Here is a 49,700-nt window from a genome sequence, read left to right as displayed (position 1 = left end):
TGAGCTGGGCATCATGCCCGGCCACACCCCCGTCCTCGGTGTCCTCGTCGGTGGTGAGGTACGAATTCAAGCCTCCGGCGGCACCGAGACCGCCACCATCGACAAGGGGTTCGTCTCCGTCGACCACGACCGCGTCACCATCGTCGCGGAGCAGGTCGACGCCTCGAACATGAGCAGTTCCTCCGGCTGAGCGCAGGGGTGAGTTCAGTACTGCTCTACGTCGTCGCGATCGGCGTTGCGGTGCTGCTTCTGCTAGGGACGTGGGGCTGGACCGCCGTATCGTCGACCGGCACCCGCCGCTCGGGTGCGCGCCGGTTCCCCGCGGGCCTGCGGGCTGAGGACCACGATCGATGGACGATGGGGATGCTCGTCTACCAGGACGACCGGTTGCTGTACCGCAGACCAGGACCGTTGGGGCGTTCGCGGGCGCTGCGCTGGGACCGCTTCGACCTCGAGGTCGGAATCGGGTCGTGGATCGACGGGCAGGACATCTCGCAGCGGTTGCGAGGCGTGGAGATGGTGACCGTGCCGTGTCGCTACGGGGAACAGACCTTCGAGCTCGCGGTCAGTCCGGCCCGCTACACGGCCCTGCGCTCGTGGGTGGAGGCGGGCCCGCCCGGATGGAACGCGGGTGTGGCCTAAGGCTCCGACCCGTCCTCAGTCCTCCTGCTGCTCGCGGTCGTCGCTGTCCTCGTGCTCTGCGCGCGCATGCGTCTCGCGTCCGCCACCCGGAACCCAGAGGACGTCTCCGCCCGCGTTGTGGTTGGCCGCCCGCGACAGGATGAACAGCAGGTCGGACAGGCGGTTGAGGTAGGCCGCCGTCAGCGGGTTCACCCCGCCCTGGCCGGGAGGTGCCGCCTCGGGCGCGGGCTGCGTCCCGTAGACGTCGATCGCTGCCCAGACCGAGCGCTCGGCGCGACGCGTCACCGTACGAGCCACGTGGAAGGCCGCGGCCAGGGGCGACCCGCTCGGAAGCACGAAGGAGCGAAGGGACGAGAGTCCCTCGTTGAAGGAGTCGCAGTCGTGCTCGAGGTCGGTGACCCAGCGCGGGTGTACGCGCAGCGGCTGATGCTCGTACGTCGTCCGCAGGGGCGTGCACAGGTCGGCGCCGACGTCGAAGAGGTCGTTCTGCACTCGTCGCACTACATGCGCCATCGCGTCCGGGATGCCACCCGTGGTCGCGGCGATGCCCAGGGCGGCGTTGGCCTCGTCGGTGTCCGCGTACGCGACGAGCCGCGGATCGGTCTTCGAGGTCCGGCTGAAGTCGCCCAGGCCCGTGGTTCCGTCGTCTCCGGTGCGGGTGTAGATGCGCGAGAGAGTGACCATGAGCCCATCCTCGCAGCCGTCGTCCCGGGCGCGCGACGGCCTCAGCCGCCTCGGCCCCAGGCGCGGGCCAGGCGAGCCGCGATCTCCTCGACGCGGCCGGGGGCGGTGGCCAGGTTCACCCGGACATGGCCACCGCCCCCGGGCCCATAGCCGGCGCCCTGGCCGTCCAGGTGCACCCCCTCCGCGAGAGCCGAACCAGCCGCATCGGGCACCGTCAGCTCTGAGACGTCCAGCCAGGCCAGGTACGTCGCTTCCGCGCGTTCGATACGCACCTGGGGCACCGTCTCCGCCAGGGCTGCCCGGAAGAGACCGTGGTTGCTGGCAATGCGCGAGCGGACGCGGTCCAGCCAGGCGTCGCCGTGGAGGTAGGCCGCCACGGTGGCGCGTTGACCGAGGGTGGTCATCGAGTGGTTCAGCACCGGGTGCAGCGACGCGAGCAGAGCATGGTCACGGGCGCGGTGGCTGACCAGCTGGGCGCAACGCAGCCCGGGCATGTTGAACGCCTTGGTGGCCGAGACCAGAGTCGTGAGCGCGGCGTCCGGTGCGGCCACGGACGCGAAAGGCACGTGGGTATGGCCGGGCAGCGTCAGCCCGGCGTGGATCTCGTCGCTGACGACATGCAGGTCGTACCGCTGCGCCACCTCGCTCAGCGCGGTCAGCTCCGGCGCTGTATAGCAGCGGCCCACGGGGTTGTGCGGCTGGGCGAGTAGCAGTCCGCTCGCTCCCGCAGCGGCGTGGGCCTCGATCGTCTCGATGTCGAGGGTGAGCCGCCCCGGCCAGTCGTCGGCCGCACCCCGGCGCACGAGCGGCACCGGGACGACCGCACGGCCGCAGGACTCGGCCAGCACGTGGAAGGGCGCGTAGACAGGAGTGGGGACGAGGAGAGGACCCGGACGCATGGCGTGGCGCAGGGTCAGGGCCAGTCCCTCCATGACGTCCCCCACCAGCAACACCAGACCGGGGTCCACGGCCCCCGACCACTGTCTCTCGGCGAAGGCCGCAAAGGCCTGAGCCACCCGGTGGCGGTCACGCGGGTCGGGGTAGCCGAAGACCCCGAGCCCCACGTGCCTCTCCACCGCCCGTTGGATCGGCGGGGCGACAGCGAAGTCCATCTCAGCCACCCAGGCGGGGATGACCCACGACTCCTCCTGCGCCCACTTCAGGGGGCCGGCCTGGTGCAGGGTGGCCGGATCGAGGTCCACGAGGTCCACGAGGTCCATGAGCTCCACGTTGTCGTTGTCGGCGCCCACGGGCGTCAGCCGACCGCGGTGGCGGCCGCGCGACGCGGGTCGGCTCCCGCGCTGAGGGCGCCGTCCGGGTGACGCAGGGCGGCGCCCACCCCACCGAAGAACATCGCGTGGGGCTCATGCTCGTGCAGCGGCAGACCCACATCCTCCAGCACCGCGGCGAGGTCGGGATCGCGCTCGTAGTCGATCCGCACCGATCCGTCGTCGAGATGACGGACGTGCATCCGCGGTCGGTCGATCGCTTCCTGGAGGGACTCGCCGTGAACGCAGACGTGCAGGAGCACCTGGGCCAGTGCGGTGGTGATGCGGTCGGCACCGGGCGTCCCGATGGACAGCACGGTCCCGTCGGGGTGTTTCGCCGTGGTGGGCGCCATGTTCGAGGCCATCCGGGTCCCGGGTCGCAGCGAGTGCATGCCGCGGCGGTTGAGCTCTGGCTCGCCCAGGGCGTTGTTGGCCAGCATGCCGGAGCCCGCGACCGTCATCCCCGACCCGTAGCCGGAGGAGGCCGTGATGGCACACGCCATCCCCTCGCTGTCCACCACCGAGACGTGAGCGGTCGAGGCCGGGGTGGGGAGCACATCGCCGGAGCTCCGGGCGATCTGCGCCAGAAGATCGCTGCCCGCGGCCTCGAGGTCGGATGCGACGTCCATCCTCGACAGGCGGATGTCCAGCACGCGGCGCATCACCGTGGCGGCATCCTTGGCGGTGACCGGTCGCTGGTCTGCGCTGCCCAGCAAGCGCACCATCGCCGTGAGCACTGGGCCGCCGATCGCCGGGGGCGGGTTGCACGCCAGGTCCCAGTCGCGTAGCCGGGCACGCAGCGCGTCGCGCACCACCGGCGTGTAGGCAGCGAGGTCGGCCCGGGTGAGCAGGCCGCCTCGGGCCTGCACGTCGTCGGCCAAGGCGTGGCCCACCTCGCCGGTGTAGACCACCGAGGCTCCCTCGGCCGCGATCACCTCCAGGGTCGCCGCCAGGTCGGCGTCCACGATGAGGTCGCCGGCCCGCAGCGGCGCGCCCTCCCGGGTGTAGACGTCCCGGGTGACCGGGTCCCAGGCGAAGATGCTGTCGGCCACGAGACTGCTGTAGGTCTCGGCCGTCCGGCTCACGCAGAAGCCGTGGTCGACCGCTCGCACGGCAGGGGCGAGCAGGTCGGCCCAAGGCGCCGCTCCGAAGCGGTCGTGGGCCCAGCCCATCGCGGCGAACATGCCCGGGGTGGCCACCGAGCCGGGCCCCGCGTACGTGGTCAGACCGCCGCCGTAGGTGGTCACGCACTCGATCAGGCCCTGCCCGAAACGATCGCGGGATGCCCCCCGACCGGGCATCTCGACGTTGCCGTCTACGACCACCGGCGAACCGTGCTCGGGCCACAGGTTGATGTAGCAGCCGCCCAGTGGACTGATGATCCCCGGTTCGGTCACGGAGGCGGCGACCATGGCCGCCACGGTGGCGTCCAGGGCGTTACCGCCATCGGCCAGCACCTCCAGCGCCGACTGGGTCGCGGTCGGGTTGGGCGCGGCGATGGCAGCGCGTCGGGTCATCGGTGCATTGTGCCTCATCCGCCGAGCCCGAAGACCACCTCAGGACGAGCGGTGGTCGGCGTCAGAACAGGCGCTGCTCAGCGTCGTCGAGGCCCCGAAGGGCCTCGTAGTCCAGCGTGACGCACCGGATCCCGCGGTCGGTGGCCAGGACCTTGGCCTGTGGCCGAATCGCCTGGGCGGCGAAGACACCCCCGACCGGGCGCAGGTGGGGGTCGCGGTTCAGCAGCTCCAGGTAGCGGGTCAGCTGCTCCACGCCGTCGATGTCCCCGCGACGTTTGATCTCCACGGCGACCGTCTGCCCGTGCTCGTCACGGCAGAGGATGTCCACCGGACCGATCGCCGTCGGGTACTCGCGCCGCAGCAGGCGATAACCCTCGCCGAGGGTATGGATGTGCTCGGCCAGCAGCTCCTGCAGCTGCGCCTCCACGCCGCTCTTGACCAACCCGGGGTCGATCCCGAGGTCGTGCGCCGTGTCGCTGAGGATCTCGAAGAGACGGATGCGCAACGTCTCCTCGCGCTTGGCGTGTTGCACCAGCCATACCGCGCATACCCCCTCGGCGGCCTCCAGGTCGCCGGGCTCGAGCTCGACGAGCCGGCACGGGGGCGACATCCAGTTCAACGGCTTGTAGGAGCCGCCGTCGGAGTGGACCAGCACCGAACCGTCGGCCTTGAGGACCAGCAGGCGGGTCGCCGTGGGCAGATGAGCCTCGAGGGCGCCCTGGTAGTCCACGTTGCACCGAGCTATGACCACGCGCACGCCCACCGACTGTAGTGCCTCGGCGCCCCGCGCCGCCGTGGCAGGATCGGTGCATGCCGCGGTCCAACCGCCCGCGCCGTCGCCCGGGTCAACGCGGGGCCCCGGCGCGCGCCCCCGGCGCGGGTGCCGAGCGGCCCCCGAACACCGTGCGCTTCGCCGGGACCCTGTGGACGGTGCGCGAGGTGCGGGGGAACGACTCGGGGCGTGCCTTCCGATGCCCCGGCTGTCAGCAGCAGGTGCTCGCCTCCACGCCCCACACCGTGGCCTGGCCCAGCCAGACCATGCACGGGGTGGAGAACCGTCGGCACTGGCACACCCGCTGCTGGGCTGCCCGCGAGCGTCGCAAGCCGGGAGGCTCTTTCGCCTGAGCGGCCTGCGCGCCGCACTACAGTGAGGCGCCATGAGCGGCACCGATCAGATCCGGTCGAACACCGTCCTCGCCGCGCGCCGGGAGGACATCGAGCTGCACACCGCCGACGGGGTGAGGCTGGTCGGAGAGCTTGCCCTGCCGCTGGAGCGCGAACCCGTGGCCACGCTGGTGACGTTGCACCCGTTGCCGACCGAGGGCGGGTATATGGACTCGCACGTGCTGAAGAAGGCCTCCTACCGTCTACCGGCGCTGGCCGACGTGGCCGTGTTGCGCTTCAACACCCGGGGCACCTCCTCGCCGCGGGGAAGGAGCGAGGGAACATTCGACGAGGGAGGGGACGAGCGGTTCGACGTGGCGGCGGCGATCGAGTACGCCGAGTTCCACGAGACGCCCAGGCTGCCACGCCGGTGGCTGGTGGGCTGGTCGTTCGGCACCGACCTGGCCCTCATGCACGGGGCCGATCCCTCCATCGAGGGGGCGATCCTGCTGAGCCCGCCGTTGCGTAAGGCAGGGCGTGAGCACCTCGAGCACTGGGCCGACTTCGGTCGGCCGGTCGTGGCGTTGGTGCCCGAGCACGACGACTTCCTGCAGCCCGGTGAGGCAGCTGAGCGCTTCGCACCGTTGAGGCAGGCTGAGGTGAAGGGGATCGAGAGCTGCAAGCACCTGTGGGTCGGGGAGAAGATGGTGCGCCGGGCCCTGAACGAGATCGTGTCGGTCGTGGCTCCCGAGGTGGGGGAGCTGCCCACCGAGGTCGACGCCGACCTCGTGGTCGGTGAGTCCTCGGCTCGCTAGCTCGCGTCCTCGGGTGAGGTCGTGCTGGGCTGGACCAGCTCGATGAGCACCCCGCCGGTGTCCTTGGGATGGGCGAAGTTGATCAGGCTCCCGCCGGTCCCGCGCCGGGGGCTGTCGTACAGAACGCGGACTCCGTCCTCACGCAGGCGGGCCGCCGCGGCCTCGACGTCGCGCACCCGGTAGGCGAGCTGCTGCAGTCCCGGCCCGCTGCGCTCCAGGAACCGTGCGATGGCGCAGTCCGGCCGCAGCGGTGCCAGCAGCTGGACGGCGGCTCCGTTCCCGCCGGCGGCGGGGGTCAGCATCGCCTCGACCACCCCCTGGTCCTCGTTCTCCTCGCGGTGGGTCACCCGGAGCCCGAAGGTCTCGCAGTGGAAGGCGATGGCCGCGTCCAGGTCGGGTACCGCGATGCCGACATGGTCGACGGCTTGCACCAGGGCACTCAGGTCCGCAGTCATGCCGGTGAGGGTACCGGCCGCGGGGCAGCGTACGGTTTCGGCCATGAGCGAGCTCGTGGTCCAGGACGCTCGCATGGTCCCGCTGGACCCGACAGGACGGGCGGGCCAGGACGAGAGCGGAGCAACCCGGGACTCCGGTGCGACGGTCGACATCCGGATCCGCGACGGACGCATCGACGAGGTGGCACCGGGCGGCAGCCTCAGGCCCGGGGCCTCGGTGCCCGTGCTCGCGGCCCAGGGTCGGTGGGCCCTGCCCGGCCTGTGGGACCACCACGTGCACATGACGCAGTGGGCGCTGTCGTACAGCCGGCTGGACACCTCAGCGGCGGCGGACCCGGGCCATGCCTGCCGCCTGGTGGCTCAGGCTCTGCGGCACGGAGCGGCGCACACGCCCACGGGGATGCTGACCGGATGGGGCCATCGGCTGGCCGAATGGCCGCGGCAGCCCACGGTGGCCGAGCTGGACGCCGTCTCCGGATCCACCCCGGTGGTCCTGATCAGTGGCGACGGCCACCACGGCTGGGTGAACTCGGCGGCGCAACGGCTGCTCGGCGTCTCACCGCGTCAGGACGTGGTCGCCGAGGAGGAGTGGTTCGACCTGTACGGGACGCTGGACTCGCTGCCCGGCGCGGAGGCGGAAAGCGAGGCCGGGATCCCGCTGGCCGTGCAGCGCGCCCGGGAACGCGGGGTAGTGGGCATCGTCGACCTGGAGTTCGCGCGCCCGTGGGAGCAGTGGCCGCAACGGTACGCCGCGGGGGTGGGCCCGTGGCGCGTTCGCACCGGGGTCTACCCGGCCCGCCTGGAGGAGATCATCGCCATGGGGTGGCGCACCGGCACGACCCTGCCCGGCACCGGCGGCATGGTGACGCAGGGGCCCCTGAAGATCATCTCCGACGGTTCGCTGAACACGCGCACCGCCTGGTGCTGCGAGCCGTACGCCGACGGCGGCGACCTCGCCGACCCTGCCGGCAAGGCCAACCTGAGCGTGCACCAGATGGTCGAGCTGGTCGCCCGTGGTCACGCACACGGCCTCTCGGCGGCGTTGCACGCGATCGGTGATGCTGCGGTCAGCGCGGTGCTCGAGGTGTTCGAGGTGACCGGCGCCCGGGGCACCATCGAGCACGCCCAGCTGCTGCGGCCGGCCGACCTGCCCCGCTGGGCCCGGCTGCCGGTGACGGCGAGCGTGCAGCCGGCGCACCTGCTGGACGACCGCAGCGTGACCGAGCACTGCTGGCCCGACCGCGCGGAGCGCTCGTTCATGGTGGGTGGGCTGCTGCGTGCCGGGATCCCGGTGGCGCTGGGCTCGGACGCGCCGGTCGCGCCGTTGGACCCCTGGCTCGCGATGGCCACGGCGGTGCACCGCGGTCCGCCGGCGGAGCCCGGCTGGCACGAGGAGCAGGCCATCAGCGCCCGCGAGGCGCTCGCGGCCAGTGTGGACGGCCAGCGTCTCGCTCCCGGCGCCCGGGGAGACGTGGTGCTGACCGACGCCGACCCCCTCGGCCGGTCCGGTCGGGCCGGCCGGCCCTCGGGTGAGGTGGCCGAGAGCCTGCGCGCGATGTCCGTCGCTGCCACCGTCATCGGGGGCACGGTGAGCGTCGGCGAGTCGTTGCTGCGCTGACCTGCCGTGCGCTGCTGCTTCGCGGGCCTGACGGCGTCGGGTCGGCGATACAGTGATCGCCATGTCCGTCATCGCAGCCGGGGCACGCACCCCGATCGGCCGACTGCTGGGCTCGCTGAAGGACTTCTCGGCGGCCGAGCTGGGCGGCATGGCCATCGCTGGGGCGCTGCAACGGTCAGGCGTCGCCCCCTCCGAGGTCGACTACGTGATCATGGGGCAGGTCCTCACCGCCGGCGCCGGCCAGATCCCGGCGCGTCAGGCTGCGGTGCACGCCGGCATCGGGATGGACGTCCCGGCCCTGAGCATCAACAAGGTGTGTCTGTCCGGCCTCGACGCCATCGCTATGGCCGACCAGCTCATCCGAGCCGGTGAGTTCGAGGTCGTGGTGGCCGGCGGCCAGGAGTCGATGACGAACGCCCCGCACCTGTTGCCCCGTTCCCGTGCGGGGTACAAGTTCGGCGACGTCACCCTGCGCGACCACATGGCCGTCGACGGCCTCTGGGACGTCTTCACCGACCAGGCGATGGGCAGCCTCACCGACGCGGTCAACCGTCCCTCCGCCGACACACACCGGTTCAGCCGCGATGAGCAGGACGCCTACGCCGTGCGCAGCCACCATCGCGCGGCGGCCGCCCGGGACGACGGGAGGCTGGCCGAGGAGATCGTGCCGGTCCCTGTCCCGCAGCGCCGGGGAGACCCTGTCCCGTTCGAGAGCGACGAGGGCATCCGGGAGAGCTCCAGCGTGGAGGCACTCGCCGCTCTGCCCCCCGCCTTTCACCCTGACGGCACCATCACGGCGGGCTCCGCCTCGCCCATCAGTGACGGGGCCTGTGCCGTGGTGGTGATGAGCGAGTCCAAGGCCGAGGAGCTGGGCGTGCAGCCCCTGGCCCACATCGGCGCCCACGGCGTGGTCGCGGGGCCGGACTCCAGCCTGCAGAGCCAGCCCTCCCGGGCCATCTCGGCAGCCTGCGCCAAAGACGGCATCGACCCGGCCGGGCTGGACCTGGTCGAGGTCAACGAGGCCTTCGCGGCCGTGGCCCTGGCCTCGATGACCGACCTCGACATGGACGCGGAGCGGGTCAACGTCAACGGCGGGGCCATCGCGATGGGCCATCCGATCGGCGCGTCGGGAGCCCGGATCACCCTGCACCTGGCGATGGAGCTGGCCCGGCGTGGGGGAGGGACCGGTGCGGCCGCCCTGTGCGGCGGTGGTGGGCAGGGCGACGCGCTCGTCCTGCGCGTCGGGCATGCGTAGAGCCCGGGAGGTCGATGTCCGTGCGTGGGTGGCCTCGGCTCGGGAGGGTTCGCCCCGGGCCGTCGCGCGGCTGATCACTCTGGTCGAGAACTCCCACCCGGCCCTGCCCGAGGTCATGGCGGTCCTGGCGCCGCATACCGGTCACGCCTGGCTCATCGGGCTGACCGGGAGCCCAGGCGTCGGGAAGTCCACCACGACGACCATGCTGGTGCGCGCGTTCCGCGACGAGGGGCTGCGGGTGGGGGTCCTCGCGGTTGACCCCTCCTCGCCCTTCTCGGGGGGCGCCCTGCTGGGCGACCGCGTCCGGATGAGCGACCACGCGCTGGACACGGGTGTCTACGTGCGCTCCATGGCCAGCCGGGGGCACCTGGGTGGGCTGGCCGCGGCGACACCCCAAGCGTTGCGGGTCTTGGACGGGGCCGGATGTGACGTCGTCATCGTCGAGACGGTGGGCGTGGGGCAGAGCGAGGTGGAGGTGACCGGCCTGGCGGACACCACCGTCGTGCTGCTCGCCCCGGGCATGGGCGACGGTGTGCAGGCGGCCAAGGCGGGCATCCTGGAGGTCGGGGACGTTCTCGTGGTGAACAAGGCCGACCGCACCGGCGCCGACTCCACGGCGCGCGAGCTGCGCCAGATGATCTCCCTCGGCGACCGCACCCAGCCCGGGATGTGGCGACCGCCGGTGCTCAAGACGATGGCCGACCGTGGCGAAGGCCGCGAAGAGCTGGTGGCCGCCTTGCGCAAGCACCGCGACCACACGCGAGCCTCGGGGGAGTGGCAGCGCCGGCGGGTGAGCAGGGCCGAGCGCGAGGTCGAGGCGATCGCGCTGGCTCGTCTGCGCGAACGGATGCGTGGCCTGCCCGACGGTTCCTCGCTGCATGAGGTGGCCGAGCGGGTGGCCGCCGGAGACCTCGACCCCTACGCCGCCGCTCGGCAGGTGCTGGATGGCTAGGTTCTTCGACGCCGCAGACGGCGGACCGCTCCGCCTCGAGCTGCGCAGTCTCGACGGTCGCGACTTCACCGTCCTGCGGCGGATCGGCTACGACAGTGACCGCCACGCCGAGCCGTTCGTGGTGCCCGCGGACCGCGAGACGTTCGCCACCGACCTCGCGTCGGTACCCCGGCTGCTCACCTGGCTGGTCCCCCGCAGCGGGGTCTTCCTCCCGGCCGCGGTGCTGCACGACGCACTCACCGAGCCGGGTCAGCACCTCGGCCCGGAGGTCGACCGGGTCGAGGCCGACCGGCTCTTCCGGGAGGCGATGATCGGGCTGGGCACCGGCACAGTGCGGGCATGGCTGATGTGGTCGGCGGTCACGGCCACCACGATGTGGCTGGCGCCGCAGCTCACCCGCCGGGTCGCGCTCGTGCTCACGCTCGGGTTGGTGCTCGTCCTCGGGGGACTGGCCACCCTCGACCTGTTGGACCTGTGGGACGTGCTTCCGTGGATGGGGCAGCGGCCCCTCGTCGCCGAGCTGGTGTGGGGTGCCGTGTTCGCCGTGTTGGTGCCCTGGGTCCTGTCGCTGACCTGGGGCCGGCTCTGGCCGGCCGGAACGATCCTCGGGGTGGCCCTGGCTCTGCTCTGGCACATCACCGCCGTGCTGGCCGGGCTCTACTTGACCTACCTCGCGTTGGAACGGGCGGTCAGCGGGCCGGCCGGGGCCCGCGGCGAGCACGCGCGCTGGTCGCCGCCCGGCTAGCGCAGGCGTCTAGCCGACCAGACCCAGGAAGTTGAGCACGAACAGCACGGCGAAGCCGCCGAGGTAGACCAGACCTGCGTAGGACAGAACCCGCAGCCCTGGGCTGAGCGTGCTCTCACCACGCACCAGACTGAAGTTGAGCCACGCGAAGATCGGGGCGGTGATGAAGGCACTGATCATGGCGAAGGTCAGCATCGCGGCCAGCGAGGAGCTCATGGCGAGAATGATGACCAGCCCGAGGCCCGCGATGACCGTCAGCCAGATGTTCAGCGACCGCTTGCTGAAGTCGGACTGCCCGCGCAGCAGTCGCAGCGACTCGGCGCACGCCCGTGAGTAACCGTCGACCACGGTGATCACCGTGCCGTACATGCACGCGAACGCGATCACCGACATGAGCGGCACGGCCCACTGGCCGATGGCGGTGCCGTACATCGCGAGCAGCTGGCCGACGTAGGCGCCCCCTTCGTTGGCCACCTCCACGCCGGAGCCGTACTGCACGAGCGCCCCCAGGGCCAGGAAGAACAGGGCCAGCCCGGCTGAGGTCACATAGCCGACGTTGAAGTCGAACAGGACGTCCTTGATCTTGCTGGGACTGATCTCCTGCTTGGCCCTGATCCACAGCGAGTTCAGCGCGCTGATCTCGATCGGCGCCGGCATCCACCCCATGATGGCCACCAGGAACGGCAGGGTCGCCCAGGTCCATGGTGAGGGCTCGACGAAGTCGGCGGCGCGGGCCGACCCCGCCGACGCCGCCATGAACGTGGCCACCACCGTGGCGAGGGTGAGCGTGAGGATGATCAGCTTGGTGACCTTGTCCAGCGCCCGGTAGTGCCCGGCGACGAGCAGCAGCCACGCGGAGGCCATCATCACCGTCGCCAGGACGGGGATGCTGCCGGACAGGCTGTCCGGCAGCATGAAGCCGAGGATGACCGCGCACAGCAGACCGACCCCGGCGGTGGAGATCACCGAGGAAACCGAGGCCAGTGCGAAGAAGATCCACAGGTAGGCCCGCCCCTTGGCGGCGTATCCCTCGACCAGGGATCGGCCGCTCTCCATGGTGTACTGCGGCCCGAACCGGAAGAAGGGGTACTTCAGCAGGTTCGCGAGCACGACCACGAACGCCAGCTGCCACCCGAAGCGGGCCCCGGCCTGGGTCGAGGAGATGAGGTGGGACCCGCCGATGGCGGCCGAGGCCATGAGGATCCCCGGACCCAGGGCGGCCAGGCGAGCTGCCCACACACCGGGTTCGGCCGTGCTGGACGGGGAGGAGATGGTCGCGTCGGTGCGGGCCATGTGGGAAACCTAGCAGCGGGAGCCAGGCTAGGGTGGCAGGCGTGTCCAACGGCGCCGTTGACTCCGACCATGCACCCACGCCCCGGGCCACCGGGCGCGCGGCCTGGGAGGCGCGCTACGCCCAGGCGCTCGCCGAGGGGCGGGTCCGCGAGGCCGACTTCACCACCCTGTCCGGCACCCCCGTGCAGCCGGTCTACGGGCCCAGCAGCGAGGTCGAGGCGGTCGACGAGCGTATGGAGCGGATCGGCTGGCCGGGTCAGTTCCCGTATACGCGGGGCCTGCACGCCACCGGCTACCGGGGCCGGGCGTGGACGATCCGGCAGTTCGCCGGCTTCGGCAACGCCCGGCAGACCAACGAGCGGTACAAGATGATCCTGGCCCACGGTGGGGGAGGGCTCTCGGTGGCCTTCGACATGCCCACCCTCATGGGCCGGGACAGCGACGACCCGCAGTCTCTGGGCGAGGTCGGGCACTGTGGGGTGGCGATCGACTCGGCGTCGGACATGGATGAGCTCTTCCGCGACATCACCCTGTCGGACGTGACGACCTCCATGACCATCAGCGGACCCGCCGTCCCGGTCTTCTGCATGTACCTGGCGGCGGCCGAGCGCCAAGGGGTCGATGTCTCCACGCTCAACGGCACGCTCCAGACGGACATCTTCAAGGAGTACATCGCCCAGAAGGAGTGGCTCTTCCCGCCACAGCCACACCTGCGGCTGATCGGGGACCTGATCGAGTACACCTCCAGCACGATCCCGGCCTACAAGCCGCTGTCGGTCTCCGGCTACCACATCCGGGAGGCGGGGGCCACGGCCGCCCAGGAGCTGGCGTTCACCCTCGCCGACGGGTTCGGCTACCTCGAGCTGGGGATGGCTCGGGGTCTGGACATCGACGTCTTCGCCCCCGGCCTCTCGTTCTTCTTCGACTCCCATCTCGACTTCTTCGAGGAGATCGCCAAGTTCAGGGCAGCTCGCCGCATCTGGGCGCGGTGGACTCGCGACGTCTATGGCGCGAGGACCGCCAAGGCCATGTCGCTGCGGTTCCATACCCAGACGGCGGGGGTCTCGCTGACCGCGCAGCAGCCGATGAACAACGTGGTGCGGACCACCACCCAAGCCTTGGCCGCGGTACTGGGCGGGACGAGCTCGCTGCACACCAACGCCATGGATGAGACCCTGGCTCTGCCCAGTGAGCAGTCCGCGGAAGTGGCGCTGCGCACGCAGCAGGTGTTGATGGAGGAGACCGGGGTCGCCAACGTGGCCGACCCGCTGGGCGGGTCCTGGTACGTCGAGGCCCTCACCGACGAGATCGAGCGGCAGGCCGAGGAGATCTTCGCGACCATCCGAGCCATGGGTCAGAGCGAGGCGGACGGGGGCGGCGCCGACGTCGGCAAGGCCGCGCACCCCGTGGGGACGATGACCTCGGGCATCCTGCGGGGCATCGAGGACGGATGGTTCTCGGCTCAGATCGCCGAGGCCGCGTTCGACTACCAGCGCCGGTTGGAGGCGGGGGAGAAGAAGATCGTCGGGGTCAACTGTCACACCGCCTCGGTCAGCCACGAGCTGGAGATCATGCGAGTGAGCCATGAGGTCGAACGCGAGCAGAGCACCATGGTCGCCGCCCGCCGGGGGGCCCGGGACGAGGCTGCCGTGCAGCACGGCCTGCGGGCGCTGCGGGACCGGGCACTGGGCACCGGCAGCATGATCCCGCCGATGTTGGACGCGGTCCGCGCCGAGGCCACGCTCGGTGAGATATGCGACATTCTGCGCGAAGTGTGGGGCACCTACTCCGAGCCGGCGAGATTCTAGACGAGACGAATTTCGTGGCCACCGCGGGCGGTGTCTACCCTCGCTGGGTGACACGTTCTCGCCTCGCCGCCGCCGCGGCGCTGTCCGCCCTGTTGTTCGCCTCGGCCTGCAGCGATACCGATGACGGAGGCTCCGAAGGCTCCTCGTCCGGCTCCGGCGGCTCCGACTCCGGCTCGCAGACCTCCTCCGCCGCAGAGTCGGACACCGTCACCGCCGCACCCGAGGGTGTCGCCTCGGTGAGCCTGGAGGAGGCTCAGGACATCGCGACGAACCTGTTGAGCACGGCGGCTCAGGTGCAGAACGGTGACGGCGAGGAGATCGCGGACGACGCCGAGTCCGCCTACCGGGGGCACACGTACTACGCCGCCTTGGCGGCTGACGAGCTGGAGGCCGTCGAGGGCAAGCCGGAACGCCGAGACCTCATCTCCGACCCCGTCGAGCCCAACGTGCTGGCCATCAGCCGCGAGGACGGTCAGTCCCCCCTGCTCATCCTGGTGCAGACGGTGCCCGACTCCGGCGCGCCAGAGCTCTTCGTGCTGTCCAGCCCCGACGACGACCCCGACAGGTTCCGGATCGCGTGGTGGGCTCCGATGCTGCCGGGCACCGACATCGGGTCCTTCGACCGGCGCAGCGTCGGCAGCCCGGTGGTGCGCCAGGGGGCGGGAGACCTGTCGCGGTCCCCGAGGCGGGCCTTCACCCAGCTGGCTGAGCTCGTCGACTACCCGCGCGCCGAGGACCCTGCGCAGATCAAGACCAACGGCTACGCCCCGCAGGTGCGTGAGGCGGCGCAGAAGCAGGCCGATGAGGTGTCCGAGCAGGCCCGGTTCAGCGAGAAGAACGCGCTGAGGACACAGACGTACACCTTCTACCGTGAGGACGGCTCGGCCGTCTCGTTCGCCGCCCTGAAGCGCGAGTCGGAGTTCGATGTGCGCGACGGGATGGAGCTGACTCCGCCGGAGGCCTTCCTCGCCTTCGAGGATGATGAGTCCATCACCGCGCGAGCCCGGCTCGACTCCTATGTCTACGCCGCACTGACCATTCCCCAGGACGACTCGCGGCCGGAGATGATCGCCGCCCGTGAGCAGCTCATCAACGCCGCTGGGTCCTGAGAGCCCAGACTCAGGCCTGCAGCCGCGTTCGGCTAATGCGGGCCGGATCGGCGACAATGGGAACATGACACAGCAGCCCCTGAGTGCCGCGGCCATGCGCGGCGCGGTCGACCTGTCCTCCCTGGCCAAAAAGCCCACGCCCGACGCGTCGGGCTCCCAGGCGGGCGCGGAGGGCATGGTCGAAGCGACGGACCAGACGTTCGAAGCCGTGGTCAACGCCACCACCTCGGTCCCGGCGGTGATGGTGGTCTGGAGCCCGCAGGTCCCGGAGTCCCGGCAGCACGCGGAAGCGCTGGTCGGACTGTCACGCGAGTACGAGGGTCGCTTCCAGGTGGTCGGTGTCGAGCTGGACCGGAACCCGGGGATCCTTCAGGCGCTGACCCCGATGCTGCAGCAGACCTTCGGCCAGGTCGACGCGCTGCCCATCGTGCTCGGCCTGGTGCAGGGGCAGCCGATGCCGTTCTACCTCGGCGTCCAGGAGATGAGCGCGTTACGCCCGCTGATGGACAAGTTCCTCGAGGCGGCGGCCCAGCAGGGGGTGACCGGGCGTGCGGACGTCGGGCTCGCAGACGACGCGGCCGACGAGGAGCAGGAGCCGGAGGTCCCGCCGCTGCACGCCGAAGCCGTCGAGGCCATCGACCGTGGCGACTTCGAGGCGGCCGCCGCGGCCTACAGCGCGGCTCTGCGACAGGACCCTGCGGACGAGGAGGCCCGCCTCGGCCTGGCGCAGGTGACGCTGATGCAGCGCACGGCGACGATGGACCCGGTGCAGGTGCGCCGCGAGGCCGCGCAGGCGCCCACCGATGTCCCGGCCCAGTGTGCGGCCGCCGACCTGGAGCTCGTCGGCGGCCACGTCGAGGATGCCTTCGCCCGGCTGGTCGACCTGGTGCGCCAGACCACCGGCGACGAGCGGGCCGCCGCTCGGGATCACCTCTTGGCGCAGTTCGACGTCGTCGGCACGACCGACCCGCGGGTGAGCGCGGCCCGTCGCGCCCTGACCAACGCGCTGTTCTAGCTCGCGCGGGCTAGCCGGACGAGGTGCCCAGGGCGTCGTCCACCACCTTCTGGGCGTCCTGCTGGACCCGCTCGAGGTGCTCGGGGCCCTGGAAGGACTCGGCGTAGATCTTGTAGACGTCCTCGGTGCCCGACGGCCGCGCGGCGAACCAGGCGTTCTCGGTCAGCACCTTGATCCCGCCGATCGCCTCGCCGTTGCCGGGAGCCTCGGTCAGCACCTGGGTGATGCTCTCCCCAGCGACCTCGGTGGCCGTGATCGAGTCGGCGGACAGCTCCTTCAGCTTGGCCTTGGCCTCCCGGTCGGCGGGCGCGTCGATGCGGGCGTAGGCGGGGTCGCCGTACGTCGAGGTGAGCTCCCGGTAGCGCTCCGAGGGGGTGGAGCCGGTCGTGGCGAGGATCTCCGAGGCCAGCAGGGCCAGGATGATCCCGTCCTTGTCCGTGGTCCAGACCGACGCGTCGTGGCACAGGAACGAGGCGCCCGCTGACTCTTCGCCACCGAACCCGATCGTGCCCTCGAGCAGGCCGTCGACGAAGAACTTGAAGCCCACCGGCACCTCGACGAGCTTGCGGCCCAGGCCGTCGGCGACGCGGTCGATCATGCTGGAGGAGACGAGCGTCTTGCCGATCGCCACCTGGTCGCCCCACTGCGGGCGAGCGCCCCCGTAGAGGTAGTCGATGGCCACGGCGAGGAAGTGGTTGGGGTTCATCAACCCGCCGTCGGGCGTGACGATGCCGTGCCGGTCGGCGTCGGCGTCGTTGCCGGTACTGATCGCGAAGTCGTTCTTCGCCTTGATCAGGGAGGCCATCGCGTGGGGTGAGGAGCAGTCCATCCGGATCTTGCCGTCACCGTCCAGCGTCATGAACCGCCAGGTCGCGTCAACGAGTGGGTTGACCACCTTGAGGTCGAGGTCGTAGGTGTCGGCGATGGCCTGCCAGTACTCCACGGCCGCGCCGCCGAGCGGGTCGGCACCGATCCGCAGGCCGGCCTCACGGATGGCGTCCAGGTCGAGCACCCGTGGGAGGTCCGCCACGTAGCGGCCCATGAAGTCGTAGGACTGCACCAGGTCACCGGCCTTGGCCCGGTCTGCGCTGATGCGGTGGACACCGTCGAGGTCTGCCCGGAGCAGGTCGTTGGCGCGGTCGGCGATCCAGCCGGTGGCATCGGAGTCTGCCGGCCCACCGTTCGGTGGGTTGTACTTGAACCCGCCGTCCCGCGGCGGGTTGTGCGACGGCGTGACGACGATGCCGTCGGCGACGTCCTTCCCGCTGCGCTCGGCGTTGGCGACCAGGATGGCTCGAGAGACCGCCGGCGTCGGCGTGTAGCCCCCGTCGGAGTCCACGAGCGTGGTCACCTCGTTGGCGGCCAGCACCTCCAGGGCGGTCGTCCACGCCGGTTCGGACAGAGCATGGGTGTCCCGTCCGAGGAACAGCGGCCCGCCGATGCCCTGCTCGCGCCGGTAGTCGCAGATCGCCTGTGTCGTGGCGAGGATGTGGTCCTCGTTGAACGCGGTGTCCAGTGAGCTGCCGCGGTGCCCGGAGGTGCCGAAGGAGACCTGCTGGGCGACGTCGTCGGGGTCGGGTGTCTGTGCGTAGTACGCGGTGACCACGTGGGCCACGTCGATGAGGTCTTCGTCGCGTGCCTGCTGGCCGGCGTTCTCGTGGTTGGCCATCACTGTTCCTTCGTGGTCGTGTCGGTGCCTGCCGCCTGGCTTGACGTGTCCTGGGTCTCGTTCTGGGATTCGGGTGCGTCGGGGACCAGCCAGATCGCCCCGAGCGGCGGGACGGTCACCTCGGCGCTGTAGTCCTGGCCTTGGTGGGGCTGGTCCTGCGCCGTCACGCGCCCCATGTTGCCGACGCCGGAGCCGCCGTAGGTCTCCGCATCGGTGTTGAGCACCTCACGCCACTCGCCGCCCTGCGGCAGACCGAGACGCACGCGGCGGTCGCCGTCGCCGAAGTTCACGGCCACCACGAGCACGGGTCGTTCACCGGAGTCGTCCGGGTTTCCGCGGCGCAGGTAGGCGTAGGTGTTGCCCTCGGCGTTGTCGGCATCCAGCCACTGGAAGCCCTCTTCGGTGTGGTCGAGCTGCCACAGCGCCGGGTGGGCCGTGTACGTCGTGTTGAGGTCACGCACGAGGTCTGCCACGCCCCGGTGGTCCGGCTGGTCCAGTGTCCACCAGTCCAGCCCGCGACCGTCGGCCCACTCGGCCTCCTGGGCGAACTCGTTGCCCATGAACAGCAGCTGCTTGCCCGGGTGGGACCACATGAAGGACAGGAAGGCCCGGACATTGGCCAGCTGTTTCCAGCGGTCGCCGGGCATCTTGCGCAGCAGGGAGCCCTTGCCGTGCACCACCTCGTCGTGGCTGATGGGGAGCACGAAGTTCTCTGAGAAGGCGTACACGAGGGAGAAGGTCAGCTGGTGGTGGTGGTACTGCCGGTAGACCGGCTCCTTGGACATGTAGTCCAGCGAGTCGTTCATCCAGCCCATGTTCCACTTGAACCCGAAGCCCAGGCCGTCCGCGTCCGTGGGCCGGGTCACGCCCGGCCAGGACGTGGACTCCTCGGCGATGATGACCACGCCGGGATGCAGCCGGTACGCCGTGGCGTTCGCCTCCTGCAACAGGCGCACCGCGTCGAGGTTCTCGTTGCCGCCCTGCTCGTTCGGGATCCACTCTCCGTCCTCACGCCCGTAGTCGAGGTAGAGGATGGAGGCGACCCCGTCCACCCTCAGGCCGTCGGCGTGGAACTCCTCCAGCCAGAAGACCGCGTTGGCGACCAGGAAGTTGCGGACCTGGGGGCGGCCGAAGTCGAACACGAACGAGCCCCACTCCTCGTGCCAGCCCTTCCGGGGGTCGGGGTGCTCATAGATCGACGTGCCGTCGAAGCGCGCCAACGCCCAGGGGTCGGTCGCGAAGTGCCCCGGGACCCAGTCGAGGATGACGCCGATGCCGGCCTGGTGCAGCGCGTCGATGAGGTGCTTGAGGTCATCCGGGCTGCCGAGCCGAGAGTCGGCGGCGAAGTAGCCGGTCACGTGGTAGCCCCAGCTCGGGGCGTAGGGGTGCTGCATCACGGGCATCAGCTCGACGTGGGTGAAGCCCATCTGGCTGACGTACTCGACGAGCTCGGTGGCGAGCTCGCGGTAGCCCAGCCCGGGGCGCCAGGAGCCCAGGTGCACCTCGTAGGTGCTCATGGGTGCCGAAACGGCCGGGGTGGAGTCCCGGCGCTTCACCCACTCGGCGTCCCCCCACTCGTACTGCGACTCGGTCACGATCGAGGCCGACGCCGGCGGCTCCTCCGCGGCGCGGGCCAGCGGGTCCGCCTTCATCGTGCGGGTGCCGTCGGGCCCGGTGATGTCGAACTTGTACCGGCTGCCCACCTCGGCGGCAGGGACGAAGAGCTCCCAGATGCCCGAGCTGGCCAAGCCCCGCATCGGCAGGGTCGAGCTGTCCCACTGGTTGAAGTCGCCGACGAGGTGCACGCTGCGGGCGTTCGGCGCCCACACGGCGAACGAGGTGCCCACCACCTCGCCCATCGGGCCGTCGTAGCGGCGGACCTGCGCGCCGAGCACCTTCCACAGCTGCTCGTGCCGGCCCTCGTTGATGAGGTGCTGGTCCGTCTGGCCCACCGTGGGCAGGAAGCGGTAGGGGTCGTCCTGGGTGTGGGTGAGGCCGTCGCTCCAGGTCACCTCGAGGCGATAGTCGCTGACCTCCTCGGTGTCCAGCACGACCGTGAAGATGCCATGGGACTCGTGCTCCATGGTCTTGCGCTCCTCGCCGGGCAGGAGCAGTACCACCGACTCCGCCAGCGGCCGCATCGCCCGGACCGTCACCCCACCGTCGTGCGGGTGCGCACCGAGCAGCGAGTGCGGGTTGCCGTGCTCACCGTTGAGGAGCTGCTCCACCTCCTCCGCGGGCAAGGGCTTGGCTTCGGGTCCGCTTCTCGTGTTCACCGTGGTCTCCTGGTGGGCGTGGCTGGGCTGGTCCGGACGGGGCGATGGGGGTGGACGGTCGTGATCGGGCGGCAGGTGGGGCTGTCCCCGCAGCAGCCGGTTGACCGCGGTCGCGGGGATCGTGACCCATCGCGGCCGGTTGCGCGACTCGTAGACCACCTCGTAGAGCGCCTTGTCCAGCTCCAGGGCGGCCAGCAGGGCCCGGTGCTCTCGAGGGTCGGACCCGGCGGCGGCGGCGTAGCCGTCCAGGAACGCCTCCTGCACGCGGGCGGCCCACTGGCCTGAGTCGAGGTGTTCGCCACCGCCGACGGCGCCGGAGACGTAGTCGAACGAGCGCAGCATGCCCGCCAGGTCTCGCAGTGTCAGGTCCGGCACGGCTCGCTGGGCCAGCGGGCGCAGCGGCTCACCCTCGAAGTCCAGCAGCACCCAGCCCCGGTCGGGCACGTCGAGGACCTGACCGAGGTGGTAGTCCCCGTGGATGCGCTGCATGCTCGGCCACGGCTGCTCCGCCGCCGCCTCGAAGGCCGCGGCGATGCCCGCTTCGTGCTGCTGCAGCTCGGGCATCTCGAGCAGCGCCTCCGCGCTTCGCGAGCGCCACTGCTCCAGCAGCTCGTCCTTGCGTTCCGGTGTGGCCGGCTCCTGCCCGAGCTCGGAGCGCAGCAGGGCGTGTACCTGCGCCGTCACCTCGCCCAGGGCCCGGGCGCGGTCGGTGAAGTCGATGTCACTCTGCGCTGCCCCCAACGCGGTGCGCCAGGCGTCCTGCACTCCGGGAAGGAACTCCTGGGCGAAGACCAGATGGCCGGACTGCGCTGCGCCTTCCGCCCCGGTCCAGGAGCCCTCGAGGTGTCCTACCGGGGGCGGCACATGCGGTGAGCCCGCCCGCGCCAGGGCGCTCTGCACGACCACGTCGGGGTTGGCTCCGTCGTGCAGGATGCGGAAGACCTTGACGATGCATCGCGCCGGGGCGTACTCGTGCTCCGCATCGTCCAGACCCCGGGCCTGCACGATGATCGAGGTGTTCGACTGCTCTCCGGTGAGGACGGCAGCCCGCTCCACCTCGGCGGGCCCCTGGCCGGAGGCGGCGTGGTGGCCCTCGACAACGAGCGAGCCGTCCTCGTCGCTACCGGAGACCGACTGCTGCCCGGTGATGAGGTCGAGCACCACCTGGGCGTAGGCCGGGTCGTGCGGACCGTCGTAGACGTGCTGGCCCTCCGTGCTGGTGATCAGGGCGTCCAGCAGGTCCGGACGAGCGTGCTGCCGGTAGGTGAGCGGCACCTGGTACAGCGTCGGCGGTGTGGACGACTCGTCCAGCAGCAGGTGCGTGCGCACCGCCGGCGCCGCCTCGGCCTGCCCAGCCTGCCCCCCGCGGGCCAGGGTCAGCGCGCCGAGCTCGCGCAGCTGGGGCCGCCTGCCCTTGCCCGCGTACCAGCGCTGGGTCGGGACCCACTCGCTCAACAGCTCGCCGAGAAGCTCCGGCAGGGGGGGCACCTCCGGCGCTTCAGGCATCGGGCACCTCTTCGTCGGCCTCGAGTCCCAGCCAGAAGAAGTCACGGGAGCCGAAGGTCAGGTGGATGGTGCCCTCGGCGCTGACGTTGGGGAAGCCGATGCCGCCGAAGAGGTCGTAGGTCAACACTGCGCGCAGCCGGTCCGGGGTCGTGACTACCGCCGCCTGCGGGCGCGAGGACAGGTTGTGCACGCACAGCACGGCCTGGTAGCCCTCCCGGGACTTGGGGTCGCCGGGGGGCAGGATCCGCACGAAGGCGAGCACCGCGTCGTTGTCCGCCTCGCAGAGCACGAAAGCGCCGGTGCCGAACACCTCGTTGGCGGCGCGGACCGAGAGCATGCCGCGCATCCAGTGCAGCAGCGAGCTCCCCGAGGCCATCTGGGCTTCGACGTTGACGCTGTTGTAGTGGTAGACCAGCGAGGAGACCACCGGGGAGTACAGCTTGCCCGGGTCGGAGGTGGAGAATCCGGCGTTGCGGTCCGGCGTCCACTGCATGGGTGTCCGCACCGCGTCCCGGTCCTCCAGCCAGATGTTGTCCCCCATCCCGATCTCGTCGCCGTAGTACAGGCACGGCGAGCCCGGCAGGCACAGCAGCAGGGCGTTGATCAGCTCGATCTCGCTACGAGAGTTGTCCACCAGGGGGGCGAGCCGGCGGCGGATGCCGATGTTGGCGCGCATCCGGGGGTCGGGGGCGTACCAGCCGTACATGGCCGAGCGCTCCTCGGTGGAGACCATCTCCAAGGTCAGCTCGTCGTGGTTGCGTAGGAAGGTGCCCCACTGCGTTCCGGGCGGGATGTCCGGCGTCTCCTGCATCACCCGGATGATCGGCTCGGCCTTCTCCTCCCGCAGCGCGTAGTACAGCCGCGGCATCACGGGGAAGTGGAAGCACATGTGGCACTCGGGCGCTTCCGGAGTGCCGTAGTAGTCCACCACCTCGTGCGGCATCTGGTTGGCCTCGGCCAGCAGCACCCGGCCCGGATACTCGGCGTCGACCATGGCCCGCAGCGCCGCCAGGAAGGCGTGGGTGCCGGGGAGGTTCTCGCAGTTGGTGCCCTCCTCCTCGAACAGGTACGGCACGGCGTCGAGCCGGAAGCCGTCGATACCCATGCCCAGCCAGAAGCGGACGACGTCGAACATCGCGTCCTGCACCGCGGGGTTCTCGAAGTTCAGGTCCGGTTGGTGGGAGAAGAAGCGGTGCCAGAAGAACTGCCGTCGCACCGCGTCGAAGGTCCAGTTCGAGACTTCGGTGTCCACGAAGATGATCCGCGCGTCGGCGTACCGGTCGTCGGTGTCGGACCACACGTAGAAGTCGCCGTAGGGTCCTTCGGGCTCGCTGCGCGAGGCCTGGAACCAGGGATGCTGGTCGCTCGTGTGGTTCATCACCAGGTCGGTGATGATGCGGATGCCACGCGCATGCGCCGCGGAGATGAGCTCCTGGAAGTCGAGCAGGGTGCCGAACTCCGGTAGGACGGCGGTGTAGTCGGCCACGTCGTAGCCGCCGTCCCGCAGCGGTGAGGCGTAGAACGGCGGGATCCACAGACAGTCGATGCCGAGCCACTGCAGGTAGTCGAGGCGTCCGATCAGGCCGCTGAAGTCGCCGGACCCGGTCCCGGTGGAGTCGTCGAAGGCCCGGACGAGCACCTCGTAGAAGACGGCCTTGCGATACCAGTCCGGATCGTTCCGCAGCCCAGGTTGGTACAGGTTGAGCCCACGCACCATGGGCTCAGAACCGCCGTACGTGGATCAGGTGGGCGGGCTCTCCCCCCACGCCGAGACGTACGTAGTTGCGGCTGCCCCAGTTCCACTGCTCCCCGGTGATGAGGTCGTGGGCGACGAAGCCGTCGTGCCAGTCCAGGCCGAGGGCCGGCATCGCCAGGTTGACCATGGTCTCGCGCATCGAGTGCGGGTCGAGGTTGACCACGGCGATCACCGTGTCCGTGTCCGAGCCGTCGTGCGCCCCGCCCCCGGTCTTGGAGTAGACCAGGACGTTCTCGTCGTCGGCGCTGTGGAAAGTGATGTTGCGCAGCCAGTGCAGGCAGGGGTGGTTCTTGCGGGCCTCGTTGAGAAGCTTCAGGTACGGCCCGAGGTTCGGCCGGCCCTGGGCCTCCCCGGTTCCGCCGTGTCCGGCGTCCAGGTCCCACCGGCGGTTCTTGTACTCGTACTTCTCGTTGTCGATCTGCTCCTCGGCGCCCGGGCGGGCGACGTGCTCGCAGTGCTCGTAGCCCGCGTAGATGCCGTAGGTCGGCACCAGCGTCGCGGCCAGCGCCGCCCTCAGCTTGAAAGCGGTGGGGCCGCCGTACTGCATGTACGGGGTGAGGATGTCGTGCGTCGTGGGCCAGAAGGAGGGGCGCATGTAGGCCGCTGCGTCCCCGGAGAGCTCGGTGAGGTACTCGCGCAGGTCGGCGGCCGTGTTCCGCCAGGCGTAGTAGGTGTAGGACTGCTGGAAGCCCACCTTGGCCAAGGTGTGCATCATGGCCGGTTTGGTGAACGCCTCGGCGAGCCAGATCACGTCGGGGTAGTCCTGGCCGATGTCGGCGATCAGCCACTGCCAGAACTCGACCGGCTTGGTGTGCGGGTTGTCGACACGGAAGATGCGGATGCCGTGGTCGAGCCATACCTGCATCACCCGGCGCATCTCGGAGTAGGCCAGCTTCGGGTCGTTGTCGAAGTTGAGCGGGTAGATGTCCTGGTACTTCTTGGGCGGGTTCTCCGCGTAGGCGATGGTGCCGTCGGCCTGGGTGGTGAACAGCTCCGGGTACTGCTCCACCCAGGGGTGGTCCGGCGAGGCGGACAGCGCGATGTCCAGAGCCACCTCGAGGCCCTCCTCGCGTGCCCGGTCCACGAAGGCGTCGAAGTCGTCGAAGTCACCGAGGTCGGGATGGATCGCGTCCTGGCCGCCGTCGGCCGACCCGATGGCGTACGGCGATCCCGGGTCGTGCTCGCCGGCCTCCAGCGAGTTGTTCGGCCCCTTCCGGTTCGTCTCGCCGATGGGGTGAACAGGCGTGAGGTAGACCACGTCGAACCCCATATGGGCGATGGCCGGCAGCCGATCGGCCGCGGTGGCAAAGGTGCCGGAGGTCCACAGGCCGGTCTTCGGGTCCTGCTCGGCGCCCTCGGAGCGAGGGAAGATCTCGTACCAGGCGCCGTTCAGGGCGCGCTGGCGCTCCACCCACCAGACGTACTCGCGGGACGGGCTGACCATGTCGCGCAGCGGGTCCCGGGTCAGCACGTCGGCGGTGGCCCGTCCCGCACCGGCGGCCAGACGGGCCTCCTTGGGACGGCTGTCGTCCCGCAGCGCCGCGATCGAGTCGCTGAGGTGCTGGGTGTCGTCGTCACTGCGCTCGACCTCGTCGCGGGCCCGCTCCAGCAGGCGCGCTCCCTCCTCCAGCATCAGCTCGACGTCGACGTCGGCCTCGACCTTGATCTGCGCGTTGTGCCGCCACGTCGAGTACGGATCGGACCAGCCCTCGACCCGGTAGCTCCATCGGCCCTCCCGGTCGGCGAAGACCGGCGTGGCCCAGTGGTTGAGTCCTTCGTTCAGGCACCTCATCCCCACGGGGTGCTCCGCGCCGTCCGGGTCGGTGAGCACCACGGTGGCGTTGACCGCGTCGTGACCCTCGCGGAACACGGTGGCGCTCACGGTGAACAGCTCGCCGACCACCGACTTGGTGGGCCGGTCCCCGCCGTCCACGGCGGGGGCGACGTCCTGAACCGGAATGCGGTCGATGGGCACCTGGCCCACGGTCGCGAGAAGGTCACGGTCGATCGGGTCATCAGAGCTTGGTGACGTCACGGGTGAGACGCTACCGGCTCCCGGTCATCCAGGGCACCCTTGACATCGGCATCTGCTCTGGACCGGTGCGGGGGATCGACCGCCGGCTGACGTGCCCTAGGGTGTGCCAGCGTGAAAGCGATTCGCCGGATGCACGTGCGCACCGTCCTGCCCGACTCCCTCGCCGCGCTGAGCGGCCTGGCCCAGAACCTGCGGTGGTGCTGGGACCGCCCGACCCAGGAGCTCTTCGCCAGCATCGACCCCAAGCTGTGGAAGACGGTCAAGCGCGACCCGGTGGCCTTGCTCAGCCGCCTCACGCCACAGGACCTGGACGCGTTGGCACAGAGCACCTCGTTCGCCGAGCGCCTGAGCGACGTCGCGGCCGGCCTTCGCGACTACCTCACCGAACCCCGCTGGTACCAGGAGCAGGCGCAGGCCTCAGCCGAGCCGTTCCCGGCCGCCATCGGCTACTTCTCGCCCGAGTTCGGTATCACCGAGGCCCTGCCACAGTATTCCGGCGGTCTCGGCATTCTGGCCGGTGACCACCTCAAGAGCGCCTCCGACCTGGGGGTCCCGATCGTCGGGGTGGGTCTGTTCTACAAGAGTGGGTACTTCCGGCAGCGCCTGAACGCCGACGGGTGGCAGCAGGAGAGCTACCCGCTGCTCGACCCCGACGACCTGCCGCTGTCGCTGTTGCGCGAGCAGGACGGGTCGGCCGTGGTCATCGAGCTCGCGATGCCCGGCGGTTCACACCTGCACGCTCACGTCTGGAAGGCCAGCGTGGGTCGCGTCCCGCTGCTGCTGCTGGACTCCGACGTGGAGACCAACGACGCTGCCCGTCGAGACCTCACCAACCGCCTCTACGGAGGGGGTGGTGACCAGCGGCTGGAGCAGGAGATGCTGCTCGGGATCGGAGGCGTGCGGGCGCTGCGCGCCTGGAGCCGGATCACCGGCGCCCCGGCTCCGGACGTGTACCACACCAACGAGGGGCACGCCGGGTTCCTCGGCGTCGAGCGCATCAGCGAGCTGGTCAGCAGCGAGGGCCTGGCCTTCGACGAGGCAGTGCGCGCCGCGCGTGCGGCGACCGTCTTCACCACGCATACCCCGGTGCCCGCGGGGATCGACCGGTTCGGCGCGGACGCGATCCGCGCCCACTTCAGCGGTTCGGCCGAGCTGCCCGGGGTGCCGGCCGAGGACCTGCTGACCCTCGGAGCCGAGACGTACGACGGCGGCGTGCCGGGCATGTTCAATATGGCGGTCATGGGGATGCGCCTGGCCCAGCGGGCGAACGGCGTCTCGGTGCTGCACGGGGCGGTGAGCCGGGGCATGTTCCAAGGACTGTGGCCGGGCTTCGACGTGAGCGAGGTGCCGATCGGCTCCATCACCAACGGTGTGCACGCCGCCACCTGGGTGGACCCCAGGCTCGTCGAGCTGGCCGAGGACGTCCTCGGCCCGCAGGCCCTGCAGACCGGGCAGATGTGGCACCGCGCGGCCGAGCTCCCGCGGGAGCGCTTCTGGGCGCTCAAGCGCGGGCTGCGCGAGCAGCTCGTGGCCGACGCCCAGTCCCGGCTGCGCAGCTCGATGAAGGGCCGCGGCTCCACCTCGGCCGAGCTGGGCTGGGTCGATGACGTGCTCGACCCGGACGCGCTGACCATCGGCTTCGCCCGACGCGGCGCCACGTACAAGCGGCTCACCCTCATGCTGCGCGACCCCGAGCGGCTGAAGAAGCTGCTCCTGGACCCGCAACGCCCGGTGCAGGTGGTGATCGCCGGCAAGTCGCATCCGGCCGACGACACCGGCAAGGCGTTGATCCAGGAGATGGTGCGCTTCACCGACGACCCGGAGGTCCGCTCCCGGATCGTCTTCCTGCCGAACTACGACATCGCGATGGCCCGGCGGCTCTATCCGGGATGCGACGTGTGGCTGAACAACCCGCTGCGCCCCTTCGAGGCGTGTGGCACCTCCGGGATGAAGGCCGCGCTCAACGGGGCGCTCAACTTGTCCATCCTCGACGGGTGGTGGGACGAGTGGTTCGACGGCCGGAACGGCTGGGCCATCCCGACGGCTGACGGGGTCCAGGACCCCGAGCGTCGGGACGACCTGGAGGCCGCCGCTCTCTACGACCTGTTGGAGCAGTCCGTGGTGCCCACCTTCTACGACCGGGGATCCGACGGGATCCCGCACCGGTGGCTGGACATGATCGACCACACGCTCACCACACTGGGGCCCAAGGTGCTGGCCGACCGCATGGTGGCGGACTACACCCAGCAGCTCTACGTCCCGGCCGCGCGCGCGGGCTGGGCCGTGGGCGCCGAGGGGTTCGAGGGCGCTCGCGACCTCGCCGGGTACGTCCGCCAGGTCCGGCAGGCGTGGCCCGAGGTCAGCGTCGACCATGTGGACGCCGACGGTGTCTCCGACACCCCTCAGGTCGGCGACGTGGTACGGGTGGATGCCTGGGTGAGTCTGGGCAGCCTCGCCCCGGAGCAGGTCGCGGTGCAGATGGTGCTGGGTCGGGTCAGCCGCAGCGATGAGCTCAAAGAGGTGGAGACCTCGCTGCTGCAGCACGCCGAGGCCTATGAGGGCGGGCGGCACCGCTTCAGCGCCGAGCTGGTGCTGGGGCGGACCGGTCCGGTCGGCTGGACGGTGCGGGTGCTGCCCGTGCATGCCCAGCTGAGCACCACCGCCGAGCTGGGCATGGTGTCCACGCCGTAGGTCTGGCCCCCGAGGTGTGCCCGCCCTCGGCCCGGGCGCGCGACCCCGGGCTCAGTCGAGGGTGGCGGACAGGTCGAGCCCGACCCGTCGCGCCCACTCGGCGGGCCCGACGCCGGGCAGCCGCATGGGCGTGGGGTGGGCGCGGGCGTCGATCGCCAGCAGCACCGCGGGATCCGGCGAGCCGTCGTGCTCGGTGTCGAAGAGCGCCTGCACGCAGCGGCGGTGCGGGTCGACCCATTGGGCCTCGGTCATCGTCTCCCCCCGCTCGTCGAACCAGCGCAGCCGCACGTGCCCGGGGACGGGTTCGAAGGTCGGGAACCGGCTCGGTCGCAGCACCGCATACTCCGCGCGCAGCGCGGCCAGCTCGCCCACCTGACCCAGCAGCTCCCGCTGCCACGGCGCGAGGTGCCAGCTGAGCCACGAGATCTCGTTGTCCTGGCAGTAGGCGTTGTTGTTCCCGCCCTGGCTGCGGCCGAGCTCGTCACCCGCGGTGATCATCGGCACGCCGGGGGAGAGGAGCAGGGTGGCCATCAGGCCGTGCATCGCAGCGCGCCGTGAGGCCAGAACCGACCGGTCCTCGCTCGGCCCTTCGTGGCCGTGGTTCCACGTGCGGTTGTCACCGTGTCCGTCTCGGTTGCGCTCGCCGTTGGCCTGGTTGTGCTTGCTCTCGTAGGCCGTGAGGTCGGCCAGCGTGAACCCGTCGTGGGAGGTGATGAAGTTCACCGACGCGATGGGGCCGCGGTCGCCGGCCGCGAAGGCGTCGCGAGAGCCGGCGATCCGCGTGGCGAGGTCGCGGACGCCGTGGCCGCCGTGCCCGTCCCGGTCGCGCGCGAGGTCGGGGCCCCAGAAGGTGCGGACGGTGTCGCGGAAGCGGTCGTTCCACTCGGCGAACGGCGGCGGGAACTGGCCGCTGCGCCAGCCGTGCACGCCGACGTCCCACGGCTCTGCGACCAGCTTGACCTCGGCGAGCACGGGGTCGCTGCGCATCGCCACGTGCAGTGCGTGGTCGGGGTCGAACTCGTGGTCGCGACCGCGGGCGAGGGCGGGGGCGAGGTCGAAGCGGAAGCCGTCGACGTGGAACTCCTCGACCCAGTAGCGCAGCGAGTCCAACACCATGCGCGTCACGATCGGCTCCCGGGTGTCCACGGTGTTGCCACATCCGGTGACGTCGATGTCGCGGCCGCGCTCGTCCAGCCGGTAGTAGGTGCGGTTGTCCAGGCCGCGCCAGCTCAGGGTCGCGCCGTGCTCGGCGGACTGCTCGCAGGTGTGGTTGTAGACGACGTCGAGCAGCACCTCGATCCCCGCGGCATGGAGAGCCTTCACCGCGGTCTTCAGCTCGCGCACCACACCCTCCGGGTCCTTCGCGGCGGCGTAGCGGGCCTGGGGTGCGAAGAACCCCAGGGTGTTGTAGCCCCAGTAGTTGCGCAGACCGCGACGCCGCAGGTGCGGCTCGTCGGTGGAGGCATGGATCGGGAGCAGCTCCACCGCGGTCACGCCGATCGAGCGCAGATGCTCGATGACGGCGGGGTGACCGAGTGCCGCGTAGGTGCCCCGAAGGTGCTCCGGGACCTCGGGGTGGCACTTGGTGAGGCCCACGACGTGCGCCTCGTAGATCACCGTCTCGCTCCAGGGCACGCCCGGGGCCGTGTCCCCGGCCCAGTCGAAAGCCCCGTCGACCATCACCGCGCGAGGCATCCACGCCGCGCTGTCACGGTCGTCTCGGACGTCGCCCGGGCCGTGCCAGCTCGCGTCGACCCGGTGGCCGTAGATCTCCGGTGCCCAGTGCACCTCTCCTTCGAGGGCCCGGGCGTAGGGGTCCAACAACAGCTTGGCCGGGTTGTGCCGGTGACCGCGGTGAGGGTCCCACGCGCCGTGCACCCGGAAGCCGTAGCGCTGCCCGGGGTGGACGCACGGCACCTGGTCCCACCAGATGCCGTGGGCCGACCGGGTCAGTGGCACGCGCCGCTCGCTGTCCGGCGAGGCGTCCGGGTCGAACAAGCACAGGTCCACCGCCTCGGCGTGCCGGGCCCATACCGCCACCTGGGCGCCGGTGGCGTTCAGCCTCACCCCCAGGGCGGGAGGGGTGTCGCGGGATGCGTGGAGGGGTCGAACGGCGTGCGTCACGGGCGACACCCTAGGTCCGCCCCGCGGAGTCGGTACGTTGGGGGCATGACCGACCCCACCGCCGTGCCGAGTTTCCCCCCGCCTGCACCGACGCCTCCTCTGCGCGGGCGCGTGCTGGACGCCTTGCAGGAGCTGGAGTTCGGCCCCGACCTGGACGGTGAGGGTGACGTCGGCTTCACGGCGGCGGAGCACAAGATGTTCGTGCGGTGTCTGGACAGCGAGAAGTTCGACATCATGCGCGTCTTCGGTCAGTGGGCGATCTCCGACCGGGTGCCGAGCGACCTGCAGACCCGGCTCAACGCCTGCAACGACGTGACCCTGGGGATGAACCTCGTCAAGGCGGGCATCGCCGGCGGCAACCTGGTGCTCACCGTGGAGCAGGTCATCGCGAAGAGGGAGAACCCGAAGGCCAAGGTCACGATCGCGGTGGGCCTGCTGGTGCAGGCGGTCGCGCTCTGGCACAAGAACGTCATCGCCAAGTCCGGCACCCAACCCCCCGCCGAGTCGGAGGAGGAGGGCCAGCCGCGACCGGAGCCGCAGCCGTGGCTCTCGGAGGCTGCCGTCCGCTCCGGCGGGTCGGCCCCGCAGGAGCAGGTCGAGCGTGCCGCGGCCGACGAACAGGACGAAGCAGCTTCCGCCGAGGCCGAGCCGGAGACGCAGGACCGTGGCTGAGATGTCCGAGAGCTTGGTCGGCTGGGAGGCCAGAGACGGCGTCGCCACACTGCGGATCGACCGTCCGCCGATGAACGCGTTGTCGACGGCCGTGCAGGACCAGATCGGTCAGGCCGCCCGGGAGCTCTCGAGCCTGCCCGCGTCCGAGGTCGCGGCGGTCGTGGTCTACGGCGGCGACACGGTGTTCGCGGCCGGTGCGGACATCACCGAGATGCAGAGGATGACCTACCCGCAGATGGTGGACCGCGCGGCTGTCATCCAGGAGTGCTTCCGCGCCGTGGCCCGGATCCCGAAGCCGACCATCGCGGCCGTGACCGGCTACGCGCTGGGCGCCGGGTGCGAGCTCGCCCTGTGCTGTGACTTTCGCGTCGCGGCCTCGGACGCCCGCCTGGGTCAGCCCGAGGTGCTGCTCGGCGTGATCCCTGGAGCCGGGGGTACCCAGCGTCTGCCGCGGCTGGTCGGCCCCGCTCGGGCCAAGGACCTCATCTTCACCGGCCGGATGGTCGAGGCGGACGAGGCGCTGCGCATCGGGCTCGTGGACGAGGTGGTCGATCCGGAGCAGGTGTATGCCGCGGCGCAGGCCCGGGCCCGGCGCTTCGTGGGCGGCCCGGCCTACGCCCTCCGAGCAGCCAAGGAGGCTATCGACCGCGGGCTCGAGACGGACCTCGACACCGGCCTGGCCATCGAGGCCAGCCAGTTCGCCGGCGTGTTCGCCACCGAAGACCGCGTCACCGGCATGACCTCCTTCATGGAGTCCGGCCCGGGAAAGGCCTCCTTCGACGCCCGCTGACTCGGTGGCAATCGGGGGTGCGCCGGTGGCGGAGGCGACCGTACGGTGAACCGGGTGATCGAGGCGCGGGGCTTGCGAAAGACCTACGGCGAGCTGGCCGCGGTAGACGGGATCGACTTCGCGGTCGAGCCCGGCGAGAGCTTCGGTCTGCTCGGTCCCAACGGAGCCGGCAAGTCGACCACCATGCGCATGATCGGGGGGACCCTGGACCGCACCGGTGGCGACCTGCGGGTGGCCGGGCTGGACCCGGGCCGGGAGGGGCCTCGTGTCCGTGCCCACCTCGGGGTCGTGCCGCAACAGGACAACCTGGACGAGGAGCTGCGGGTGGCCGAGAACCTCGTCATGTACGGACGCTACTTCGGGTTGCCTCGGCGCCACCTGACGGCCAAGGCGGCCGAGCTGCTGGACTTCGTCGAGCTGAGCGCGAAGGCGCGGGACAAGGTCTCGAGCCTGTCCGGAGGGATGAAACGGCGGCTGACGATCGCCAGGGCACTCGTCAACGACCCGTCCATCCTCCTGCTCGACGAGCCGACGACCGGCTTGGACCCTCAGGCTCGGCACACCCTGTGGGACCGGTTGTTCCGCCTCAAGGAGACCGGGACCACGCTCGTGCTCACCACGCACTTCATGGACGAGGCGGAGCAGCTCTGCGACCGGCTCATCGTCATCGACTCCGGAGTGATCATGGCCCAGGGTTCGCCCCGCGACCTCATCCGCGAGCACTCGACCCGCGAGGTGCTGGAGCTGCGCTTCGGGTCGCGGCGCAACGCCGAGGTGGTCGACGAGCTCGTCGAGATGGACTGCCGCCTCGAGGTGCTGCCGGACCGTGTCCTGCTTTACGCCGACGACGGCGAGGAGGTGCTCGGGGAGGTCCACCGTCGCGGGCTGGCTCCGGTGACCTCCCTCGTGCGCCGTTCCTCGCTGGAGGACGTGTTCCTCCGGCTGACCGGGCGAAGCCTCGTTGACTAGGGTCACGCCGTCCCCCGAGCGCAGTGCCGAGCGCGCCCGCCGGCTCGGCTGGTGGTACGCCGCGGAGAGCCAGCTGCGCAGCATGCGGGCCTACCTGGGGGCGATCACCCTCAGTGCGGCTCTGGAGCCGCTGCTCTACCTGCTGGCCATGGGCGTGGGGTTGGGCACCCTCGTCGACGCGCAGAACGGGCCCGTGGACGGGGTCGACTACCTGGTCTTCGTGGCGCCCGCGCTCTTGGTCGCCTCCGTCGTCATGTCGGTCGGCACCGAGATGACCTACCCGGTGATGGACGGGTTCAAGTGGCACCGGCTCTACTACGCGCCGGCAGCGACGGCGGTCACCCCCCAGCAGGTCGCCACCGGCCACTTCGTCGCGGCCATGATCCGGTTCACCGTGCAGGCCCTGGTCTTCTACCTGGTCATGCTGGCCTTCGGCGCGGTGACCCTCGGGGCCTCGATACTCGTCGTCCCCGCAGCCGTGCTGGCTGCGGCCGCCGCCGGCGCACCGCTGCAGGCCTTCGCCGCCACCCGCCAGGACGAGGGCGGCGCCTTCGTGTTCGTCCAGCGCTTCGTCGTGATGCCGATGTTCCTGTTCTCCGGCACCTTCTTCCCGTTGGCGTCGATGCCGCTCTGGCTTCAGTGGGTCGGCTGGGTGTCCCCGGTCTGGCACGGCAGCCAGCTGGCGCGCCTGGCCGCGTACGGTGCTCCGGTGCCCGGCTGGTTGGTCGCCGTCCACGTGCTGGTGCTTGCCGCCCTGGCCGTAACGGGGATCCACGCGTCTCGCAGGGTGTACGCCCGGCGGTTGGCGGCCTGAGTGTCCGCGGCCCGGACAGCCCTTCCTCCCCGGACCGCGGGGAGGTCCGCCACGCGGGTGCGCGGGGTCTACTCGGGCAACACGCTCGCGGTGCTGGAGCGTGGCTGGCGCGCCATCGCGGGTCAGAACTGGACCATGCTGGCCTCGGGGTTCTTCGAGCCGGTGTTCTACCTGCTGGCCATGGGGATCGGGCTGGGCGCCCTGCTGGACGCCGTGCCGGGGCCGGGCGGAGCGCCGATGTCGTATGCGGCCTACCTGGCACCTGCGCTGCTGGCCACGTCGGCCATGAACGGCGCGATCTACGACTCCACCTGGAACGTCTTCTTCAAGCTGCGCCTGTCCCGGTTGTACGAGGCGATGATGCAGACGTCCCTGGGGCCGCTGGACGTCGCCCTGGGCGAGATCGCGCTCGCCCTGTTCCGGGGACTGCTGTACGCGACCGGCTTCTTGGCCGTGATCACGGGGATGGGGCTGGTGACCTCGTGGTGGGGACTGCTCATGGTGCCGGCTGCCGTGCTCGTCGCCGCCGGTTTCGCCAGCGTCGGCATGGCCGTGACCAGCTTCCTCAAGACCTTCCAGCACATGGACGTCATCACGGTGGCTCTGCTGCCGATGTTCCTCTTCTCCGCCACCCTCTACCCGATTGAGATCTACCCCACCGCGGTGCAAGGTATGATCATGGCGCTGCCGCTCTGGCACGCGGTGGAGCTGATGAGACAGCTCAGCGTCGGATACTTCGACGCCTGGACGACAGTGCACGCCGCCTACTTCGTCGGCATGACCGCCGTGGGCCTGTGGGCGACGACGCTCCGGCTGCGTGTCCTGTTCCTCCGCTGACGGCGCCGGGAACCGCGGATGCGACGATGCCCAAACCGTGGGCCGGAAGGGGACGAGCCAGTGAAGGTCGTTGTCTGTGTCAAGTACGTGCCGGACGCCCAGTCCCAGCGGACCTTCTCCGCTGACCACACGGCGGAGCGCGCCTCGGTCGACGGCCTGCTGTCCGAGCTCGACGAGTACGCCGTGGAGGAGGCCCTCACCATTGCCGAGGACGCGGGCGAGGGACAGGTCATCGTGCTGACCATGGGCCCCGAGGAGGCAGCAACCGCGATCAAGAAGTCGCTACAGATGGGCGCCCACGAGGGAGTCCACATCAACGACGAGGCGATCGCGGGCTCAGACTCCATCGCCACCTCGCTGGTCCTGGCCGCCGCCGTCGGCAAGCTGGGCGAGGACGAGCCGGTCGACCTCGTGCTCACCGGCTTGGCCTCCACCGACGCTGTGATGAGCGTGGTGCCGGCGATGCTGGCCGAGCGGCTCGGGCTGCCGCAGGTCACCTTCGCCTCCGAGCTCACCGTGCAGGACGGCGCCGTGACCATCCGGCGCGACGGGGACGTGGCCAGCGAGACCATCCGAGCATCGCTGCCCGCGGTCGTCTCGGTCACCGACCAGATCAACGAGCCCCGCTACCCTTCGTTCAAGGGGATCATGGCGGCCAAGAAGAAGCCGGTGCAGACCTGGAGCCTGGCCGACCTCGGGGTCGACGCCGGTCAGGTCGGCCTGGACGCCGCGTGGACGCGTGTGGTCTCCGTCGACGAGGCGCCGCCGCGCAGCCAGGGCGAGATCGTGACCGACGAGGGGCAGGGTGGCCGGGCTCTGGCCGACTTCCTGACCGCCCGCAAGTTCGCCTGAGCCACAGCGACCCGAGGAGGAGAACGATGTCCGAGGTACTCGTCCTGGTCGACCACGTCGACGGCACCGTGCGCAAGACCACGGCGGAGATGCTGACCGCGGCTCGCCGGCTGGGAGAGCCGTCGGCGGTGTTCGTGGGGTCTCCCGATGAGCAGGCGCGCGCCGACCTGGCTCGCTTCGGTGCGGTCAAGATCTACCGCGTCGAGGCCGCCGAGGTGAGCGAGCACCTGGTGGCTCCCACCGCCGAGGTCCTCGCGCACCTCGTGGCGCAGACCGCGCCCACCGCGGTGCTGATCGCTTCCAGCAGCGAGGGCAAGGAGATCGCGGGCCGCCTGGCGATCAAGATCGGCTCCGGTCTGGTGACCGACGCCGTGGACCTCGAGCCGGGACAGGACGGCGTGCTCGTGACCAAGGCGGCGTTCGCGGGGTCCTACGTCACCGTCTGCACGGTCACCTCCGGCGTCCCGGTGCTGACCGTCAAGCCCAACTCGGTGACGGCGCAGGAGGCGGCGGTCGAGGAGCCGGTCGAGGAGCAGGTCGAGACCGACATCTCCACGCAGGCGAGGGCCGCGCAGGTCATCCAGCGAGAGACGAGAAAGGCCAGCGGCCGCCCGGCTCTGAACGAGGCGGCCATCGTGGTCTCGGGCGGCCGGGGCACGGGGGGCGACTTCGGGCCGGTGGAGGCGTTCGCCGACCACCTCGGCGCCGCCGTCGGAGCCTCCCGGGCAGCCGTGGACGCGGGCTGGTACCCGCACTCCAACCAGGTCGGGCAGACGGGTGTGTCGGTCTCCCCTCAGCTCTACGTGGCCGCAGGCATCTCGGGGGCGGTGCAGCACCGCGCCGGGATGCAGACGTCGAAGACCGTGGTCGCGGTCAACAAGGACGCCGAGGCCCCCATCTTCGACATGGTCGACTTCGGTGTCGTCGGCGACCTCTTCACCATCCTCCCGGACGCGGTCGAGAAGCTCTCGGAGTGAGGTGGTGAGGCTGCATCCGGGCCGTTCGCTGACCACCGCAGCCCGCGGAGGGCGTGCCTCATCGGTGCGGGGGACTGAGCCGTAGAATCGGCTCTCGTGAGCGTCTATCTCGACCACGCGGCCACCACGCCGGTGCTGCCCGAGGTCATCGACGTCGTCGCGCGCACGATGCGCGACGTCGGCAACGCCAGCTCGTTGCATACCGCCGGACGCTCGGCACGGCGGGTGGTGGAGGAAGGGCGCGAGTCGATCGCGGAGGACCTCGGAGTGCGACCCTCGGAGGTCATCTTCACCTCCGGGGGCACCGAGTCCGACAACATGGCGATCAAAGGGACGCTGTGGCGACGGTCCGCCGGCGACCCTCGCCGCCGCCGGATGCTCATCAGCGCGATCGAGCACCACGCCGTCCTGGATGCCGTGGACTTCCTGGTCACCACGGGGCAGGCCGACGTGACCTGGCTGATGCCCGATGAGGCCGGGGTGGTCACCCCCGACGTGCTGCGCTCGGCCGTCGAGGCCGACCCCGACTCGGTGGCCCTGGTCTCGGTGATGTGGGCCAACAACGAGGTCGGGGTCGTCCAACCGGTCTGCGAGCTGGCCGCAGTGGCCCGGGAGTACGGGGTTCCGATGCACACCGACGCTGTCCAGGCGGTCGGTCATCTGGACCTCGACCTCGGCTCCTGTCGGGCCGACCTGATCACGGCCACCGGTCACAAGCTGGGGGCGCCGGTCGGTATCGGGGTGCTCCTGGCCGCTCGCGACCAGGACCCGGTGCCCCTGACGCACGGAGGCGGTCAGGAGCGCCAGATCCGCAGCGGAACGCTCGACGTGCCCGGGGTCGCCGGGCTGGCGCGGGCGGTGCGGATCGCCGTCGCCCGCCAGCGCGAGGAGGCGCCGAGGCTGGCCTCCCTGCGTGACGAGCTGATCGAAGGAGCCCGTGCCATCGACCCCTCGATCAGTGTCAACGGATTCTGGGTCCCCGGTGAGGTGCACCGGCGCCTACCCGGCAACGCACACCTGCGGGTGCCGGACTGCGACGGCGACTCGCTGCTCTACGTGCTCGACGCCGCCGGGGTGCAGTGCTCCACCGGCTCGGCCTGCCAGGCCGGCGTGCCGCAGCCCAGCCACGTGCTGCTCGCGATGGGAATGAGCGAGTCCGAAGCCCGCGGCGCGCTCCGGCTCACGTTGGGCCACACCTCGAGCGCCGCGGACGTCCGCGGGTTCCTCGAAGCCCTGCCGACGGGCCTGGAGCGTTCTCGGCGTGCCCGTATGGCGACCGCCCGGGCGAGCTGACGTGCGCGTCGTCGCCGCGATGAGCGGGGGGGTCGACTCCGCGGTGGCTGCCTCACGGATGCTCGACGCCGGGCACGAGGTCGTCGGCGTACACCTGGCGCTGTCACAGTCGGCCGCCACCCTGCGCGAGAGTGCCAGGGGATGTTGCACGATCGAGGACGCCGGCGACGCCCGTCGCGTGGCCGACCGGCTGGGCATCCCGTTCTACGTCTGGGACATGGCGCAGCGGTTCGCCGACGACGTCGTGGCGGACTTCGTCGCCGAGTACGAAGCCGGCCGGACGCCGAACCCCTGCCTTCGCTGCAACGAGAAGATCAAGTTCGCCGCGCTGCTGGACAAGGCCCTGGCCCTGGGCTTCGACGCGGTAGCCACCGGGCACTACGCGCAGGTCGTCGAGACGCCCGACCCCGCTGCTCCGGCAGGCGTGCGCCGCGAGCTCCACCGGGCCGTGGACCAGGCCAAGGACCAGTCGTACGTGCTGGGGGTGCTGGACGCCGACCAGCTCGCCCGTGCCTTCTTCCCCCTCGGCGACACGACCAAGACCGACATCCGCGCCGAGGCCGCGCAGCGCGGCTTCTCGGTCGCCCGGAAGCCGGACAGCCACGACATCTGCTTCATCCCCGATGGCGACACCCGCGGATGGCTGACCGACCGGCTGGGACGCCGGCCGGGGCCCATCCTGGACACCATGGGCCAGCAGGTCGGGCGACACGACGGGGCCTACGCGTACACCGTGGGGCAGCGGCGCGGTCTCGGCTTGAGCGTGCCGGCGGCGGACGGCGCGCCGCGCTACGTCACGGCCACCCGGCCCCAGAGCAACACCGTCGTCGTGGGTACTCGCGAGCTGCTGGGGGTGGACCACATCGTCGGCGACCACGCGCGATGGTGTGGGGCCGCTCCCGAGGGCGTCGTGGCCGTCGGCGCGCAGATTCGCGCGCACGGCCACGAGCACCCCGCCACCGCCTGGGCGGACGGTGAACAGGTGCAGGTCCGGCTCGCCGAGCGCATCCGCGGAGTGGCGCCCGGCCAGTCGGTGGTGCTCTACGAGGGCACCCGGGTGGTGGGCTCGGCGACCATCACCCACGCCGACCGCCGCTGATCACCAGCCCTGTCGACGCTGATCGCCGGCACCGCGCGGCACCCGAGGGGCCCCATACTGGCGGGATGGTGTGTCTTCCATGGTGACGGTCAGCGGAATCGGGTCGTGGCCCGGTACCGATGCGCGCACCACCTTGCTCACCCTGCGCGAGGAGCTGACGGGTGAGCCCGGCGACGGCGTCGCGGGGATGCCGTACCTGCCCGAGCTGGCCGACCGAGGCCCCGGCGCCGACATGCTGGGCCGCACCGCGCACCTGCTGGTCGACCTGCCGGTGGACCTGCAGCCCCAGGGGTGGCGGCTCACGAGCCGGCCCGGCAGGGACGCCCAGCGCAGCGCATCCTGGTGGCGGGAGGATCTGGACGAGCTGGCCGAGGTCTTCAGCGGTTGGACCGGAAGGTTGAAGCTGCAGGTCGTCGGCCCCTGGACGCTGGCCAGTGAGCTGTGGCTACCGAAGGGCGAGCGGGTGCTCAGCGACGCCGGCGCCGTGCGTGACCTCGCCGCTTCGCTGAGTGCCGGGATCGACGACCACCTCACCCGGGTGCAGCATCTGCTGCCCCAGGCGTCCCTGGTCCTGCAGATCGATGAGCCCGGCCTGCCCCGCGTCCTGCGGGGCCAGGTTCCGTCCGCCTCGGGCTATCGTCGGCTGGAGTCGCCGGACGCCGACTACGCCGCTGCTCTCCTGCGCGGACAGACCACCGCTGCACGCCAGGCCGGTGCCGCGGTCACACTGATCCACTGCTGTGCCGACCGTCCGCCGCTGTCGGTGCTGCGCGAGGGTGCACCGGGGGGCCTGGCGGTCGACATCGTCAGCCTCGACGCCGCCACCTGGGAGTCGGTGGCCATGGCGGTTGAGGTGGGGACCGGCCTCGTGGCCGGAGCCATGGCTCCGGACGCCGACCCTGCCTCCTACCGCGAGGCGCACGACCTGCTCGTCGACCGGTGGCGCCGGGTCGGGCTGCCCCTGGCCGCTCTTGCCCAGGTGGGGGTCACCCCCGCCTGCGGGCTGGCCGGGACCAGCCCGCGCCAGGCGCTGGCGCTCACCCGCGCCACGGTGCACCTGGCGCGGGAGCTGGCTCAGACCGCGGCAGGGTAAGCCGATAGGTCACTGACGTCCCAGGCGCACCAGCAGGTAGACGACGGCGGCGCCGAGGCCCATCACGAGGACGCCCATGACGATGAGCAGCGTCAGCAGCATGTCCACGCTGCCCTCCTCGGACGTCTCTGCCGCCGAGGCGTCACCCTGGTCCTCCCCGGTCTCCGCCTCGCCCTGGTTCGCCGCGGTCTGTCCGTCGGCCTGCTCGTCCCCGGCGAACGGGTCCGCCGCGGCGGAGTCGTCGCTCTGCTCCGGCGAGGCGCCCCCTCCGACGTTGACCTTGACCTGGTAGGGCAGCTCCCGGTCCAGCGGGCCGAAGTCGTCGAGCTCGACCGAGACGTAGTGCGTCCCCGAGGCCACCGCGCCGTCCTCACCGGTCTGCGTGCGGTAGATCTTGGGCACGCCTTCGCTGTAGCCACCCTCCCGGCCGTAGTCGCGCTCCTGGTCGGGGGCATACAGCCGCAGCTCCACGCAGCAGCCGTAGTCCAGCGTTCCGGGTTCGGCCATCTCGACCTCGACCTGCTGGCCCTCGCCCACGTAGACCGCGTACCACCGGGCCTGCTCGTCGGCCACGGCGTCGGAGTAGGTGACTCCCGGCTCGATCGAGGTCGCCTGCGTCACCAGAGCCCCACCACTCACGGCCCGCGCGTTGTCGACGAGCAGGTCTTCGGGGCTGCCCTTCCGGGCCGTCGCCGACGGCGGCATCGTCGCCATCGCGATCAGCAGCAGGAGAAGGGGCCAGAACTTCATGCACCCTCCGCGAGGGCGAGGGAACAGGGATCGCCCACGATAGCAGCGGGCCCCGGGGGTGAGCCGCGGAGCGTGTCGGCCCCGTGGGCGAGAATGGGCTCGTGGGTGATCAGAGGACCTCACCGGCCCCCGGCGTGACCGGCGGCGCGGCGGAGGATGCGACTCAGGCTCAGGTGCCGAGCGAGGTACGGCGTGCCTGGACCGAGCTGGCGGAGCAGGTGCGGGACCACCAGTTCGCCTACTACGTGCGCGACGCGCCGACTGTCACCGACGGGGAGTTCGACGCGCTGCTCCATCGCCTGCAGGACCTCGAGGATGCCTACCCCAGCCTACGCAGCCCGGACAGCCCCACCCAACGTGTCGGCGGGACGTACTCCACCGAGTTCACCGCGGTCGACCACCGCGAGCGCATGCTCAGCCTGGACAACGCCTTCACCCCGCAGGAGATGCAGGCGTGGGCGGACCGGGTGGAGCGTGAGGCCGGTGGTGCCGAGGTGCACTATCTGTGCGAGCTCAAGATCGACGGCCTGGCCGTCAACCTGCTGTACGAGCAGGGACGCCTGACTCTCGCCCTGACCCGGGGCGACGGGCGGACCGGTGAGGACGTCACGCACAACGTCCGAACCATCGAGGGGGTCCCGCATCGGCTCACCCCGCCGGAGCGCCAGGAGAACGACGACGGCGAGCAGGTGCCCATTCCCGAGCTGGTCGAGGTCCGCGGGGAGGTGTTCTTCCCTCCCGAAGCCTTCACCGCCCTCAACGCCTCGCTGGTGGAGGCCGGCAAGGCGCCGTTCGCCAACCCGCGCAACTCGGCCGCGGGCTCGTTACGGCAGAAGGACCCTCGGGTCACGGCAACGCGCGGGCTGCGCATGCTGGTGCACGGCATCGGTGCCCGCAGCGGCTTCGACATCTCCCGGCAGTCGCAGGCCTACGACATCCTCGGCGCCTGGGGGCTGCCGGTGTCGACCCGGGCACGGGTACTGACTGAGATGGCCGAGGTCCAGGAGTTCATCGACCACTACGGCCGGCACCGCCACGACGAGGGCCTCGAGCACGAGCTCGACGGGGTGGTGGTCAAGGTCGACGAGGTGCCCGTGCAGCGGGCGCTCGGCGCGACCTCGCGTGCGCCGCGGTGGGCGATCGCGTTCAAGTACCCGCCGGAGGAGGTCACGACGCGGCTGCTCGACATCCGGGTCAACATCGGTCGCACCGGCCGCGTGACGCCGTACGGGGTGATGGAGCCGGTGCTCGTGGCCGGCTCGACGGTCGAGATGGCCACCCTGCACAACGCCGGTGAGGTGGTCCGCAAGGGCGTGCTGATCGGGGACACCGTGGTGGTGCGCAAGGCCGGCGACGTGATTCCGGAGATCCTCGGCCCGGTGTCCGAGGTGCGCACTGGGCAGGAGCGCGCCTTCGTGATGCCGACGCACTGCCCGAGCTGCGGCACCGAGCTCAGGCCCGAGCGAGAGGGGGACAAGGACATTCGCTGCCCCAACGCACGGACCTGCCCTTCCCAGCTGCGGGAGCGGTTGTTCAGCGTCGCCGGCCGGGGGGCGTTCGATATCGAGGCGCTCGGCTGGGAGGGCGTGCAGGCCCTGCTCGACGCGCAGGTGCTGCACGACGAGGGAGGTCTGTTCTCCCTGACGCGGGAGGACATCCGGTCGATCCCGCTCTACACCCGGCTGGCCAAGAAGTCGGACGAGGCCAGCCGGGTGAGCCACGGGCGGGTGCTGTCGGCCGTGGGCGAGAAGCTGGCCGACCATCTCGAGCAGGCCAAGTCCCAGCCGTTGTGGCGGGTGCTGGTGGCCTTGTCGATCCGGCACGTCGGCCCGACCGCGGCCCGGGCCCTGGCCACCGAGTTCGGCTCCATGGCTGCGATCCGGGCGGCCAGCACCGACGAGCTCGCCGCGACGGACGGGGTCGGCCCGACCATCGCCGAGGCGGTGACCGCGTGGTTCGAGGTCGACTGGCACGTGGACATCGTCGAGCGATGGGCCCGTGACGGAGTGCGGATGCAGGACGAGCGGGACGAGTCCATCGCGCGGACGCTGGAGGGCAAGACCGTTGTGGTGACCGGGTCGTTGGAGGGGTTCAGCCGGGACGAGTCCAAAGAGGCCATTGTCAGTCGCGGGGGGAGGGCTGCCGGTTCGGTGTCGAAGAAGACGGACTACGTCGTGGTCGGCGCCAACGCCGGGACGAAGGCGGCCAAGGCTGAGGACCTGGGAGTCCCGACCCTCGACGAGGCCGGGTTCGTGAGCCTGCTCGAGACCGGCGATGCGCCCTAGGCTGTGGCCTCGCCGGTCGAGCCACCCGCCGGCGCCCGGTCGTCGGTGTCCGGTGGTCTACCGTGGTCAGGAGACCCTGAGCCGCGACGAACACGGAGGACCGATGCCGGCGAAGCACAGCCCGGTGCTCATCTACTGGCGTCCGGGCTGCGGCTTCTGCGCGCGGTTGCGAGCGCGCCTGGGCCCGGTGGCGGAGAAGGCCACCTGGGTCAACATCTGGGACGACCAGGAGGCGGCGGCCTTCGTGCGGGAGGCCAACGGGGGCAGCGAGACGGTCCCCACCGTGGTGCTGGACGGCATACCGCTGACCAACCCCGACCCGCGGGTCGTCAAAGACCGTCTGGCCGCCTGAGCGGCAGCCCCGGACACAGGCATTGACGTGCAGCGCTGGCTCTGGCTCTTCGTGCTCGTCTCCGGCGTCTGGGCCGGGGTGACCTTCCTGCAGGACGGAGAGCCGGCGGCCGGCGTGCTCATGCTCGCTGTGGGGCTCGGGCTGGCTTGGTGGGTGAGCCCGTGGCGAGGCGGTCGCTCGGCGCGACACCACGAGGTGATGGCACGGCCGCGCCGCGAGCGGCCGGTCGTCATCTACTGGCGCCCCGGATGCCGGTTCTGCGCCCGGCTGCGCAGAAGGCTGGGTCGGCGGGGGCGCGAGGCCGTGTGGGTCAACATCTGGCAGGATCCCGAGGCTGCGGAGTTCGTGCGCCGGCGTAACGGCGGCGACGAGACGGTGCCCACCGTGGTCCTGGACGGGAAGGCCGTCACCAATCCCGACCCGGCCGAGGTGCTCGCGCGGCTCGACGGCTGACCCTTCGCCACCCCCAGCCTCATACGCCTCTTCGAGCCCCGAGTTCGGGGCCGGAGGTGGACGTATGTGGCTGGGGGTGGGGGAGCGGGGGTCCTAGACTGGCCGCATGTCCGCACTGTCCCGCGACGATGTCGCGCACGTGGCCATGCTCGCCCGGATCGACCTCTCCGACGCCGAGCTGGACCGGTTCGCCGTGCAGCTGGAGCAGATCGTCGGCTGGGTCGACCAGGTCGGTGAGGTGGCAACCGCAGAGGTGACCCCGATGTCGCACCCGCTGCCGCTGGTCAACGTGACGCGGCCGGACGAGGTACGCGCCTCACTCAGTGCCGACAGCGCGCTCGCCGGCGCACCCGAGGCGCAGGAGCAGCGGTTCAGTGTCCCCCGCATCCTGGACGAGGAGTAACCGGTGTCTGCGCACGCCGGAGACCCCTGCTTCCTGACCGCAGCCCAGATGGCCACCGCGCTGGTGGCCGGTGAGTTCACCTCCGAGGAGCTGGTACAGGCACACCTGGACCGTATCGAGGTGATCGACCCGCTGGTCCACGGTTACCTGCACGTGGATGCGGAGGGAGCGCTGGCCGCGGCGCGGGCCGTGGACGCCGACCGCGCGGCCGACGAGCCCTTGCCTCCGATGGCCGGGGTCCCCGTGGCGGTCAAGGACGTGGCCTGCACCGCCGGGATCCCCACCACGGCCGGCTCGGCCATGCTGGAGGGCTGGGTACCCCCGTACGACGCCACCGTCGTCGCGCGCTTGCGCGAGGCCCGGATGCCCATCCTGGGCAAGACCAACATGGACGAGTTCGCCATGGGCTCCTCCACGGAGCACTCGGCCTACGGTCCGACACACAACCCGTGGGACCTCACCCGCACCCCGGGGGGCTCCGGGGGAGGCAGTGCAGCGGTCGTGGCGGCCTACCTGGCTCCATGGGCCATCGGCTCCGACACCGGCGGCTCCATCCGCCAGCCGGCCGCGCTGACCGGCACGGTGGGTGCCAAACCCACCTACGGTGGCGTCTCGCGCTACGGGATCATCGCCCTGGCCTCCTCACTGGACCAGATCGGTCCGTGCACTCGTACCGTCACCGACGCCGCCCTGCTGCATGCCGTCATCGGCGGCCACGACCCGATGGACTCCACCTCGATCGAGGGGCCGGTCCCCCCGGTGGTGGGCGCAGCCAGCACCCGCGACCTCACCGGTACGCGCGTCGGCGTCGTACGCCAGCTCTCCGGCGACGGCTTCCAGCCCGGGGTCCGCGCGCGGTTCGACGAGGCCGTGCAGTGCCTGCGCGACCTGGGGGCTGACGTGCGCGAGGTCTCGTGCCCGCACTTCGAGGTCGCGATGGCGGCCTACTACCTCATCCTGCCCAGTGAGGCCTCGTCCAACCTCGCCCGGTACGACGCGATGCGCTACGGGTCACGCCAGGGCCCGGAGGGCATCGCCGCGCCGAGCGCCGAGCAGGTGATGGGCGCCAGCCGGGACGCCGGCTTCGGCGACGAGGTGAAGCGACGCATCATCCTGGGCACCTACGCGCTGTCCAGCGGGTACTACGACGCCTACTACGGCCAGGCCCAGAAGGTTCGCACGCTCATCGCCCAGGACTTCGCCGGGGCGTTCGAGGAGGTGGACGTCCTCGTCAGCCCCACGGCTCCGACGACGGCGTTCGGCCTCGGCGAGAACGAGGAGGACCCGGTCGCCATGTACCTCAACGACATCGCCACGATCCCGGCCAACCTGGCCGGAGTGCCGGGTCTGTCCGTGCCGGTCGGACAGGCCGACGAGGACGGTCTGCCGGTGGGTCTGCAGGTGCTGGCCCCGGCGACACAGGACGATCGGATGTACGCCGTCTCTGCGGCGGTGGAGGCGGCGCTGACGCAGGCCTGGGGCGGGCCGTTGCTGGACCGCGCACCCGCCCTGAACCAACGGGAGGAACTCACGTGAGCACCACAGGAGCCTCCAGGGACACGGCGGTGGGCGCAGAGCTGGTCGACGTGGACGAGCTGCTGACCCGGTACGACCCCGTGGTGGGCCTCGAGGTGCACGTCGAGCTGAACACCGCGACGAAGATGTTCTGCGGCTGTGCGACGGGCTTCGGGGCCGATCCCAACACCCAGGTCTGCCCGGTGTGCCTCGGGTTGCCCGGGGCCCTGCCGGTCGTCAACGCGGCGGCCGTGGAGTCGGCCATCCGCATCGGGCTCGCCCTGAACTCTCAGATCGCGCCCTGGTGCCGGTTCGCGCGCAAGAACTACTTCTACCCCGACATGCCCAAGAACTTCCAGACCAGCCAGTACGACGAGCCGATCGCGTTCGACGGCTACCTCGACGTCGATGTGGAGGACCCGGCCGGTGGCACGAGCGTCTTCCGGGTACCCATCGAGCGGGCGCACATGGAGGAGGACACCGGCAAGTCGCTGCACGTCGGAGGGACCACCGGGCGCATCCACGGGGCGGACCACTCGCTGGTGGACTACAACCGGGCCGGGATCCCGCTGATCGAGATCGTGACCAGACCCATCGTCGGGGCGGGAAGCCGTGCCCCGGCCGTCGCCCGAGCCTACGTCGCGGCCCTGCGCGACCTGCTGCGCTCGCTCGGTGTCTCCGACGTGAAGATGGAGCAGGGCTCGCTGCGCTGCGACGCGAACGTCTCGCTGCGCCCCCGGGCCGGCGAGGACCCGGCCGGTCCGGATCAGCTGGACGTGCCGCTGGGCACCCGGACCGAGACCAAGAACGTGAACTCGCTGCGCTCGGTGGAGCGAGCGGTGCGCCATGAGATGTCCCGGCACGCGGCCATCCTCGATGCCGCCGAGCCGGTCACCCAGGAGACGAGGCACTGGCACGAGGACACCGGGATGACCACCGCGGGCAGGCCCAAGTCGGACGCAGACGACTACCGCTACTTTCCCGAGCCGGACCTGGTACCGGTGGCCCCGAGCCATGAGGACGTCGAGCGCCTTCGCGCGTCGCTGCCCGAGCCTCCGGCGCAGCGCCGTAAGCGGCTGCAGGCCCAGTGGGGGTACAGCGACCTCGAGATGCGCGACGTCGTCAACGCGGACGCGCTGGACGTCATCGAGCAGACGGTGGCGGCAGGTGCCTCACCGGCGGCGGCCCGGAAGTGGTGGACCGGTGACCTTGCACGCCGGGCCAACCAGATGGCCTTGCCGGTCACCGGTCTCGGGGTCACTCCGGCGCACATCGCCGAGCTCGACGAGATGGTGCGAGCCGGTCGCGTGAACGACTCGATGGCCCGGCAGGTCATGGACGGGGTGTTGGCTGGTGAGGGCACCCCGGCCCAGGTCGCCGAGGACCGCGGGCTCGCGCTGGTGCAGGACGACGCGGCGCTGGAGGCTGCGGTCGATGAGGTCATCGCCGCCAACCCCGGCATCGCGGAGAAGATCCGCGGCGGCAAGGTGAACGCGGTCGGGGCCCTCATCGGCCAGGTCATGAAGCAGATGCGCGGCCAGGCCGATGCCGCCAAGGTGCGCGAGCTCATCCTGTCGCGCCTGACCTGACCTCGGTCCCAGGATCTCGCGCTCGGACCGATAGCCTGCCCTGGTGTCCGATCCCGATACTGCCGGCTCAGGCAAGGACCGCCGACCGGCGCGGCTGCTGCCACTGGACCTGGTCCGCGGCTTCCTGATCGGCTCGGCCGAGCTGGTGCCGGGGGTCTCCGGCGGCACGGTGGCGCTGGTGACCGGCGTCTACGAGCAGCTCATCGCCTCGGCCTCGCACGTGCTCGCGGCAGCCCGAGCCCTGGCGGTCGGGCCGGACCGCAGGCGCGCGACGCTCACCGAGTTGCGGCGCACCGACTGGCGGCTGATCGTGCCGGTCCTGGTCGGGATGGCCCTCGCCGTGCTCACCATCGCCGGGGTGATGAGCAGCTTCGTCACCGACCACCCCGAGAACGCCCGCGGCTTGTTCTTCGGGCTGGTCGCGGCCAGCATCATCGTCCCGATCCGGATGCTGCCTGAGCCTCATCGCGCGCCGGCTCTGGATGCGGGCCTGGCCGTGCTCGCGGCAGTCACGGCCTACCTGCTGGTCACTCTGGCCACCGGAGGGAGCAGCACCGACCCGCCCCTGTATGTCGTCTTCCTCGCCGCGGCGGTCGCGGTGTGTGCGCTCGTGGTGCCCGGGGTCTCCGGGTCGTTCCTGCTGTTGGCGATCGGCATCTACACCGTGACTCTCGACGCGGTCAGCGAGCGTGACCTGGTCTACATCGCCGTCTTCGGGGCGGGGGCGGTGTGCGGGCTCGCCTCGTTCGTACAGCTGATCGGCTACCTGTTGCGCGAGCACCGTCGCACCACGCTCGTGGTGATGACCGGCCTGATGGTCGGGTCGCTGCGGGCCTTGTGGCCGTGGCAGTCCAGCAGCGGCGGCGGGGAGGCCAGTGGTCCGGGTGCACTGCTGGCTCCCACCGAACCGCTCGTCGGCCCGTTGTTGCTCATGGCCCTCGGGGTTGCGGTCGTGCTTGCCCTGGTCTGGGTGCAGGCCCGCTCCGAGCGCCGCGACGAGCACGACCGGGCGCCCGAGGCGCAACGCTGAGAGGATGGCGGTCGTGAGTGACGACGAGCGCAGCGACCAGGGCCAGCGCAGTGAGCATGACCAGCGCAGCGACGAGATCGTGCAGTGTCTGCAGGAGAGCTTCGCCGAGCTCATGCAACATGCCCCCGATGCCTTCCGGACCAAGTTCCGCAAGATGGCGCGAGACCCCTTCGCCTTCTACCGCGGGACGGCGTGCCTGTTCTACGCCGACCTGGGTGGTCATACGCACGTGGACTCCGCGCTGACCGGCTCCGACGAGCGATGGTGGGGCGAGCACGGAGCACGCATCTGGATCCAGGGCGACCTGCACGTGGAGAACTTCGGCACCTACATGGCCGGCGACGGGCGTCTGGTCTTCGACGTCAACGATTTCGACGAGGCCTACGTGGCGCCCTGGACCTGGGAGATCCGCCGGTTCGTCGCCTCCCTGGCCCTCGTCTGCTGGGGTAAAGCGCTCCCGGACGGGGTCATCGACGACCTCGTCGACACCTACGTACGGGCCTATGCGGACGAGGCCCGCGAGTTCACCGACCACGACAACATCGAGTGGGCGCTGACTCTGGACAACGCCCAGGGTGCGGTGCTGGACACCCTGCGCAAGGTCAAGCTCGTCAGTCGCGAGGAGTTTCTCGGCCAGGTCACCGTGGTCGAGGAGTATCGGCGGCATTTCGAGAGCACCTACGGCACGCCGCTGGACGACGCCCAGCGCAAGGCGCTCGACGAGGCGTTCGACACCTACCAGGAGACGCTGTCGAAGGAACGTGACTCCCGGATCCGGTTCGACGTCCTCGACGCGGTCGAGCTCGGGGCTCTGGGGATCGGCAGTGCGGGCCTGCCCGCCTACTCGGTCCTCATCGAGGGGGAGACCCAGGCGCTGGGAAACGACGTGATCATCACCATGAAGCAGGGCCAGGAGGCGGCCCTGGAGCGGGTGATCACCGACGAGCGCATCGGCAACGCGTTCAGCGACCACGGTCACCGCACCGCGGTGTCGCAGCGTGCGCTGCAGGACCACACCTCGCCCTACCTGGGGTGGACCGAGATGAACGGCTCCGGCTTCGTGGTCAGCGAGTTCTCGCCGTACGAGGAGGACCTCAGCTGGGAGGACGTGACCGAGCCCGACGACATGCGAGTGCTCGTGCGTCAGCTCGGTCAGGCGACGGCCAAGATCCACTGCGTCGCCGACGACGAGTCGGGGCACGAGCTGGTCGACGTGTCCGTCGAAGAGGTCATCACGCAGGCCATCGGCGATGACGTGCAGACCCTGGTAGAGGAGATGACGGCGTTCGCCCACGCCTACGCTGCTCAGGTGCGCCACGACCACCGGCTGTTCGTGGAGGCCTTCCGTGCCGGAGCGTTCTCCGAGGTCGACCCGACGACCTAGTCGGGCCCGGCCGGGAGGAGGCGAAACCGGCTCACGGGGAAGGGAGAGGGACCTCAAGCAGTCGGTCGTCGCCCTCCTCGGGGTCCCCGCGGCTGGTGTTGTTGGTCAGCACCCAGAGCTGGTCGTCCGGGCTGTTCACCACGCTGCGGAGTCGGCCGAACTCGCCGTCGAGCAGGCGCTCCGGCTCACCGAGACCCCCGTCCTCG

The 49,700-nt window shown here is 70.8% G+C and carries 42 protein-coding genes; 30 read left to right on the top strand and 12 right to left on the bottom strand.

The features are described from left to right. Both VJ976_RS08845 and VJ976_RS08840 read left to right on the top strand, forming a co-directional pair. On the top strand, window positions 1-190 hold a 190-nt coding region (locus VJ976_RS08845), incomplete at its 5' end, for a F0F1 ATP synthase subunit epsilon (RefSeq protein ID WP_324099840.1). An 8-nt stretch (window positions 191-198) separates the two neighbouring features. Then, window positions 199-642, top strand: coding sequence for a DUF2550 family protein (locus VJ976_RS08840; RefSeq protein WP_324099839.1), 444 nt, complete (start codon window positions 199-201; stop codon window positions 640-642). Window positions 643-657: 15 nt separating this feature from the next. Here VJ976_RS08840 and VJ976_RS08835 read toward each other — a convergent pair whose 3' ends face one another. The 4 genes from VJ976_RS08835 to nucS all read right to left on the bottom strand — a co-directional run bounded on the left by VJ976_RS08835 (window position 658) and on the right by nucS (window position 4,868). Beyond that, a complete protein-coding gene (locus tag VJ976_RS08835) occupies window positions 658-1,326 on the bottom strand; it encodes a cob(I)yrinic acid a,c-diamide adenosyltransferase (protein ID WP_324099838.1) in 669 nt (222 codons plus the stop codon). 41 nt (window positions 1,327-1,367) lie between these two features. Further along, the gene (locus VJ976_RS08830) at window positions 1,368-2,576 is read right to left on the bottom strand and encodes a MalY/PatB family protein (protein ID WP_324099837.1); all 1,209 of its coding nucleotides are present in this window, start codon (window positions 2,574-2,576) and stop codon (window positions 1,368-1,370) included. Between the two features lie 5 nt (window positions 2,577-2,581). Then, a complete protein-coding gene (locus VJ976_RS08825) occupies window positions 2,582-4,111 on the bottom strand; it encodes a gamma-glutamyltransferase (protein ID WP_324099836.1) in 1,530 nt (509 codons plus the stop codon). 61 nt (window positions 4,112-4,172) lie between these two features. Beyond that, the gene (gene nucS / locus VJ976_RS08820; protein ID WP_324099835.1) at window positions 4,173-4,868 is read right to left on the bottom strand and encodes an endonuclease NucS; all 696 of its coding nucleotides are present in this window, start codon (window positions 4,866-4,868) and stop codon (window positions 4,173-4,175) included. Window positions 4,869-4,921: 53 nt separating this feature from the next. Here nucS and VJ976_RS08815 point away from each other — a divergent pair, with 53 nt between their 5' ends. Continuing rightward, window positions 4,922-5,236 carry a hypothetical protein gene (locus tag VJ976_RS08815; protein ID WP_324099834.1) on the top strand — a complete coding sequence of 105 codons (315 nt, stop codon included), beginning with the start codon at window positions 4,922-4,924 and terminating at the stop codon, window positions 5,234-5,236. A gap of 32 nt (window positions 5,237-5,268) precedes the next feature. After that, a complete protein-coding gene (locus VJ976_RS08810; RefSeq protein ID WP_324099833.1) occupies window positions 5,269-6,030 on the top strand; it encodes an alpha/beta hydrolase in 762 nt (253 codons plus the stop codon). Here VJ976_RS08810 and mce read toward each other — a convergent pair. Next, complete coding sequence (gene mce / locus VJ976_RS08805) at window positions 6,027-6,485, bottom strand: methylmalonyl-CoA epimerase (protein WP_324099832.1); 459 nt, start codon at window positions 6,483-6,485, stop codon at window positions 6,027-6,029. The two genes, VJ976_RS08810 and mce, sit on opposite strands and share 4 nt — an antisense overlap. A gap of 43 nt (window positions 6,486-6,528) precedes the next feature. Here mce and VJ976_RS08800 point away from each other — a divergent pair, with 43 nt between their 5' ends. From VJ976_RS08800 to VJ976_RS08785, 4 genes are all read left to right on the top strand, one after another. Then, window positions 6,529-8,103, top strand: coding sequence for an amidohydrolase (locus VJ976_RS08800; protein ID WP_324099831.1), 1,575 nt, complete (start codon window positions 6,529-6,531; stop codon window positions 8,101-8,103). 61 nt (window positions 8,104-8,164) lie between these two features. Next, window positions 8,165-9,358: an acetyl-CoA C-acetyltransferase gene (locus VJ976_RS08795; RefSeq protein ID WP_324099830.1), complete on the top strand. Its 1,194-nt coding sequence runs from the start codon at window positions 8,165-8,167 to the stop codon at window positions 9,356-9,358. Then, entirely contained in the window at window positions 9,351-10,310 is a 960-nt protein-coding gene (meaB, locus tag VJ976_RS08790; RefSeq protein ID WP_324099829.1) for a methylmalonyl Co-A mutase-associated GTPase MeaB, read from the top strand. The genes VJ976_RS08795 and meaB overlap by 8 nt, the downstream gene beginning before the upstream one ends. After that, a complete protein-coding gene (locus tag VJ976_RS08785) occupies window positions 10,303-11,055 on the top strand; it encodes a DUF1353 domain-containing protein (protein ID WP_324099828.1) in 753 nt (250 codons plus the stop codon). The genes meaB and VJ976_RS08785 overlap by 8 nt, the downstream gene beginning before the upstream one ends. 9 nt (window positions 11,056-11,064) lie before the next feature. Here VJ976_RS08785 and VJ976_RS08780 read toward each other — a convergent pair whose 3' ends face one another. Then, window positions 11,065-12,348 (bottom strand): NRAMP family divalent metal transporter, encoded by a 1,284-nt coding sequence (locus VJ976_RS08780; RefSeq protein WP_324099827.1) that lies wholly within the window; start codon window positions 12,346-12,348, stop codon window positions 11,065-11,067. Between the two features lie 41 nt (window positions 12,349-12,389). Here VJ976_RS08780 and VJ976_RS08775 point away from each other — a divergent pair, with 41 nt between their 5' ends. The 3 genes from VJ976_RS08775 to VJ976_RS08765 all read left to right on the top strand — a co-directional run bounded on the left by VJ976_RS08775 (window position 12,390) and on the right by VJ976_RS08765 (window position 16,280). Further along, window positions 12,390-14,156: an acyl-CoA mutase large subunit family protein gene (locus VJ976_RS08775; protein WP_324099826.1), complete on the top strand. Its 1,767-nt coding sequence runs from the start codon at window positions 12,390-12,392 to the stop codon at window positions 14,154-14,156. 47 nt (window positions 14,157-14,203) lie between these two features. Continuing rightward, window positions 14,204-15,265 (top strand): hypothetical protein, encoded by a 1,062-nt coding sequence (locus VJ976_RS08770; RefSeq protein ID WP_324099825.1) that lies wholly within the window; start codon window positions 14,204-14,206, stop codon window positions 15,263-15,265. A 64-nt stretch (window positions 15,266-15,329) separates the two neighbouring features. Beyond that, window positions 15,330-16,280: a tetratricopeptide repeat protein gene (locus VJ976_RS08765; RefSeq protein WP_324099824.1), complete on the top strand. Its 951-nt coding sequence runs from the start codon at window positions 15,330-15,332 to the stop codon at window positions 16,278-16,280. A 10-nt stretch (window positions 16,281-16,290) separates the two neighbouring features. Here the strand turns inward: VJ976_RS08765 and pgm are convergent, their stop codons facing one another. From pgm to VJ976_RS08745, 4 genes are read right to left on the bottom strand one after another with little or no spacing between them, the layout of a single operon-like run. After that, window positions 16,291-17,949: a phosphoglucomutase (alpha-D-glucose-1,6-bisphosphate-dependent) gene (gene pgm, locus VJ976_RS08760; RefSeq protein ID WP_324099823.1), complete on the bottom strand. Its 1,659-nt coding sequence runs from the start codon at window positions 17,947-17,949 to the stop codon at window positions 16,291-16,293. Beyond that, window positions 17,949-21,731 carry a 1,4-alpha-glucan branching protein GlgB gene (glgB, locus tag VJ976_RS08755; RefSeq protein ID WP_324099822.1) on the bottom strand — a complete coding sequence of 1,261 codons (3,783 nt, stop codon included), beginning with the start codon at window positions 21,729-21,731 and terminating at the stop codon, window positions 17,949-17,951. The genes pgm and glgB overlap by 1 nt, the downstream gene beginning before the upstream one ends. After that, window positions 21,724-23,448 (bottom strand): maltose alpha-D-glucosyltransferase, encoded by a 1,725-nt coding sequence (gene treS, locus VJ976_RS08750; RefSeq protein WP_324099821.1) that lies wholly within the window; start codon window positions 23,446-23,448, stop codon window positions 21,724-21,726. Before treS ends, glgB begins: the two co-directional genes overlap by 8 nt. A 4-nt stretch (window positions 23,449-23,452) precedes the next feature. Beyond that, on the bottom strand, window positions 23,453-25,522 hold the full coding sequence (locus VJ976_RS08745; protein ID WP_324099820.1) for a maltotransferase domain-containing protein: 2,070 nt from the start codon (window positions 25,520-25,522) through the stop codon (window positions 23,453-23,455). Between the two features lie 111 nt (window positions 25,523-25,633). On the opposite strand from VJ976_RS08745, the gene glgP reads away from it, so the two are divergent. Beyond that, window positions 25,634-28,213 carry an alpha-glucan family phosphorylase gene (gene glgP / locus VJ976_RS08740; RefSeq protein ID WP_324099819.1) on the top strand — a complete coding sequence of 860 codons (2,580 nt, stop codon included), beginning with the start codon at window positions 25,634-25,636 and terminating at the stop codon, window positions 28,211-28,213. Window positions 28,214-28,264: 51 nt separating this feature from the next. On the opposite strand, the gene glgX is transcribed toward glgP, so the two are convergent. Continuing rightward, window positions 28,265-30,337: a glycogen debranching protein GlgX gene (gene glgX / locus VJ976_RS08735; protein WP_324099818.1), complete on the bottom strand. Its 2,073-nt coding sequence runs from the start codon at window positions 30,335-30,337 to the stop codon at window positions 28,265-28,267. A 45-nt stretch (window positions 30,338-30,382) separates the two neighbouring features. On the opposite strand from glgX, the gene VJ976_RS08730 reads away from it, so the two are divergent. The 10 genes from VJ976_RS08730 to VJ976_RS08685 all read left to right on the top strand — a co-directional run bounded on the left by VJ976_RS08730 (window position 30,383) and on the right by VJ976_RS08685 (window position 39,733). Next, a complete protein-coding gene (locus VJ976_RS08730; RefSeq protein ID WP_324099817.1) occupies window positions 30,383-31,009 on the top strand; it encodes a hypothetical protein in 627 nt (208 codons plus the stop codon). A gap of 1 nt (window position 31,010) precedes the next feature. Further along, complete coding sequence (locus VJ976_RS08725) at window positions 31,011-31,799, top strand: enoyl-CoA hydratase/isomerase family protein (RefSeq protein WP_324099816.1); 789 nt, start codon at window positions 31,011-31,013, stop codon at window positions 31,797-31,799. A 45-nt stretch (window positions 31,800-31,844) separates the two neighbouring features. Then, window positions 31,845-32,768, top strand: coding sequence for an ABC transporter ATP-binding protein (locus tag VJ976_RS08720; protein ID WP_324099815.1), 924 nt, complete (start codon window positions 31,845-31,847; stop codon window positions 32,766-32,768). Further along, window positions 32,761-33,582 (top strand): ABC transporter permease, encoded by an 822-nt coding sequence (locus tag VJ976_RS08715; RefSeq protein ID WP_324099814.1) that lies wholly within the window; start codon window positions 32,761-32,763, stop codon window positions 33,580-33,582. Before VJ976_RS08720 ends, VJ976_RS08715 begins: the two co-directional genes overlap by 8 nt. Window positions 33,583-33,639: 57 nt before the next feature. Next, window positions 33,640-34,419 (top strand): ABC transporter permease, encoded by a 780-nt coding sequence (locus tag VJ976_RS08710; protein WP_324099813.1) that lies wholly within the window; start codon window positions 33,640-33,642, stop codon window positions 34,417-34,419. Between the two features lie 60 nt (window positions 34,420-34,479). Beyond that, entirely contained in the window at window positions 34,480-35,271 is a 792-nt protein-coding gene (locus tag VJ976_RS08705; RefSeq protein ID WP_324099812.1) for an electron transfer flavoprotein subunit beta/FixA family protein, read from the top strand. Between the two features lie 26 nt (window positions 35,272-35,297). After that, window positions 35,298-36,248 carry an electron transfer flavoprotein subunit alpha/FixB family protein gene (locus tag VJ976_RS08700; RefSeq protein ID WP_324099811.1) on the top strand — a complete coding sequence of 317 codons (951 nt, stop codon included), beginning with the start codon at window positions 35,298-35,300 and terminating at the stop codon, window positions 36,246-36,248. 96 nt (window positions 36,249-36,344) lie between these two features. Continuing rightward, window positions 36,345-37,541 (top strand): cysteine desulfurase family protein, encoded by a 1,197-nt coding sequence (locus VJ976_RS08695; RefSeq protein ID WP_324099810.1) that lies wholly within the window; start codon window positions 36,345-36,347, stop codon window positions 37,539-37,541. A 1-nt stretch (window position 37,542) separates the two neighbouring features. Further along, window positions 37,543-38,640 (top strand): tRNA 2-thiouridine(34) synthase MnmA, encoded by a 1,098-nt coding sequence (gene mnmA, locus VJ976_RS08690; protein WP_324099809.1) that lies wholly within the window; start codon window positions 37,543-37,545, stop codon window positions 38,638-38,640. A gap of 79 nt (window positions 38,641-38,719) precedes the next feature. Continuing rightward, complete coding sequence (locus VJ976_RS08685) at window positions 38,720-39,733, top strand: methionine synthase (RefSeq protein WP_324099808.1); 1,014 nt, start codon at window positions 38,720-38,722, stop codon at window positions 39,731-39,733. A 9-nt stretch (window positions 39,734-39,742) separates the two neighbouring features. On the opposite strand, the gene VJ976_RS08680 is transcribed toward VJ976_RS08685, so the two are convergent. After that, window positions 39,743-40,483 (bottom strand): hypothetical protein, encoded by a 741-nt coding sequence (locus VJ976_RS08680; RefSeq protein WP_324099807.1) that lies wholly within the window; start codon window positions 40,481-40,483, stop codon window positions 39,743-39,745. Between the two features lie 101 nt (window positions 40,484-40,584). Here VJ976_RS08680 and ligA point away from each other — a divergent pair, with 101 nt between their 5' ends. From ligA to VJ976_RS08640, 8 genes are all read left to right on the top strand, one after another. After that, a complete protein-coding gene (gene ligA, locus VJ976_RS08675; protein ID WP_414693604.1) occupies window positions 40,585-42,768 on the top strand; it encodes an NAD-dependent DNA ligase LigA in 2,184 nt (727 codons plus the stop codon). A gap of 103 nt (window positions 42,769-42,871) precedes the next feature. Continuing rightward, window positions 42,872-43,120 carry a glutaredoxin domain-containing protein gene (locus tag VJ976_RS08670; protein WP_324099806.1) on the top strand — a complete coding sequence of 83 codons (249 nt, stop codon included), beginning with the start codon at window positions 42,872-42,874 and terminating at the stop codon, window positions 43,118-43,120. A 27-nt stretch (window positions 43,121-43,147) separates the two neighbouring features. Continuing rightward, on the top strand, window positions 43,148-43,573 hold the full coding sequence (locus tag VJ976_RS08665) for a glutaredoxin domain-containing protein (protein ID WP_324099805.1): 426 nt from the start codon (window positions 43,148-43,150) through the stop codon (window positions 43,571-43,573). A gap of 106 nt (window positions 43,574-43,679) precedes the next feature. Then, complete coding sequence (gatC, locus tag VJ976_RS08660) at window positions 43,680-43,976, top strand: Asp-tRNA(Asn)/Glu-tRNA(Gln) amidotransferase subunit GatC (protein WP_324099804.1); 297 nt, start codon at window positions 43,680-43,682, stop codon at window positions 43,974-43,976. Between the two features lie 48 nt (window positions 43,977-44,024). Then, on the top strand, window positions 44,025-45,512 hold the full coding sequence (gene gatA, locus VJ976_RS08655; RefSeq protein WP_324099841.1) for an Asp-tRNA(Asn)/Glu-tRNA(Gln) amidotransferase subunit GatA: 1,488 nt from the start codon (window positions 44,025-44,027) through the stop codon (window positions 45,510-45,512). A gap of 29 nt (window positions 45,513-45,541) precedes the next feature. Beyond that, a complete protein-coding gene (gene gatB / locus VJ976_RS08650) occupies window positions 45,542-47,080 on the top strand; it encodes an Asp-tRNA(Asn)/Glu-tRNA(Gln) amidotransferase subunit GatB (RefSeq protein WP_414693605.1) in 1,539 nt (512 codons plus the stop codon). A gap of 43 nt (window positions 47,081-47,123) precedes the next feature. Beyond that, window positions 47,124-48,110: a DUF368 domain-containing protein gene (locus VJ976_RS08645; RefSeq protein WP_324099802.1), complete on the top strand. Its 987-nt coding sequence runs from the start codon at window positions 47,124-47,126 to the stop codon at window positions 48,108-48,110. Between the two features lie 13 nt (window positions 48,111-48,123). Beyond that, the gene (locus VJ976_RS08640; RefSeq protein ID WP_324099712.1) at window positions 48,124-49,494 is read left to right on the top strand and encodes a DUF2252 domain-containing protein; all 1,371 of its coding nucleotides are present in this window, start codon (window positions 48,124-48,126) and stop codon (window positions 49,492-49,494) included. The last annotated feature ends 206 nt before the right edge of the window (window positions 49,495-49,700 follow it).

Source organism: Ornithinimicrobium sp. (genome assembly GCF_035267225.1).
Lineage (GTDB): Bacteria > Actinomycetota > Actinomycetes > Actinomycetales > Dermatophilaceae > Ornithinicoccus.
The sequence above is the reverse complement of the archived record's forward strand: the minus strand, read 5'-3'. Positions and strand labels throughout refer to the sequence as shown.

Excerpts from the sequence above, each read along its gene's own strand:
- VJ976_RS08785 (WP_324099828.1), top strand. The coding sequence starts at position 10,303 with ATGGCTAGGTTCTTCGACGCCGCAGACGGCGGACCGCTCCGCCTCGAG.
- VJ976_RS08685 (WP_324099808.1), top strand. The coding sequence starts at position 38,720 with ATGGTGACGGTCAGCGGAATCGGGTCGTGGCCCGGTACCGATGCGCGC.
- VJ976_RS08835 (WP_324099838.1), bottom strand. The coding sequence starts at position 1,326 with ATGGTCACTCTCTCGCGCATCTACACCCGCACCGGAGACGACGGAACC.
- VJ976_RS08795 (WP_324099830.1), top strand. The coding sequence starts at position 8,165 with ATGTCCGTCATCGCAGCCGGGGCACGCACCCCGATCGGCCGACTGCTG.
- VJ976_RS08810 (WP_324099833.1), top strand. The coding sequence starts at position 5,269 with ATGAGCGGCACCGATCAGATCCGGTCGAACACCGTCCTCGCCGCGCGC.
- treS (WP_324099821.1), bottom strand. The coding sequence starts at position 23,448 with ATGGTGCGTGGGCTCAACCTGTACCAACCTGGGCTGCGGAACGATCCG.
- VJ976_RS08780 (WP_324099827.1), bottom strand. The coding sequence starts at position 12,348 with ATGGCCCGCACCGACGCGACCATCTCCTCCCCGTCCAGCACGGCCGAA.
- VJ976_RS08670 (WP_324099806.1), top strand. The coding sequence starts at position 42,872 with ATGCCGGCGAAGCACAGCCCGGTGCTCATCTACTGGCGTCCGGGCTGC.
- pgm (WP_324099823.1), bottom strand. The coding sequence starts at position 17,949 with ATGGCCAACCACGAGAACGCCGGCCAGCAGGCACGCGACGAAGACCTC.
- gatC (WP_324099804.1), top strand. The coding sequence starts at position 43,680 with ATGTCCGCACTGTCCCGCGACGATGTCGCGCACGTGGCCATGCTCGCC.
- gatA (WP_324099841.1), top strand. The coding sequence starts at position 44,025 with ATGGCCACCGCGCTGGTGGCCGGTGAGTTCACCTCCGAGGAGCTGGTA.
- VJ976_RS08815 (WP_324099834.1), top strand. The coding sequence starts at position 4,922 with ATGCCGCGGTCCAACCGCCCGCGCCGTCGCCCGGGTCAACGCGGGGCC.
- VJ976_RS08800 (WP_324099831.1), top strand. The coding sequence starts at position 6,529 with ATGAGCGAGCTCGTGGTCCAGGACGCTCGCATGGTCCCGCTGGACCCG.
- meaB (WP_324099829.1), top strand. The coding sequence starts at position 9,351 with ATGCGTAGAGCCCGGGAGGTCGATGTCCGTGCGTGGGTGGCCTCGGCT.
- mce (WP_324099832.1), bottom strand. The coding sequence starts at position 6,485 with ATGACTGCGGACCTGAGTGCCCTGGTGCAAGCCGTCGACCATGTCGGC.
- VJ976_RS08725 (WP_324099816.1), top strand. The coding sequence starts at position 31,011 with ATGTCCGAGAGCTTGGTCGGCTGGGAGGCCAGAGACGGCGTCGCCACA.
- VJ976_RS08700 (WP_324099811.1), top strand. The coding sequence starts at position 35,298 with ATGTCCGAGGTACTCGTCCTGGTCGACCACGTCGACGGCACCGTGCGC.
- VJ976_RS08680 (WP_324099807.1), bottom strand. The coding sequence starts at position 40,483 with ATGAAGTTCTGGCCCCTTCTCCTGCTGCTGATCGCGATGGCGACGATG.
- VJ976_RS08730 (WP_324099817.1), top strand. The coding sequence starts at position 30,383 with ATGACCGACCCCACCGCCGTGCCGAGTTTCCCCCCGCCTGCACCGACG.
- glgB (WP_324099822.1), bottom strand. The coding sequence starts at position 21,731 with ATGCCTGAAGCGCCGGAGGTGCCCCCCCTGCCGGAGCTTCTCGGCGAG.
- VJ976_RS08825 (WP_324099836.1), bottom strand. The coding sequence starts at position 4,111 with ATGACCCGACGCGCTGCCATCGCCGCGCCCAACCCGACCGCGACCCAG.
- VJ976_RS08765 (WP_324099824.1), top strand. The coding sequence starts at position 15,330 with ATGACACAGCAGCCCCTGAGTGCCGCGGCCATGCGCGGCGCGGTCGAC.